The organism is Lachnoclostridium sp. Marseille-P6806, assembly GCF_964238185.1.
Taxonomy (GTDB): Bacteria; Bacillota; Clostridia; order Lachnospirales; family Lachnospiraceae; genus Brotaphodocola.
Map to the genome: position 1 here is coordinate 81776 of NZ_CAXSLG010000009.1, position 57671 is coordinate 139446.

The following is a 57671-nucleotide window of genomic DNA, read 5'->3' on the forward strand; positions in this document are numbered from 1 at the left end:
GCAAGCACAAGGGGGTGCAGGAGGGGGCAGGGCGGCACTGCTAGATGATGATGCATATCATTCCGCCGTTGCTGTCGTTGATGATTTTCTGGAGAGCGTCCTGGAGACGGGACTGGCAGTCCTCTGTCATCTGGCTGATTTTTGCCTGAATGCCGTCTTCGACAATCTGTTCTATGGATTTCCCAAAAATATTGGTATCCCAGATGCCGTTTTCTTCCTTTTTGGCGTTTTCCTTCATATAGGCAATCAGATCCCTGGCCTGCTCCTCACTTCCTACAATCGGCGCAATTTCCGTCTGAATGTGGGCCTTAATCATATTAATGGAAGGTGCCTCTGCCCGCATTTTTACCCCATAACGGTTCCCATGACGGATAACCGTCGGTTCATCCAGAATAATTTCCGAGCGTTCCGGAGTCACAACGCCGTACCCCTTCATCCGTACCTGATTCATTGCATTGAGAACCTTGCCGTACTCTCCCTGCATAGCGGAAAGCTCCTTTAGCTTTTCCATCAGCTGATACTCATCTTCGATTTCAATGCCTGCATAATCGCTCAGAATCTGGTAATAATATCCGTCCTCCAATCCCACCTGCACCCGGATTCGACCATTTGACATATCCATTTCTTCTGTCTTCATAGAGCGAATCGCCGGCTCTGAGCCATCATTAAAATCCTGAGGAACATCCTTCATATGACGTATTTTCCCCATTAATTCCCCGGCCTTCCTGATGATCTGCTCCTTCAGCCAGTGTGTAGACGGGAGAATCTCCACCCATCTGGGTATGTAAAAATCCACCTCAGTTACAGGGAATTCCTGCAGCACCTGTTCCAGGATCCGGTTAATATCCTCTGTTTTCAGCTGTTCACAGTTCACTGCCATAACAGAAACGCCGTACTCCTTCTCCAGACTCTTTTGCAGAGTTCTGGTATCCTCAGAATACGGGCGAGCAGAATTAAGAAGAACTAAAAAGGGCTTTCCAATGGCCTTCAGTTCACTGACTGCCGTCTTTTCTGCCTGAATATAAGAATCCCGTTTCAAATCTCCAAAAGAACCGTCTGCAGTCACTACAAGGCCTATGGTGGAATGATCCCGAATCACCTTTCTTGTTCCAATCTCTGCCGCCCTGGTAAAAGGAATTTCCTCTTCGAACCAGGGCGTTTTTACAAGACGTTCTCTCTCCTGCTCCATGTGGCCTCCAGCGCCGTCCACCATAAATCCCACGCAGTCGATCAGACGTACCTGTACAGAAATCCCGTCCCCCAGCTGAAGTCTGGCTGCCTCCTTTGGAATAAACTTTGGCTCTGTAGTCATAATGGTCACTCCGGCTGCGCTCTGAGGAAGTTCGTCTCTGGTTCTTGCACGATGATGCTCATCCTCTATCTCCGGCAGAACCATCCGTTCCATAAACCGTTTGATAAATGTAGACTTTCCTGTCCGCACAGGCCCAACCACTCCCAAATACAGTTCGCCGCCTGTCCGCGCCTCCATATCTTTATAAATATTATACTGATCCATGAAGATACCCCCTCGCTATACTGATACAGTATATGCCAGGGGGGACCAGATTATTTATAATCGTTTTTCACATTTTCACCCCGCAGAATTGCCAGAGCCATTTCTGCGCGTTTTTCCGTTGAATACGTCCGGAAAGACATTTTTTCACCCGCATGATATCGAGATTGTCTTCAATTTCGGCAATCTTAATCTTTGATGCGGTTTCACTCCAGTGAATGTCATCAATATAATCAAAATATGTCATATCCTGCCTTTTTGTCAGAATCTCAACGGTTTCCACCACTTCTCTGGAGAAGCCGGCATCACAGAGATCCTGCAGCGTAATCTCTGTATCCTCCACCACATCATGAAGGACTGCAGCCATCTTTTCCTCTTCCGTATCCATCCTCTCCATGACTCTTAAAGCATGGTTAATGTACGGACTGCCCTTATCATCCACCTTTTCTGCAAGAGCTGCTGTTGCAAATTCAATCGCTGCTGATAAGTTCATAGGCAGCCTCCTTTATCTTTTTGCGGACATATACAAATGGCGCGGAATACCATCTACCATTACAGAAGGAGAATCGCCCTGAATCAGAGGTTTTACATAATCAATAAATTCCTCCGTTACATAGGTTCCGTCCTTGGTAATCCACTCTCTGGGTACCAGCTTTTCTCCGTTCGCAATCTTATGTACATCATAGATACCTGTTGCACACTGATAAGGATCATCGGAAACACGATCAATGACAACCATCTTTCCAGAATCACCCTCATCTGCCGCCTTCACAGCTGCTCCTCCCACCATAAATGCCTCATTCACATCTACTCTGGAGGCCAGATGGGCTGCGCTTCTCTGGAGAGTACTGAATTCTACCGCTCTTGTCTTGCAGCCGATTTCCTGATTGATTACATTTGCCAGATAGCTGGCTGTTCCCGTCAGCTGCTTATGACCAAAAGCATCCACATAATCTACGCCCGTTCCCAGTTCACTGACATAGCGGCCGTCAGCTGTACGGATTCCCTCAGAAACAGCAACCACAACCACATCCTTCTTTTCCAGAAGATGGCGTACTCTTCCTTTGAATTTTTCAATATCAAAAGCAATTTCCGGAAGATAAATCAGATCCGGTCCATCACAGTCCTCACCGCGGGAAAGTGCCGATGCGCCAGTCAGCCAGCCCGCATTCCGTCCCATAATTTCAATAATAGTAACCAGCTTTTTCTTATAGGAGAATCCCAGACCATCCCGAATAACCTCTTTCGTGGAGGTGGCAATATATTTTGCCGCGCTTCCGTATCCGGGCGTATGATCAGTCAGAGCCAGATCATTATCAATTGTCTTGGGAACACCTACGAACTTCTGCTTTTTCCCTGTCAGAATCGCATAATCCGATAACTTTTTGATGGTATCCATGGAATCATTTCCACCAATATAAATAAAGCACTCAATATTCAGCTTTTCCAGAATTTCAAAAATCCGTACAAAGGTTTCCTGATTCTCGTGAATTTCCGGCAGCTTATACCGACAGGTTCCTAAAAAAGCAGAAGGTGTCCGCTTTAAAATCTCCACATCCAGATCACTGCGGATATGCTTTGACAGATCTACATACTGTTCATCCATGAGCCCCTGAATCCCGTACAGCATACCATAAACCTTTTTTGCCCCACGATCGATCGCTGTTCTGTACACTCCTGCAAGACTGGAATTGATAACTGCTGTTGGGCCTCCCGACTGTCCTACTATCACGTTACCTTTCATGATGAACCCCTCCTCTTATACATTACAGACTATTCTCCAAAAATAACCCCCATTCCAGGAAACAGTCTGTTTTTCTTATAGCAAATCATACCATAAAAATAAGGGAAAAGTCTACAACTTTTCCCTTAAATTTGATTTATTTTCTGATATTTTGCCACAATTTTTACGAATCAAGGTGATTACTCACAGATTTATCCCTATTCGCTTAAATATGCCTTCTTTACGGAATCATCATTCATCAGCTTTGCAGCATCGCCTGAAAGAGCGATAGAACCTGTCTCAAGCACATAAGCACGGTTGGCAATGGAAAGTGCCTTCTTTGCGTTCTGCTCAACCAGAAGCACCGTTACCCCGTCTTCATTGATTTTCTGAATAATATCAAAAATCTCATTGACATAAATGGGGGACAGTCCCATGGACGGCTCATCAAGAACAATCAGCTTGGGATGAGACATCAGCGCCCGTCCCATAGCCAGCATCTGCTGCTCTCCTCCGGAAAGAGTTCCAGCCATCTGATTTTTTCGCTCCTCCAGACGGGGGAATCGCTTATAAATCATCTGAAGGGTATCCTCCAGCTCTTTTTTGTCGCTGCGGGTGTATGCCCCCAGCTTCAGATTCTGCAGAACGGAAAGTGATGCAAATACCCGGCGTCCCTCCGGCACATGAGCAATCCCCATAGATACCAGCTTGTGTCCCGGAATTTTGGTAATATCCTTGCCTTCATAAAAAATCTTTCCGGACTTGGACGGAATCAGACCGGTAATCGTCTGCAACGTTGTTGTTTTTCCGGCTCCATTGGCGCCGATGAGGGCAATAATCTCCCCCTGTTTTACTTCAAAGGAGATTCCCCTTATGGCCTGGATCACGCCATAATAAACTTCCAGGTCTTTTACCTCAAGAATTGCCATAATCGCTTCTCCTCCTACTCTCCAAGGTAAGCGGTAATTACACGCTTATCATTCAACACTTCCGACGTATCTCCCTGGGTCAGAACCTGGCCGAAGTTTAATACAGTCAGCTTTTCACAGATACCGGAAACCAGCTTCATATCATGCTCAATTAAAAGAATCGTCATATCAAACTGATCCCTCACAAAACGAATGGTATTCATCAGCTCCATGGTTTCATTCGGGTTCATGCCGGCTGCCGGCTCATCCAGAAGCAGAAGCTTGGGCTCCGTAGCCAGAGCACGGGCAATCTCCAGCTTTCTCTGTTTTCCATAGGGAAGGTTGGATGCCTTGTAATCCCACTCTCCATCCAGATCAAAGACCTTCAAAAGCTCCATCGCCCGTTCATTCATCTCCTTCTCTACCCGATAATACCTGGGCAGGCGAAGAAGTCCTTCAATGGTAGAATACTTATGGTGATTATGAAGACCTGCCTTTACGTTGTCCAATACAGACAGTTCCTTAAAGAGACGGATATTCTGGAAGGTTCTTGCAATTCCAGCCTGATTAATTTCTATGGTCTTTTTTCCAGTCAGATTTTTTCCGTCCAGAAAAATAGAACCGGTATCAGGCTTATACACGCCAGTGAGCAGATTGAATACCGTTGTTTTTCCAGCTCCATTCGGTCCAATCAGACCGTAAAGCTGCCCTTTTTCAATGGTGAGGCTGAAATCATTAACCGCCTTCAGGCCACCAAAGGAAATCCCTATATTCCTTACTTCAAGCAGTGCCATCTTACGCAGCCTCCTTCGCAGTGGATTTTCTCTTTTGCTTTATTTTATCCAGCACAACAGAACGGATTTCGATCGCCTTGGGACTGGAATTAAACAGCATCATTACAATCAGGACAACCGCATAAATCAGCATACGGTAATCGTTCAGTCCACGGAGCAGCTCCGGAAGTACAGTCAGTACAACAGCGGCAATCATAGAACCGCGGATATTGCCCAGTCCACCAAGAACCACAAATACCAGGATCATAATGGACATGTTATAGCCGAAATTTTTCGGAGTAGCTGCCAGACTGGACAGGTTGTGCGCATACAGGACGCCCGCAACTCCAGCCAGAGCTGCTGAAATGGAAAATGCCATTAACTTATATTTGGTAATATTAATGCCAATGGATTCCGCTGCAATCCGGTTGTCACGAATGGACATAATCGCCCGTCCTGCTCTGGAGTGAATCAGGTTTAGTACGATAAACAGCGTCAGAAGCACCAGCAAAATTCCAATGGTAAAGGTTGCCGCCTTCGGGGTTCCTGTAATTCCCTGCGCGCCTTTGATCAGGACAACTCCTGTCTCATCCATTCCCAGAGACAGGGTATCCTTAATGGAAAAGTGAAATCCTGTGCTGTCACGGCCCACATACATGGCATTGATCAGGTTTTTGATAATCTCGCCGAAAGCCAGGGTTACAATCGCCAGGTAATCGCCCTTCAGTCTCAGAACCGGAATTCCTATGAGGATTCCAAATATTCCTGCAACTGCTGCGCCCAAAAGAAGAGCCAGGAAAAAGCGCAGGCCCACGCTGGGAATCACATTTTCCATACAATTCGTAAAAAATGCGCCTGAAAATGCACCTACACACATAAATCCGGCATGTCCCAGGCTCAGCTCTCCCAGAATTCCAACAGTCAGATTCAGAGATACTGCTAAAATCACATAAATACAAATAGGAACCAGAAGTCCCTTCATCAGGCTGCTCATATGACCAGTTGAGGACAGAACCGTCATCAAAGCCCAGGCGCCGATTACGATTGCGTATGTGATACTGTTTTGAATCAGAGTTTTATTTTTCTTCATCACACACACCTACACTTTCTCCATAATTTTTTTACCCAGAATTCCTGTGGGGCGTACCAGAAGCACTACAATCAGCACAGAAAATACAATCGCGTCCGAAAGCTGAGAGGAGATGTACGCCTTAGACAGGTTTTCAATAACGCCCAGAAGCACGCCTCCAATCAGGGCGCCGGGTATGGAACCGATTCCCCCAAATACCGCAGCCACAAAGGCCTTGATACCGGGCATAGAGCCAGTATAAGGAGTCAGAGACGGATAGGTTGAGCACAGCAGAGCGCCGGCAATAGCCGCCAGAGCAGAGCCGATAGCAAAGGTAATGGCAATCGTCCTGTTTACATCAATTCCCATTAAGGTTGCCGCTCCCTGATCCTCTGATACAGCAAGCATAGCCTGTCCCACCTTTGTCTTATTGATAAACTGAGTCAGTCCAACCATAATTATAAGGCAGGTCGCAATCGTAACCATTGTAACGCCGGATATAGACAATGCGCCGTCTGCCAGCTTCAGACTGGGAACATTAACCACGGAAGTAAACTGACGGGCATTGGAGCCGAAAATCAGCAGAGCCACATTCTGAAGCAGATAACTGACGCCGATAGCTGTAATCAGGACTGCCAGAGAGGATGCCCCCCGCAGCGGCTTATATGCCACACGCTCAATCACAACGCCAAGCACCGTACACGCTGCAACTGCTACAAGAATTCCCAGCAGCGGCGGCATACCCATGGTGCTGACAATGGTAAAGATGACAAATCCGCCCACCATAATAATATCCCCGTGTGCAAAATTCAGCATCCTGGCAATTCCGTAAACCATGGTATAACCCAGAGCAATAATCGCGTAAATGCTGCCCAGGCTGATTCCATTGATCAAATAAGACAGAAAACTCATGTATCCCACACCTCTTCATTTTATTTGTATTCTGTAAAATCAGGAAATAAATTCCTATTATACAAATAAGGGCCGTCTGCTCTGACGCCCCTTATTTGTATCCGCATTCATGATTACTGCATTTCGTAAATACCATTTACAATCTTTGCGGCCTTCGGAGCCTTATTGGGCTCGCCTGCTGCATTCCAGGTCATTTCCGCACCAGTCAATCCATCAATGGAGATCTCTGTCATGGCTTTCTTCATAGCCTCACACATATCGGAAATTTCCATGTCTGCAGTTACTCCGCCCTGTTTTACGGCAGCTGCAATTGCGTATACAGCGTCATAAGAATCTGCCGCAAACTGGTTCGGCTCTACGCCGTAGGCTGCAACATAATCCTCTGTGAACTTCTTGCTGCTTTCCTCAGTTACAGAGAAAGGAGTCAGAAGCATCAGCCCCTCTGCCAGAGAGGTATCAAAGTTCTCTACAGAAAGAATACCGTCCATACCGTCACATCCGAAGAAAATCGGATCAAAGCCCTTGTCAGATGCCTGTTTCAGGATTACAGATGCCTCCTGATAGTAAATGGGCAGGAATACCAGCTCAGCGCCTGCTTCCTTTGCCTTGTCCAGCTGTACAGAAAAATCGGTGTTGGTGTCAGCTGTAAATGCCTCATCTGCAACAATCTCAATTCCCTCATTGGGTGCTTCCTTTACAAAGGATTCACGAACACCAGAGGAATACTCGGTAGAGCTGTCATAAATAATAGCAACCTTGGTAGCCAGCTTGTTCTCACCAATGTACTTGGCAGAAGCAGTACCCTGATCCGGATCAGCAAAGCATACACGGAATACATTGTCATTGGCAACGCACTCTACTGCAGAACCAGAGGGAGTCAGCTGAAACATATTGTCATTGGCTGTCTCTGCAGAAACTGCAATGCAGGGTTTGGATGTGGTTGCACCTACCAGCATCTGCATACCCCAGTCTTTTAATGTATTGTAGGCGTTGATCGTCTTCTCAGGATCGTTCTCATCATCCTCCGCCTTGAGCTCAAACATCATGCCGTCTACGCCGCCTGCAGCGTTGATTTCCTTTACTGCCAGGTCTGCACCATTCTGTACGGCAATTCCGTAGGTTGCAGCCGGTCCTGTCAGCGGCCCAATCACGCCCAGCTTAATGGTGTCGCCCTCAGCTCCTGCTGCCTCACTTCCAGCAGCCTCGCTTCCTGCCGCCTGAGTACCTGCTGCCGGTGCATCGCTCTTGCCGCCTCCGCATGCGGTCAGGGACATCGCCATCACTGCTGCCAGACTTAATCCAATTGCTTTTTTCATAATAGTCTCCTCCTCGATTTCTGAAACAGCCTTCCAAAAAAATCAAAAAGCTGTGCCATTCAAGCTGTCATAATTATAGTTGTACCGCAAAATAATGTCAAGCACTTTTTCACATTAAATTGTTAACATGCTGATATTTTTACAAAAATAAAGTTCGCTCGCGAGCTTCTCCGCCTGCGGCGGGGCGCTTCTGCGACAAAATTCTCTTCCGACGCATGGCGATCCTCACGGAGCGTTTTTATGTCATAGGACGCACTTTCCTATGGCATAAAAAAACACTAAGAATGATTCCCGTCCTGTACTAAATCAAGAACCAACAGAGACAGCCGTGTATTCTTTGATTTTCTGTTTCTGAAATTCAAAGAATACACGGCTGTCTTTTCCTGACAACTATATAATAAAAATTCGCAGCTACTCCTAGATTCTGTCTGGCCAGGGAATTGCCTGATTCTCCATGGTTTTATCACGAAGCATCAGCTCCTCTACTGCATCCTGTGCTGCCTTTCCCTCAAACAGCACCTGATTTACCTGTTCGATAATCGGCATGGGAACCTGATATTTTTTTCCAAGGGCGCAGCCTGCCTTTGCTGAATACACGCCCTCCACAACCATCTGAACCTCATCCATAGCTTCCTTCATGGAATAACCCTTTCCAATCAGAATCCCTGCCCTGCGGTTGCGGCTGTGCATACTGGCACAGGTAACAATCAGATCTCCAATGCCGGAAAGACCGCAGAAGGTTTCAAATCGCCCTCCCATGGCAATGCCCAGCCTTGCAATCTCGTAGATTCCCCTGGTAATCAGAGCTGCCTTTGTGTTATCACCGTATCCCAGGCCGTCTGCAATTCCAGCCGCCAGCGCAACTACATTTTTCAGAGCGCCGCCAATTTCAATTCCCTGAATATCCGGACTTACATAGACACGGAACTCTGGACTCATAAACACATTCTGAATGTATTCCGCCGTCTCTTTTTTTGACGCTCCTGCCACACAGGTCGTAGGCAGCCCCCGGCTGACCTCCTCTGCATGGCTCGGTCCTGAAAGAACTGCAACCTCTGCCTGAGGAATTTCCTCTGTCAAAATGTCAGAAAGAGTCATTAAGGTGGACTCCTCAATTCCCTTTGCCACATTGACAATAATCTGTCCTTTCCTGCAGAACGAACGCATTTTTGCAGCTGTCTCCCGCACATAAACAGAAGGAACCGCCGTTACCAGCATATCCCTTCCATCCATAGCCTGTTCCAGATCTGCTGTAAATTCCATGGAATCCGGAAGAATCAAATCCGGAAGTGTTTTCAGTTTTCTTGTTTTTTTCAGAGAATCGATCTCCGATTCAAGCGCTGACCATACTGTAACGTGATGACCATTGTTGTGCAGCAGGGAAGCCAGGGCAATGCCCCAGCTTCCCGATCCGATGATACCAATCTTTGCCATTTTGTCTCAGCCTTTCTTCTTTGCTCCGATTTTATTTTCTGTCCCGGCTAACAGACGTTTAATATTTGTATGATGACGCCAGATTCCCAGACCGCCGATAATCAAAGCCAGAATGCAAAATTCCGGCACCTGAGCTGCGCCCAGGCCATAGCTTCCCTGTACAGCAAAATAACTCATTCCTGCCATAAAAAGAATCATGACAAAAATGGAACCCAGAGAAACAAACCGGGTAATTGCCACAGTAGCCACAAAAACAACCAGACAGATCAGCATAACCCGCCAGTCCAGGGAAGCCAGGAGTCCGGCAGATGCCGCAATGCCCTTTCCGCCCTTAAATCCCATGTAAAACGGATAATTATGTCCAAGAATCACACCAAGCCCTGTATACAGCAGATATACATAAAGCATTTCCGTCTGACCTGCGTAAAGGATCCGGGTCAGCAGACATGCCAGAATCATCTTGCCTGCATCTCCCAGAAATACAATAAGTCCAGCTTTCACCCCCATAACCCGCAGCACATTGGTGCTGCCGGCATTGCCGCTTCCATAATTCCGAATATCCATATGTTTTGATTTGCTGTACAGATAACCGGTTTGAAACAGACCAAATACATACCCCATTGCCAGACAGATTGCTCTTTCCATTTACTGCTCCTTTCCTGAACGCTCCCTGATAATAAACCGCAGAGCCGTGCCGCGGAATCCAAAGGATTCTCGGATCTTGTTTTCCAGATACCTTACATAGGAGAAATGCATCAGCTCCTTGTCATTTACAAAGATTACAAAGGTCGGCGGTTTTACCGCAACCTGAGTCATGTAGTAAAGCCGCAGACGTTTACCCTTATCAGACGGCGGCTGCTGCATCGCCACAGCCTCAGTCATAATCTCATTCAATACGCCTGTTGCCACACGCAGCGTCTGGTTCTCCCGAACCATATCAATCAGCTCAAACATTTTGTTCATGCGCTGTCCCGTCACAGCAGAAATAAACACCATTTCCGCATAAGGCATGAAGGAAAGCGTGTCCCGTATTTTCTTTGTGTGCTCATAAATCGTCTTGTCATTCTTCTCAATGGCATCCCATTTATTCACAGCCACAATGATTCCCTTGCCCCGGTCGTGGGCAATACCGGCAATCTTTGCATCCTGCTCTGTGACACCCTCTGTAGCATCAATCACAAGGATCACCACATCTGCCCGCTCTACGGCAGAAACCGTGCGGATAATGCTGTAGCGCTCCAGATCCTCCTTGATTTTGCTTTTTCTGCGCAGGCCGGCTGTATCAATAAATACATACTCTGTGCCATTGTGAACCACCTCTGTGTCTACTGCATCTCTGGTCGTTCCTGCAATATTGGAAACAATCACACGATTTTCACCCAGAAGCTTATTGATAATAGAAGATTTGCCCACGTTGGGTTTTCCCACAATCGCAACTCTGGGACGCTCATCCTCCGCATCCTCCATCTGCTCTGCTCCAAAATGCTTGGTTACCTCATCCAGCAGATCTCCAATTCCCAGACGGGATGCTGCAGAAACAGCCACAGGATCTCCAATTCCCAGATTGTAAAACTCATAGATGTCATTTCCAAATTTCTGGAAGCTGTCCACCTTATTAACAGCCAGAACCACCGGCTTTCCGGATTTTCTCAGCATGTCTGCCACTTTGGAATCCGAGTCTACCAGTCCCTGGCGTACATCTACAATAAAAATAATCACGTCTGCCGTATCAATGGCAATCTGCGCCTGCTCTCTCATCTGAGACAGAATAATATCCTTGCTGTCCGGCTCAATACCGCCGGTATCCACCAGCGTAAAATTCATATTCAGCCAGGAACAGTCTGCATAAATCCGGTCCCTGGTTACGCCAGGCGTATCCTTTACAATCGAGATCGTCTCCCCTGCCAGCACATTAAACAGGGTGGACTTTCCCACGTTGGGGCGCCCTACTATGGCTACAATCGGTTTGCTCATACGTTATATCTCCTTTAATTCATATCCTTCATACTCAGTATCTTCTTCCAGTTCAAGCCCCAGAACTGCACCTACCAGATCCTGTCCGCTTGATTTTACAATATGGATGGGAACTTGTAAAGCATTTTGAACCTGCTCCCTTGTCATGTCATCCAGAAAGGTCTCTTCTCCGCTGCGGAACATACAGACTGGAAGCAAAAGCCTGTCTCCCAGATCCTGGCCGGAAAGCTGCTTTACCAGATCCTGGCCTGTAATCAGCCCGGCCACTGTAATCTGCTCTCCAAAAAACTCATTGCGGATGGGGAATATCTTTATCTCCACCTGAGGATACTGTTTCATAATCCGGTCTGCCTGTTTTTCCAGATAAGGAGCTGCAAGAAGTCCTGTAGCAATAGAAATCCGTTCTGGCTCTGCCTCTCCCTCAAACTCCTCTTCCACCATATGAAGAGCCTCCTGAACCTCCGTATCCAGAAGACGCAGCATTCCCACTCCGTTTTCCAGCTGAGGAAATCCGTCATACCGTCCGCTTTCCGGAAGCTCCCGCTCTGCAAGAATATAAAACTCATCACTGGCATGGATAAAATGAATTCCATGCTCCTGGTAAATCCGCTTCTGCCATCCTTCAATAATCTCCAGAGCCGCCTGCGCCGATTCCCGGTCAAAGGCCTGCAGCGGGTAAAGACCCTGGCGGAATTTTGACAGACCTACCGGCACTACAGACACGCTCTCCATACAGGGAATATACTTCGTCAGATCCTGAATTGTCCGATCCAGTTCCTTTCCATCATTAATACCAGGACAAAGTACAATCTGCCCATTCATGGGAATACCGGCCTCAAACAGGGTATCCATTTTCTTCAGGGATTCTCCGGCAAACCGGTTGTGAAGCATCTCGCACCGCAGCTTTGGATTAGTCGTATGGACGGAAATATTGATGGGTGCCAGCTTAAACTCAATAATTCTCTGAATGTCATGATCCTTCATGTTGGTAAGGGTCACATAATTGCCCTGAAGAAAGGAAAGGCGGGAATCATCATCCTTAAAATAAAGCGTATCCCGCATACCCGGGGGCATCTGGTCAATAAAACAGAAAATACACTGATTGGTACAGGACTTGTAGTCGCTCATCAGACCGTTTTCAAAGGTAATGCCCAAATCCTGGTAATCGTTTTCCACCTCCAGCTCCCACTGCTCTCCATCCGGCTTCTCCACAAGAAGCGTCAAAGAGGGGCTGTCTACATAATATTCATAATCAAAAATATCTTCGATCTCGTTTCCGTTGACAGACAGGAGTCTGTCCCCCGGCTGAAGCTCCAGTGCATCGGCTATGGAGCCGGAATCTACGGACTTGATCGTATGGCCTTTTTTATTCATATCTGTCTGTCCTCTCCTGTTTCTTGATTCATTCTAACATTTTTTGTCAGAGATAGCAATGCCTGTCCTTTTTGTATTTTTTTCAGAAAAACCCTGCTTACTATTGACTGAGGCCTTTCTGCAATGGTATAAATGAAGTGTATTGAACAAACTGTTCACCACCTTATGATAAAGGAGTCATTATTTATGGCTAATAATTACGTTTTTAACAACATTTTACCAGTTGCACCTTTGAAAATTGCCGCCCTGGAAAGCTGCCGGGAGCTGGCTCAGAAGGTCAATAACCACATTGTAGAATTCCGCAGAAATGATACAGAAGAGCTGATTCGCCGCAAGCAGGATCTGAACTATCGGGGATATGATGTGGATTCTTATCTTTTAGACTGCAAATGTCCCCGTTTCGGCTCCGGTGAAGCCAAGGCTGTCATCAACGAATCTGTGCGGGGCGCTGATCTGTTTGCTATGGTAGATATAACCAACTACAGTATTCCTTATACCATGTGCGGTTATACCAACCATATGTCCCCGGATGACCACTTCCAGGATCTGAAGAGAATCATTGGCACCTCCGTGGCTACTGCCCACCGGGTCAATGTGATCATGCCATTCTTATACGAAGGACGTCAGCATAAGCGGAGCAAGCGGGAATCCTTAGACTGCGCCATGGCTCTTCAGGAGCTGATTAACATGGGTGTTTCCAATATCATCACCTTTGACGCCCACGATCCCCGGGTACAGAATGCCATTCCCTTAAACGGCTTTGACAACTTTATGCCCACCTATCAGTTTATCAAGGCTCTCTTTCATCACGATAAGAGTCTGAAAATTGACAAAGAGCATCTGATGGTTATCAGTCCGGACGAGGGTGCCATGAACCGTGCCGTATATCTGGCAAACAACTTAAGCGTAGATATGGGTATGTTTTACAAGCGCCGCGACTACTCCAGAGTCGTAGACGGACGCAATCCCATTGTTGCCCATGAATTCCTTGGTTCCTCTGTAGAAGGAAAGACGGTTCTGATTATTGATGACATGATCTCTTCTGGCGAAAGCATGCTGGACACTGCAAAGGAATTAAAGGAGCGCAAGGCTTCCAAGGTTATTGTGTGCTGCACCTTTGGCCTGTTTACCAACGGACTGGAGAAATTTGACGAGTTCTACGAAAAAGGTTACATTGACTATGTCATTACAACCAACTTAAACTATCGTCCGAAGGAGCTTTTGGAGCGGGCATGGTATCTGGAAGCAGATATGAGCAAGTACATTGCTGCCATTGTCAATTCTCTCAACCATGATGTTTCCATTGGAAAAGCACTCTCTCCTACTGCCAAGCTGCAGAAGCTGGTACAGAAGTATCAGGCTGGCGGATATGAATATTTCCAGACAATCGAATAGCAAAAGAAAGAGGGCTGTTTTTGCAGCCCTTTTCTGATCCCTTCTTATTTTCCAAGACGCGCCTTTAATTCTGCCAGCCTTTCTGATGCAGAGGAAGATGCCGTGCCGTATTTTCTCAGCACGTCCTCGCCGGAATCCGGAAGCGGTTTTTCCAGGCTGGACAGAGCCTCTGCCTCTGCCCTCTCATTTGCTGCCCGCTCGGCCAGCTTATCAAAACGGGAAAATGCATTTTCTGAAGATACCTTCTGCACCTTTGACACAGATTTTCTGCTGCTTTTTCATACTGCGTGTGTTTTTTCTCATACTCTGCAAGCGTATTCTTCGCACTGGTTTCTCCCGCAATGACTTTTGCTGCCGCTGCTTTCACTTTGGCATATTCAACCGATGCGTCAGCGATTGTCTGGTTGATAGCCTCCTGAGGATCCTCCAGACTGTCCATGAGGGCATTGGCCTTACTGCGGGTAATAAATGCAATTTTGTCCCATAATCCCATACTTACTCATCTCCTTTATATTTTTCCAATACACTTTCTGCTATGTCCTCCACAGACGTATTTAAAATTTCTTTTGTAGTTTCCGACATTTTTCTTAACTTACAGCCATTCAGCCATGCGAAGCTTCGATCTGCTGCGTTCACATGTAAACACCTCAAATTCCCCGGTTATCCACCAGAAGCATATTCAGTCTCTGCCACCGCTGCAGCTCTTCTTTTGTAATCAGAAGACGTTTTTTCAACTCTTCGGTATTCTCCTGAGGAGTCAAGGTCACCAGACATCGAAACGCACAGGGCATCAGATCGGCGCTGGAGATACCGCAAAGAAGCCCGTCTGTGGCCTCCCGAAATTCCAGCGGATTAAAAATATACAGCAAATCTTCTTCCAGAGAATTGTACTGATTTACAAAAGAAAATCGAATCAGCATATCACTGTAAACGACTCTGCCAGTATAATAGATATCACTGCTCTGTCCGTAGGGATTGCTGGATCGAATTGACAGAGCTGCGTGGTAATTTCCAGGGGCATCCTCCTCCTCCCGAATATCGATGAGTCCGTTTTTTAATCGCTGATACCGACCATCATAAAAATAAAAATACAGCCTTCTTGCGCAGAAAAACGGGCTCATACCGCTATAGGCTGAGGGAGGGGTCTGCAGAAGCTTCTGTTCCTCCTGAACATCAAGAAGCTGTCCTGGACTGACCTGCAGAACCCTTGCAATCTCTCCAAGCGTTTCAATGTCCATGGCAATTTCCCCATTTTCGTATTTACTTACACTGGCTCTGCTTTTATGGATTCTGTCAGCCAGCTGCTGAAGAGTCATAGATTTCATTTTTCGGTACATCCGGATACGTTCTCCGGTCTGTTTACTGTAAGCACTCACTCTGTTTCTTCCTCTCTTTTGCATGGATTCCTATTTTTTTCTTACACCTTTTTTTGATTATCGCTGTTTTTCTGTGTTTCCTATAAATATACACAATTAAAAAAACTTCCTGTTTTTCTGACTATTATACAGGATAAATCCGCATTATTCCAGTATGATTCAACTTTTTAACAAAAAAGTTTCATAAAACGAAATTTTTTAAATTTGCCTTTTCCGTATATTTCATTATAATAGGCAGAGCAGATATGCAGAATCTGTATCATTTTGACAGCAAAGGGGTTTGCAAACATGAACAAAAAGAAAAAAAGCAGCTTCACAGGATCTCTTGGATTTGTACTTGCCGCAGCAGGAAGCGCCGTAGGCGTAGGAAACATCTGGCGTTTTCCCTATCTTGCTGCAAAAGACGGCGGAGGCCTGTTTTTACTTGTTTATCTGGGGCTTGTGGTAACCTTTGGCTTTACCCTTCTGGTTACGGACGTAGCCATTGGAAGAAGAACAAAAGAAAATGCGCTTCACGCATTTGAAAGCATGAATCAAAAATGGAAGTTTCTCGGATATCTGACTTTCCTGGTTCCTGCATTCATCATGACCTACTACTCCGTAATCGGAGGATGGATTTTAAAATATCTGGTTACCTTTTTCAGCGGAAACGGACAGGCTGCCGCTGCTGACGGATATTTTACTTCTTTTATTACGTCAAAAGCTTCCCCCATCGTATTCATGCTGATTTTTCTTTCTTTAACAGCGTTGATTGTATACCGGGGAGTTGAAAAGGGAATTGAACGTTTTTCCAGAATTGTTATGCCTGGTCTGCTTCTGATGGTCATCGGAATCGGAATATTTTCACTTACGCTTTCCCACAAAGGCGCTGACGGAGTGGTTCGCACTGGTCTGGACGGGCTGGCAGTCTATCTGATTCCAAATTTTGAAGGCCTGACTCCCGGACGTTTCCTGGAAATTCTTTTAGATGCCATGAGTCAGCTGTTTTTCTCCCTCAGCGTATCTATGGGCATTATGATTACATATGGCTCCTATGTAAAAAAAGAAATTGATTTAAGCCGTTCCTTAAGCCAAATCGAAATTTTTGATACGATAGTTGCTTTTTTAGCCGGATTGATGATCATACCTTCTGTGTTCGTCTTTTTCGGAACAGAGGGTATGGCTTCCGGTCCCAGCCTGATGTTTGTTTCACTTCCAAAGGTTTTTGAAGCTATGGGGGCAGCCGGGGGGATTCTGGGACTTGTTTTTTTCCTGATGGTTTTGTTTGCTGCTCTGACCTCTTCCGTATCGATTATGGAAACTCTGGTCGCCAACTGCATGGATATTTTCCATACCTCAAGAAAAAAAATGAGCCTGATAATCAGCCTTGTCTCTGCAGCCGCTTCCATCCTGATCTGTCTGGGATATAATATCTTTTACTTTGAACTGAAGCTGCCTAATGGAGCGACTGCTCAGCTTCTGGATCTTATGGATTATATCAGCAACAGCTTCCTGATGCCGTTTATCTCTCTCCTTACCTGTATTTTTGTAGGATGGATTATGAAACCGGAATGGATCTGCGAGGAAATGGAAGCCAGCGGTCATCTCTTCCGGCGAAAAAAAATGTATTCCTTTACGATTCGCTATGTAACACCGATTATGATGACGGTTCTCTTTCTCCAGTCCACAGGTTTTTTTAAATTTTTGTAAAAGACATTGTTTTCATTCCACTTAAAAAGGAGGGCCCCCAGGGTACCCCTCCTTTTTACTATTCTGCTTCATACAGCTGCAGCAGAAAATTTCCCGTTTCTTACGGGGTAGTGATTTTTTCTGCCAGTTTCAAAAGCAGTTCTACAATTTTTTCCATAGACTGAATACAAATATACTCATACCTTCCGTGGAAGTTGTGTCCTCCGGTACACAGGTTCGGACAAGGCAGTCCCTTAAAGGACAGTCTTGCTCCATCCGTACCTCCGCGAATAGGACGAATGATTGGCTGAATATCCAGCTCTCCCATTGCTTCCTTTGCTGTTTCAATCAGTTCAAAATGCGGTTTGATCTTTTCCAGCATATTATAATAGCTGTCCTTCAGCGTAAGCTCTACGGTATTGCTGCCATATTTGGCATTTAAATAAGCCACGGCCTGTTCCATCAGCGCCTTCTTCTCTTCAAATTTTGTCCGATCATGATCGCGGATAATGTATTTCATGGTGCAGGCTTCTACGGAACCTTTCATATCGTCCAGGTGGAAGAATCCTTCATATCCGTCTGTACATGCAGGATTTTCAAATACGGGAAGAAGAGACTGCAGCTCCATACCCATTAAAATAGCATTTTTCATTTTTCCACGGGCTGTTCCTGTATGAATACTCACACCGTGAATGGTAATAAAGGCAGATGCTGCATTGAAATTTTCGTATTCCAGCTCTCCCAGAGCGCCGCCGTCTACCGTGTAGGCAATATCTGCCCCAAATCCTTCCACATCAAAGAAGTCCGTTCCCCGTCCAACTTCTTCGTCTGGAGTAAAGGCAACGCAGATTTTTCCGTGTTTGAATTCCGGGTGAGCCATCAAATAAGCGGCCATTTCCATAATCTCAGCAACGCCTGCTTTATCATCAGCCCCTAAAAGCGTAGTACCGTCTGTTGTAATCAGATCCTGACCCACATAATCTGCCAGTTCCTCATAATCCTCCGGCCCCATAGAGATTCCCAGTTCCCGGTTCATTACAATCCGGCCGCCGTCATAATTTCTGATAATCTGCGGCTTAATATCTGTTCCTGGACTTGCAGGTGCTGTATCCATATGTGAAATAAAGCCAAGAACAGGAAGGTCTGCCTTCGCTGCTTCCCCCTCCAGGTTGGACGGAATTTCTCCGTATACATAACCATAGGAATCCATCCTTACGTTGGAAAGTCCCATTGCTTCCAGCTCAGCTTTTAACATGTTTCCAAGATTTTTCTGCTTTTCCGTGCTGGGGAAAGCCTCTTCATCATCTTTAGACTGAGTATCTACGGATACATACCTTAAAAATCGTTCTGTTACTGATGACATATCAATTGTGTCTCCCTTCTGTATCATCGATAATCTGCCCGCCTTCTACGTGAGGGCGTATCAGCTGCTCCAGAGAATACTTCCACAGGGTTTCCGACCCTAAGGCCGTTGTTTTGTTTCGGTTGAGAATTCCGCTGAGGCGCACCTGTTTTTCCTTCCACATTTTTCCATTGGTTGCTGCATTCAGCATCGTAGGCTGTAAATTGTCCATAGTATGGGCAAATAATGCCTCCGGAGAAGTTCCCTCCTCAAACTCATCCCACAAACTGCGGAATTTATCCCGCTGATCCTCTGGCAGAATAGAGAAAATCCGCTCTGCTGCCCGAAGTTCTCTTTCTCTCTGCGTTTTCTTTCCTTCCTCGTCATAGGCAAACGTATCTCCTGCATCAATTTCCACCAAATCGTGGATTAACAGCATGGAAATGGTTTTCAGTACATCTATCGGCTCATTGGAGTATTCACTGAGCAGAAGAGTCATCACTGCCATATGCCAGGCATGCTGAGAATCATCCTCTCTCTGGATTCCATTGCTCAGAATTGTCTGACGCAGAATCTGTTTTTCTTTATCAATTTCCCGGCAGAACTCCATCTGGCGGGAAAGCCGCTCTTCCTTATCCATATTTTCTCTCTTTCCTGCGCTTATCCATAAACTGCCGCATATTTTGCATCAGTTTACATAACTTAATTATGTAAACTGATATTTTTTCCTGCTGCTTCATCGATTGGCCAGCTCCTGTGTAATTTCTTCCCAGGTTACCCCCTTCTCTGCCATTAACACCATGACATGGTACAGAAAATCTGAAATCTCATACTTCACCTCTTCCGGATCCGGATTCTTTGCCGCAATGACAATCTCTGTTGCTTCCTCTCCTACCTTTTTGAGGATTTTATCAATACCCTTGTCAAACAGATAATTGGTATAAGACCCTTCCTTCGGATGAATCTTCCGATCCTGAATCACTGCAAATACATCCTCAAAAACCTTCAGCGGATTGGATGTCTGATATTCCTTTTGGGCCAGAGTCTGGAAAAAACAGCTGCGGCTTCCTGTATGACAGGCTGCTCCAATCTGATGAACCTTTGCCAGAAGGGTATCATTATCACAGTCCAGAAACAGGGCCTTCACATACTGAAAATGACCGGAGGTTTCTCCTTTTTCCCACTGGCTCTGACGGCTTCTGCTGAAATAATGCATCTTTCCGGTGCTAAGAGTATCCTCAAATGCCTGCTCATTCATATAAGCCAGCATCAGCACCTCCGAGGTTTTGTAGTCCTGAACAATGACAGGAATCAGGCCGTCCTGATTGGTACGAAACTGACTCCACGGAATCTGACTGTTTAAGATATCTACGGAAATCCCCTGCTCTGACAGCTTCTGCTTTTGCCTCATATACCAGCCGCTTTCCGGCTCTCCGGCCGGGTAAACCACACCTTCTATGTTCTTTTGCCTCAGCAGCTCTGCCGCATCCTGGTTTTCGGTCAGAATCAGAACTGGTACCGGAGTCTCTTCTGTAAGAAATGTCTCTCCTGCCAGAAATGCCTGTTTTTCTGCAAAAATTTTACCAGCGCCCAGCTGATGAAATTCCGCCACTCGCCTCATCTGCTCTGCAGAAGAAATCTGAACCCATATTTTTTCCGTTCCGAACCGGTCCGCAGCCTCCTTAATTAAATCAATATTATCTTCATTTCCTCCGTCTAAAAATACCGCCTCTGCACCTGCATAGAGATATTTTTTTACATCCTCCAGTCGTTTGATCCGTCCGCCAAGAAAAACAGGAATATCAAGAAGTCTTACTGCTTCCTTGACTGCATGGATGGTTTTCTCATGGTCTTCCTCTGATTCCGATAGATCAAATACACAAAGTCCATCCAGCCCACTGTGGCTGCACGCTTCTGTAAAAGAAAGAAAGGGAAGCTCCTCTCCATTTCCATAAGCAAAGCCCTTTCCCGAAACCGGCAGTACCGCCTTTTGATTCCGGCAGCCCACTGCTGCCATCAAATATTTATCACCTGCCATACGATTTTTCCTCCTTACTGAAATCTGGCTACCGCATCCGGAAGACTGATTCGTTTTTCATAAAGGGCTTTTCCGATAATTACCCCCGGAATCCTGTTTTCGCTGAGGTTTTCCAAATCTTCCATAGAAGACACGCCGCCGGAAGCAATCACATTCAGTCCTGTTTTTTCTGCCAGCATTCTGGTATATGGAATATTGGGGCCTGTCAGCGTTCCGTCTCTGGAAATATCCGTGTATACAATATGCCGAACTCCGTATTCCTTCATTTTCATACAAAGCTCCAGCGCAGTCACGGAACTGGTTTTCTCCCAGCCGGCCACTGCCGCCATTCCATCCTTTGCATCCACTCCTGCCACAATCCGCTCCGGTCCAAAGGCTTCCACCAGCTCCCGCATAAATTCAGGACGCTCTGCCGCCTTTGTGCCAATGATGCACCGGGATATTCCCAAATCCAGCATCGCTTTGACATCCTCGGCACTTCGAATTCCGCCGCCCAGCTGAACCGGAACGGAAACCTGGGAAAGAACCTCTCGAATCGCCGGAGCATTGACGGAGTGACCGGCCAAAGCTCCGTCCAAATCCACCAGATGAAGAAAGGTTGCTCCCTGGCTGACCCATAGCTTTGCCATATCAGCAGGCGTGTCGGAATATACCGTAATATTATCAAAAAGTCCCTTTGTAAGGCGGACACATTTCCCATCCTTCATATCAATCGCCGGATATAACTGCATGACTTTTCATCCTCGTCTTTCTGTCAGAGTACACCTTTGGTAGACAGCACGTCTGTAATCCGGCCATCCAGCCGGGTCGCACTGTCTAAGGCCTTGGCAAAGGCCTTAAAAGCTCCCTCTATAATATGATGATTGTTGCTGCCGCTCAGCTGTTTTAAATGGAGATTCATCTCTGCTCCATAAGAAACCGCATAAAAGAATTCACGAATCATTTCTGTCTCCAAATCTCCTACAAACTCCCGATCCAGCTTCAAATCGTATACCAGATATGGCCGTCCGCACAGATCCAGAGCACAGAGAATCAGAGCCTCGTCCATGGGAAGAATCATGGAGCCATAGCGTACCATTCCCTTCTTATCTCCTACTGCCTCCTTAATGGCTTTGCCCAGTACAATTCCCGTATCTTCGATGGTATGGTGGGTATCCACCTGCAGATCCCCTTCCACCGAAAGGCTGAGATCAAAGAGTCCGTGGCGGGCAAAGCCCTCCAGCATGTGGTCAAAAAAACCGATTCCCGTATGGATATCTCCTTTCCCGGTACCGTCCAGACAAAGGCTCAGACGTATCTTTGTTTCTTTTGTGGTTCGTTCCATCACTGCAGTGCGTTCCATAGCTCCTCCTTCTACTCAAAACGGACACGAATGGAATTGGCATGGGCTGTCAGATGCTCTGCCTCTGCAAATGTCTCAATATCCTTATGAATAGGCTCCAAAGCCTCTCTGGAGTAGTAAATAATGCTGGATTTCTTAATGTAGTCATCTACCCCCAGAGGTGAGAAGAACTTTGCAGTTCCGTTCGTAGGAAGCACATGGTTAGGACCTGCAAAATAATCACCCAGGGGCTCAGAGCTGTATTCGCCCATAAAAATAGCTCCTGCATTCTGAATTTTCGTCATAACCTCAAAGGGATTGCGGGTTACAATTTCCAGATGCTCCGATGCAATCTCATTGGCTGTGGAAATGGCATCCTCCATAGAATCGGCAACCAGAATATACCCATAGTTTTCCAGAGATTTCTCCAGAATATCCCTTCTGGAAAGAGTCTGCAGGAAAACCTCAATCTGGCGGGATACTTCTTCGGCCAGTTCCATGCTGGTGGTCACCAGAATAGCGCTGGCCAGCTCGTCATGCTCTGCCTGGGACAAAAGATCTGCTGCCACATACCGGGGATTGGCCGTTTCGTCTGCCAGAACCAGAATCTCGCTGGGACCGGCAATGCTGTCAATGCTCACATGTCCATACACAGCCTTCTTTGCCAGAGCCACAAAAATATTGCCCGGTCCTACGATCTTATTGACACGGGGAATGGATTCCGTTCCAAAAGCAAGGGCCGCCACTGCCTGAGCTCCGCCTGCCTTGTACACCTCTGTAGCACCTGCCAGATGGGCCGCAATCAGTGTAACCGGATTGACTTTTCCGTTTTTGTCCGGGGGAGTTACCATTACAATTCGCGGAACCCCTGCAACCTCAGCCGGGATAATATTCATCAAAACGGAGGAGGGATATGCTGCCTTGCCTCCAGGAACATAAACGCCCACACTGGAAAGAGGCGTTACCTTCTGTCCCAGAAGAGTTCCGTCTGGACGGGAATCAAACCAGCTGTACTGCTTCTGTTTTTCGTGATATTCCCGAATATTTTTCATAGCCCGCTTCATAACTGTCAGCAGCTCCGGATCTACCTGGGACATAGCCTCCTGAATCTCTGCTTCCGTAACGCGGATATTGGAGCTGTCCAAATCTGCTCCGTCAAATTTCTTTGTATAGGCAAACAGAGCCTGATCTCTGTTTTTTCTTACGTCCTCCACAATTTCCTGCACTGTGCTTTCGTAGGCAGTATAATTATTTGGATCTCGCTTTAACAGATCTTCCAGAATATTTTTTCTGGTTTCTTCATTCAGTTGAACGATTCTCATTATGTTTTCTCCATTTCTCCGCCTGTCGAGACGTATCTTTTATAACAGACACGCAAAGCGGGCTGCTTCTCTTATCAAAGAACGACCAGCTACCGGTTCTGAATCAGAGGTCGAAGCTGCTGAATCAGTCTGGTAATCCGTTCATTTTCCATTTTCATACTAACCTGATTGACTACCATGCGGGCAGACAGGGGACAAACCTCCTCCAGCACGCTTAATCCATTTTCCCGAAGAGTCGATCCCGTTTCCACAATATCTACAATCACCTCGGAAAGACCTACAATCGGCGCCAGCTCTATAGAACCGCCCAGCTTGATAATCTCTACTGTCTGGTGCTTTTTATTATAAAAATAATCTTTTGCGATAGCGGGATACTTGGTTGCCACACGGATCTGTTCATGGTTATTCAAATAAGCTCTGGCTGACTCCGGTCCGCAGACACACATCCTGCACTGTCCCATTTTCAGATCCAGAACCTCATACAGCCTTCTGCCCTCCTCCAGAAGCGTATCTTTCCCTACAACTCCAATATCGGCAGCCCCGTATTCCACATAAGTAGGCACATCGCCTGCCTTGGCCAGAAAAAATCGGAAGCCCAGCTCCTCATTCGTAAAAATCAGTTTTCTGGAACTTTTATCCTTCATTTCCTCGCAGGTAATGCCAATCTGTTCAAAAAGAGACAGCGTTTTATCTGCCAGCCGTCCCTTAGCCAGAGCAAAGGTCAGATATCTCACGGTTGCGCCACCTCCTTTTTTTCAGCTAGAATCAGTTCCCGCCTGGTCAGACTCTTCCTCTGCCCGGTTTCCAGATTCACTTCCAAAACATCCTTCTCTTCGACAGATAAAAACAGCAGCCGGCCGATTCCCTGTGCCGCCGCCCACTCCTCATAGGCTTCCACCGTTTTTCCTTCTTTCCGGCACACCATCTGCAAAGTTTCTCCCTGGCTCCGGAGACTGCAGGCCATGGGGATGGCTTCCATTGCCATCTCTGGCTCGTAAACCAGGGCCGTACAGACGGAAGAAACAGGAACCTGAATTTTCTGGCGGGACAGCGCCAGCATCAGCTGATCTACCACAATGGCAAAGCCAACAGCCGGAGCCTTTTTTCCAAACTGCTCCAACAGCCGGTCATAGCGTCCTCCTGTCACAATATACTCTCCTGTACCATAGGTGTAGGCCTTAAAAATAATACCAGTATAATAGGAATATTTGCTCAGCATACCCAAATCATAGGAAACATAGTCGCCCAGTCCATAGGCATCCACCAGCTCCTGAACCCGCTCTAACCGGTCAATGGCCTGGAGTGCGCGGGGATTGGAGGTCATGCATCTTGCCGCGCGAATCTGATCAATATCTCCAAACAGCTCCGGAAGCTTTAAAAAAAGCTGCTTTTGCTCCGGAGTCATGATCTGCTCAGACAAAAGCTCCTCTACGCCGAAATAATTTTTATTTTCAATCAGAATGCGAAGCTTTTCCCGGGTTTCCTCATCCATCCCCACTTCCTCGGTCAGACTCCGGTAAAATTCCACCTGCCCCAGCTCCACCTGGAATTCCGTCAGTCCGGCCTCCTTCAGAGACTGGATCACCATGGCGATCATTTCCGCATCCCCCTGGCAGGTATCATCTCCAATCAGCTCAACTCCCGTCTGGGTTGCTTCCTTTAAACGTCCCTGATAACTGGAGCTGTTAATAAAAGAAGGACCTACATAGCACAGGCGAATGGGATTTTCCTCTTCCATAAAATATTTGGCCGCACACCGGGCAATGGATGGCGTCATATCCGGCCGGAGCACCAGTGTATTGTTATCCCGGTCAAAAAATTTGTACATTTCCTGGGATCTGACGCTTCCGCGCTCCTTACTGAAAATATCAAAGTATTCAAATACAGGCGTCTCGATGGCTTCATAACCATACAGGCGGAACACCTGAAGAATTTTCTCCTGAACCGCCAGTTTCCTGGCACACTCTGGTCCATAGATATCCCGAACCCCCTCCGGGGTGTGAAGCAGCTGATGATTCATAAATACTCCTTTCCCTCCCGAAATTCACAGATTGCCGTTTTGCTTTCGCGCGGTAGAGTGATAATTTAGTAACGTGGTTACTATTATAGGAGATGGAATCTGAATTGTCAATCAACAATAACCAGATTGGGGTAAATTTTCTCAATCCTTTCATCTGGAAAATGCTCATCAAGCACCTCTGCCGTTTTTTGCAGAAAAATCCCCATTGGCTCCTCTCCTGCCTGTCTCTGTGTATACCGCGCCAGGGCCATTCCTGACAAAAGCATATTGTACAGCATGAAAACGATCAGCAGATTGGTTACAATTTTTCCAGCCCTCACTGGAATCTTTTCAATCCAGCGGGAAAGAAATGGATAGATCCCCTTCAGCCAGACCACGGCTACAATTCCCCAGAAAAAACAGTACAGCAGATTGATCCTGCCCCCCAGATTAAAAGGAATCTTACTGTAATCCCAGAATACCGTTCCAAAAACCAGTTCTGTAAAAACACTGCAAAAATATTCATAAGCACCGCCAAGAATGGTTCCCGCCAAAAAGATATGGCGATCCGCCGTATTTCTGACCCGATAAAGCACAGCAGTCAGCATCACACAGCCCAGCCCCCACACAATGCTGAAGGGGCCATAAACCACACTGCTCCGGCTCATAAGAACCCCGGCAGTAAAATATACAAAAATAGTTTCTACCACATCTCCCAGAAATGCACCAATGAAAAACAGAGAAACCAGCTTATAAAAGCTGCACCCATATCCAAAAACAAAGGCCTCAGCCACCCTGCTGCGGGCTCTCTCCCGTTTCTGCTCCTCCCTCAAAATTTTTAAAGAGATATTGGGATAGGCTTTCATCATGCGCTGCTGAATCCTGCGGGCAATCCTGCTGTTTAAAAATACCGACAGCTCCAGAAGTTTTCTGCGGACAGGTCCCATTGTCTGTCTCGACGAGGCTTCTAAAAGCTCCTCCGGCGTTATATCTCTGCGCAGCTCCTGACGCAGTTCCAAAAGAGCTGCCGCACTTCCCAAGGCATCTGCGGCCAGCGCCAGAGTTAAAATCCAGAGAAGAACCACGCCTATGGTATGAGGAATCAGCCCCACTGCCGCCAGCAAAAGGGAGTTAAGCCCTTTCATCATCAGAACTGCTCCCAGACCCCATATCGCTGAATAGGTCAGGCAGACATAACCGTCCAGATGGAATCTGTGACTGGAGTAATCCCACCATTTCCGGTGAAAAATCCGTTCAATGATCCGCCCGGACCAGTATTCCAGAAAGCTGGCCAGTACCGCGCCTCCCAGAAACAGAAAAACAGGACGCTCTCTCAGCTCTGGAAGAAACAATGCAAAGGCTGCAGCAGAAAAACCGTACAGCATACAAAACGGAGCGTTTAAAATTCCCCTGTTTACAAAGGTTTTTCGTCGGAATGTAGCCAGACATACCTCCAGACACCAGCCAAAAAAGGAGTACAGGTAAATCAGCCATAAAAGTTCATATCCTGTCATCTTTCTCCCCACCCTTTCTGCGGAATTTTCTGATCCCATTTTACATTTATAATACTGGTTCGTCAATCGTTTTGCCAAAAGGTGATTTTTGAGATTATATATAAGTATTTTTAATAAATAAGACTGATTGTATTACATGTGTAATATATGTTACACTATTAAGGTATGCTATTTACATATTATATGGAGGACATGATACATGGGCGGATTTTTTGGAGTTGTCTCAAGAAATGACTGTGTTATGGATTTATTTTTTGGTACGGACTATCATTCCCATCTGGGAACACGGCGGGGAGGTATGGCGGTTTATGGACCGTCTGGATTCCAGCGAAGCATCCACAATATTGAAAATTCTCCGTTTAGAACAAAATTTGAACGCGATGTAGAAGAACTGAAGGGAAATTCCGGAGTCGGTTCTATTTCTGATAATGAGCCTCAGCCGCTTCTGATTCAGTCTCACTTAGGCAGCTATGCCATTGTAACTGTGGGAAAGATCAACAATGAACAGGAACTGGTAAAGCTTGCTTTTGAAAATGGTCATATTCACTTTATGGAAATGAGCGGCGGACGCATCAATGCCACCGAACTGACTGCTGCTATTATCAACCAGAAGCAGAGTCTGGTGGAAGGGCTTGTTTATGCCCAGGAAATGATTGAAGGCTCCATGACCATTCTCCTGCTGACTCCGGAGGGCATTTATGCTTCCCGTGACCGGTACGGACGAACTCCGGTTGTCGTAGGAAAGAAAGATGATGCCTGCTGCGTTTCCTTTGAAAGCTTTGCATATATTAATCTGGGCTATCATGATTACTATGAGCTGGGCCCCGGCGAGGTGGTTTTAGTAAATGCAGGCGGTGTACAGTCTTTAAGCGCCCCTCGCAGAGAAATGAAAATGTGCTCCTTTTTATGGGTTTACTACGGCTACCCCACCTCCAGCTATGAGGGGATCAATGTGGAGCAGATGCGTTACAACTGCGGACGGATTCTGGCTGACCGGGATCTGGGCTGTAAAGGCGGCTGCTCCGGCTGTCCGGGACACAGCCAGCCGGCGGCAGACAGCGGGGAAGCTCCGATTCATCCGGACATTGTGGCCGGAGTTCCCGATTCCGGCATTGCCCACGCTATCGGCTATGCCAATGAATCCGGCATTCCCTTTGCCCGTCCCTTTATTAAATACACGCCAACCTGGCCCCGCTCCTTTATGCCTCAGAATCAGAGCCAGCGTAATCTGATTGCCAAAATGAAACTGATTCCAGTAGATACTCTGATTCGTGACAAGAGCCTTTTGCTGATTGATGACTCCATTGTCCGCGGTACTCAGTTAGGAGAAACAACGGAATTCCTGTATCAGAGCGGTGCACGTGAGGTTCACATTCGTCCGGCCTGCCCGCCGCTGCTCTTCGGCTGCAAATACTTAAACTTCTCCCGCTCCAATTCGGATCTGGATTTGATTACCCGCCGGATTATCCGGGAACGGGAAGGGGACAATGTTTCTCCTGAGCTGCTGGCTGATTATGCAAATCCGGACAGCCAGAACTACAAAGAAATGGTGGAGGAAATCCGCAGACGGCTGAACTTTACATCCTTAAAGTTTCACCGCTTAGATGATTTGATTGAATCCATCGGACTCCCCAGAGAAAGACTCTGCACCTATTGCTGGGACGGAAAAGAATAAAAACAAAGCATAAAACACGAAAGTCAAAAGGCACGGTCTGCCGGAAGCTTCTTCCGACAAGCCGTGCCTTTTTGCTGTACATATATTAAAGCTTTTGCCCCTAGCGATCGTTGGTCAGCTTTAAACGATCCAGTGCAAAGAAGATCAGACTCAGGGCCATTCCTACCACACAGGCCAGTACCATACCAGTCAGCTGAATATTGCCGATTTTAATGGCAATGCCAGACAGTCCTGTAACAAAAATTACAGAGGTCAGAGCCTGGTTTCTTGATTTTCCGTAATCTACCTTAGAATCCACCAGAATCCGCAGTCCGGAAGTACCAATCATACCATACAGCAGGAAAGAAATTCCTCCGATAACCGGTCCGGGAATAGTACTGATCAGCATAGACAGCTTTCCCATAAAGGAACAAATAATAGACAGCACTGCCGCACCTGCAATGACTCTGACACTGTATACCCCTGTCATAGCCATAACGCCGATATTTTCCCCGTAGGTTGTGGTGGGAACAGAACCAATGCATCCAGAAAGCATGGTAGAGAAATTGTCTCCAAACAGGCTTCGATGAAGTCCGGGCTCCTTTAAAAGATCCCGTCCCACAATCTTGCTGGTAACTACCTGATGACCAATATGCTCTGAAGTAATCACCAGAATAACCGGAAGAATAATCATGATTGCTTCCAGATTAAACTTGGGAAGGGTAAAATTGGGGATGGCAAACCAGGGCGCAGCAGCAACCTTCTCAAAGCTTACAATTCCACATGCCACTGCTGCCCCGTATCCGGCCAGTACCGCAATCAGAATGGGAATTACGGATAAAAAGCCTCGGAATAAAATAGAACCGAACACAGCCACACCCAGAGTTACCAGGAATACCGTCAGATTTGCCGGATGAATGGTTTCCTCCAAAAGTCCTGCATTGCTGGCTGCAGTTCCCGAAAGCTCCAGACCAATCAGGGCCACTACCGGTCCCATGGCAGCCGGCGGAAGAACTACGTCAATCCAGTCGGTTCCGAATTTGTAAACAATCAATGCCAGTACACAGCCACAGAATCCCACTGCAACGAAACCGCCCAGGGCATATTCATAGCCAAAATTGGCAATTACAATTCCTGCCGGAGCCAGAAAGGCAAAGCTGGAGCCTAAATACGCGGGAGCTTTTCCCTTTGTAACAAGAATAAACAGCAGTGTGCCAAGACCGTTCATAAACAGAACAATTGCCGGACTGATACCAAAAATAAATGGTACCAGAACAGATGCCCCGAACATGGCAAACATGTGCTGGATGCTGAGAGGAAGAAGAAGCTGAAAGGGTACCTTCTCCTCTACCTGGATAATGCGTTTGTTAGACATAATAAAAAGTCCTCCTGTTTATTAAAATATAAAATCACCCATGAACCAGCAGTAGGCCACTGCCAGAATCAGAGCTGCCAGAATAATAAGAAGCCTCTGACGCAGTACATTGCCTGGATTTGAAACCTTTCCCTCATCCAGCCACAGACCGGCATCTCCACTCTTTTTAACCACGCCGAAGCTTACCATTTTGCGGATCATCTGCCGGTCCGCCGCTGTGGGCTTCGTTCCGTCAAACAGCTTCTCCATAGTAACTGCCATGTCAGAAGACAGCGCCTTCTGTTTCCGAAACAGGTCGTAATACCCGCCAAATGCATTGTCCATCATGGTTCCATAACGTTCTTTTACTGACATTCGTATTTCCTCCCGGTTTTATTTCTCTGTATGTTCGTAGGTGTAGCAAAGAAGCTCGTATTTCTCATCATCTATTGGAAGCTTTGGTTCATAATCATCAAGAATCTGCTCCAGCCTGTCCATTCGCTCTGTAGACGGCAAATCCCTGGTCTGCTCCTTCAAGCTTTCCCGCATCCTGGTCAGCTGCTCCTGACGCTGCGGTACAGGGAGACCATATAGCTTTGCCAGCATACCGATTGCCGCCGCGCACTCAGTATCTGCCGTCATTTTGGGCGTATGGGGAAAGCTTAACCGAATATCCAGAGACTGTTTTACAATAGAAAATACCATCGCTACTCCCCCTCTCTCAGATCCAGATCCCGCTGAATCGCCGCCAGGTAGTGTACCAGAATATCACGGCTGGACAGAACCCGAAATTCCGGATCGATCTCTTCATAAGTAAAGCTTTTTCTTCCCCCATTCTCCATTCGTTTCCAGAACTGGTACATTCTCCGAAAGGGAATGTAATAAATCTCGTCCTCAGACGTAAAATGAAGAATAAAAAAAGCAATGCCTCCCTGCTGCTCAAAGTCCTTCATAAACATCATCTGATGCAGATGAACATTCTGCAGGGGAAATGTTTTTGCCGCGCACTCCTTCGCATCAAAGCATACAGGAATTCCCTGAACGGCTCCAATATAGTCCACCGTGCTTTTCTGATCAAAATAGGCCAGGGTAATGTGACGGCTCTCTTTATCAATCGTAATGGGCGTAATGGGCGTTGGAATTTTCTGGATCAGAGCCAGATTTTTTTCCCGGTAGATCTCATTGCTCCGGTTAATCATATCCTCCAGTGTCGATCCCCGCAGTCCCCTGCTTTTCCAGGTTCCCATTATGCCTCCCCTCCCAGATAATTCTCCATATCACCAAACACTCTCCGGAAGGTATCCGGTACGGGCGCTGTAAAGGTTCGTCCGCTGAGGTAGGCAAAAGGCTCCTCCATAACAGGAAATTCCATTTTCCAGGAATGGAGCATCTGGCTGTGAATACCAAACTGCTTTTTCATTCTGGCATTCAGTTCTTCCCTTCCATACTTGTAATCCCCTGCAAGCGGATGACCGATGGAAGCAAGATGAGCGCGAATCTGATGGGTTCGCCCTGTAATCAGACGAACCTTCAGCAGTGTGCAGCCACTTGCCTGTCCCAAAGGCTCATAACGAGTCAAAATCGGAACACTGTCCGGCACCTGTTTTTTTGTTATGGATACCTGATTGGTTTTCTCATTTTTCAGAAGATAACCATCAATGGTTCTCGGCTGATCCATAATCCCCTCTACTGCACACAAATAATCCTTATGAAGGCTTCTATCCTGAAACAGGGCAGAAAGCATCTGAAGGCCTGCCAGGGATTTGCCTGCTGCCACAAGACCGCTGGTATTGCGATCCAGCCGGTTGCAGACAGAGGGATGGAAGCTGCGAAGCTGCTCCACGGTCAGCTGTCCTGTTTCCATCAGATAGGCAATCACATATTCCACCAGCGATTCATCTGTATCCTTTGCTTTCTGTGAAAGCATTCCTGAAGGTTTATTAATCAGCAGAATGTGGCTGTCTTCATAGACAAGATCCAGCTTTGTTTTTCTGACCTTCTGTACCCGGACCTGGGAAAACTTTTCTATGGTTTCGTCAGAAAGAAACAGGCGAATCTCATCCCCCTCCGACAGCTTCTCTGAGCCATCACATTTTTTTCCGTTGAGGGTAATATTCTTTTTCCTCATCATTTTGTAAAGAAAGCCTTTTCCTGCCAGATTCAAATACTTTCCCAGCAGCTTATCCAGCCGCTGTCCGGCTTCGTTGCTGTTTACAATTACACTTTTCACAATGCTTGTCTCCTTTTATCCGGCTGCCGCCAAAAATCTCTGTTCCTACATGGACAAATTTTTCAAAAGCCGAGCTGCATATTCCACAGTTCCGTCATCTTCATATTCAGAAGCAGGCTTTAAAGAGTCCAGGCGACGGAAAAAACTTTTTTCATCCGTAATCAGGCGAAGCTTTAAGTTAATTCTGTTGTTTTTCAGAAACTCCTGAAGCTCCTTTTCTGCCTTTCCCGTATTCAGCCTGGAGGAGGTGCAGTAGGCAAAAATTCCAGTCGGATGAACTGCTGCGGCATCCAGGGGGATCACATGATCCTTCGTAGTTACAATCAGATCATAAAGCACCTCTCCATTCTTCTCATAGGGAACCATTCTCTGGTGGAAGGCTTCGGAGGGGGTACGGTATTTCCAGGAAGCAATCAGAGGAGACGCCATGTTTGCCATGGGCAGCACCGTAAGAATCGCCATTACTGTAAGAATATTTTTGGCTGCCTGATTGTCTGTAAAGGAACGGGCAAAAAGCTGTGCCAGAATGGCTGCTGCCAAAAGTCCTGTCAGAAGAACCCGCATCCTTTTGTGGCTGTCACGGTAGCCGTATTCACCTTTGTTTATTTTCATTGCTGCGTTTTGCTCCTTCATCGTTCGTTTTTTTCATTCTTCTCCCGGTTCGCAGAAGGGATGTTCCACGCCTCCATCACTCCAAGAAGGAAACGGTGGGGAACCAGGCGGCAAAGCAGGAAAAATGCCTTCATGAGAGGCCCATAAACGGAAATCGTTTTCCCCATCATACTGTCTCTGACAGCCAGCTTCACAACCTTTTCCGGCCTTGCCATAGAAAGGCGTTTGTACAGCGGAAGCATCCCGGAAGGCGATGCCACCTGGAAAAACTCTGTGGCTACGGGCCCGGGACAGACTGCTGTTACCGTAATACCCCTGGGCTTTAACTCACTGTTTAACGCCTGGCTGTAGCTGAGCACAAAGGCCTTTGTGGCTGCATACACGGCAAATCCCGGCTGAGGAAGAAAGGCAGCAGCTGAGGCAAACTGAATGATGCGGCTTTCCCGGGACATATAGGGAAGCACTGCCGAGGTTACGCCGCAGAGGGCTTCACAGTTTAACCGAACCATACCGGTTTCCTCTTCTCCTGCAATGGAGCCGACGGTTCCTGTCTTTCCATATCCCGCTGCATTTACCAGAATTTTCACATCCGGCTTCTGCTGCTTTAACTGCCAGCCAAGCTGTTCCAGGGCATCAGGCTTCTGCAGATCCAAAGGAAGAATTCGAAGCGGCACAGGAACCTGACTGCGCAGCTCTTCCAGCCGGTCTGCTCTTCGGGCAACCGCCCAGATTTCTCCCAGTCCTCCGCCAAAACGGTCTGCCAGCTGAATCACAGCCTCCCTTCCCATGCCGGAGGAAGCGCCTGTTACAATTGCAATTTTCATTCCATATTCCTGCCTTTCCTGACTGGTAAATGCTTTATTTCTGCTTCTTATGATGAACATTGCGGATGGTTTTCTTTTTTCCGCCTGACTGTTTACCTGTATTTGCTCCTGCTCTTCCTTTTGCATCCTTTCCCCCTGGTGCTTTTCCATTTCCGGAATGTCCCCAGGAGCCGCCGCTCATGCCAGCTCTCGGACGAATCAGACATTTCTTGTCAAAACCAATCAGATCCGTTCTTCCGGCCTGAATCAAAGCCTCCTTTACCAAATCATAGTTTTTGGGATTCCTGTACTGAATCAGAGCTCTCTGCATTGCCTTTTCATGGGGATTCACCGGCACATAAACCGGCTCCATATTTCTGGGATCCAGTCCTGTATAATACATACAGGTAGAAATCGTAGAAGGCGTCGGATAAAAATCCTGAACCTGCTCCGGCATATAGCCCAGATCCCGCAGATATTCGGCAAGTTCCACTGCTTCTTTCAGCGAAGAGCCTGGATGGGAGGACATCAGATACGGAACCAGATACTGCTCCTTATGAATACGGGCATTCATTTCTTTATATTCTTTTACAAACTGGTTGTATACTGCATTTTTCGGCTTTCCCATTTTGGAAAGTACAGCGTCGGATACATGCTCCGGAGCAACCTTCAGCTGACCGCTCACATGGTGCTCACAAAGCTCCCTCAGGAAAAGACGGTTTTTATCTGCCAGCAGATAATCAAACCGGATACCGGATCGGATAAAGACCTTTTTTACCTTCGGAAGTTCTCTCAGCTTTCTGAGAAGAGCAATGTAATCACTGTGGTCTGCCCGGAGATTTTTGCAGGGTTCCGGGAACAGGCACTGTTTATGGGGACATGCCCCCTTTGTCAGCTGCTTTTCACAGGCCGGGAAACGGAAATTGGCTGTCGGCCCTCCCACATCGTGAATGTACCCCTTAAAATCCGGTTCCTCTGTCAGAAGACGCGCCTCCTGAATCAGAGATTCGTGACTTCTTGCCTGAATAATCCGCCCCTGATGGAAGGTTAAGGCACAGAAGCTGCAGGCGCCAAAGCATCCACGGTTGCTGATCAGACTGAATTTAATCTCACGGATAGCAGGAACCCCTCCCAAGGCCTCGTAGGATGGGTGATAGCTGCGCATATAGGGAAGCGCATAAACCTGATCCATCTCTTCCTGAGTCAAGGGCTTTGCAGGAGGATTCTGAACTACAAACTCCTTCCCAAAATAAGGCTCCACCAGACGTTTTCCCATAAAAGGATCCGTGTTGCTGTACTGGACATAAAAGCTTTTCGCATATTCCTTTTTATCCCGCTTCATTTTATCATAATCCGGAAGCATCTGATAGTCATAAACCACGTCCAGATTCCGGGTTCTGAACACCGTTCCGTCAATAAAGGTAATATCCTTTACCTGAATTCCGCTGTTTAAGGCATCTGCAATTTCCACAATAGAATGCTCTCCCATTCCATAAGAAATCAAATCTGCCTGGGAATCCAGAAGCACAGAACGCTTCAGCCGGTTGGACCAGTAATCATAATGAGCCAGTCTTCGCAGGCTCGCCTCAATGCCGCCAATAATAATCGCCGCATCACGGTATACAGAACGGATCAGGTTACAGTAAACCACAACCGCATAATCCGGTCTTTTTCCCATCACGCCTCCCGGAGTATAGGAATCCTGCTGACGGCGTTTTTTTGACACCGAATAATGATTAACCATAGAATCCATATTTCCCGCAGAAACAAGGAATCCCAGCCGTGGTTCCCCAAGAATCTGGATACTGGACGGATCTGTCCAGTCAGGCTGGGCAATGATCCCTACTTTATAACCATGGGCTTCTAACAGACGGCTGATAATGGCTGTTCCAAAGGAAGGATGATCCACATAGGCATCTCCCGAAACATAGACGAAATCACACTGCTCCCATCCTCTCTTTTCCATGTCCGCCCGACATATCGGCAAATAATCATGCATATTTATTGTCCTCATTTTTTATCGAATATTTCATCGTAGTCTTCTATATAATAATCAGCCAGAGCCAGCTTCTCCTCCCGCATCGGCGCAGAGAATTCATCTTCTATGGCGCAGACTGTCATTCCAGCTGCCTTACCTGCCATAATGCCTGCAGGAACATCCTCAAAAACCAGACATCTCTCCGGAGGTACCTGGAGCGTTTTTGCAACCTTTTGGTAAATATCCGGAGCCGGTTTTCCTGCCGCTACCTCACAGGCTGTCGTAATCACCTGGAAAAATGCTTCCATATCCAAAGAATGGAGCACAGCGTCTACCATAGCACGACCGTTGCTGGTGGCAATACCTGCCCGGAAACCATTCTCCTTCAAATAGCTGAGAAAACGACGGACTCCTTTTTTCATCGGTACCTGGCAGCGGTATTTTTCAATACTCATATCAACCCAGCACTGCTTAATCTCTTCCAGACTGTCCGGTATCTGAAACTTTTCCTTAAAATAGACAGCTGTTTCCGAAAAGCTCATTCCTTCGATTTCTTTCTGCAGCTGCGGAGGACATTCGTATCCAAATCTTCCCAGATACTCAATATCAATCTGCTTCCACATCCACATGGAATCCACCAGTGTACCGTCCAGATCAAAAATAACCGCCTCTTTTCCCTTTAAGAGCTCGGGAATCTTCTGTCCTGTCTCCTTCTGTTCATAGTCCAAATCAGGATGATCCGCCTTCTCACTTCCCTCCTTCAGCCCCTCCAGCTCTTCCTCTGTCAGCTTTCGAAACTCTCCCGGCCTAAGCGATTCATCCAGCCGCAGGCTTCCCATGGAAAGACGTTTTAAAAACACCACCTGACATCCAAGTGCCTCAAACATTCGTTTAACCTGGTGAAACTTCCCTTCCCGGATAGTAAGAAGAATCTCCGTCTCAGAAGAAGCTTCCCCGCATTCACAAACGGGTGTCAATATGGACAGCTCCCCAGGCATCACCTGGGTACCGTCAGACAAGGTCATCCCCGCCGCAATCTGTTCTTTGCTGTCTGGGGGAAGCGTTCCGGCTACCCGGGCATAATACTGCTTATCTACATGTTTTTTTGGAGACAGCAGCTGATGAGCCAGCTCTCCGTCATTGGTAAGAAGCAGCAGGCCCTCTGTATCAATATCAAGACGGCCCACAGGAAACAGATCCCGTCTGATTTCCCCGCCAAGCAGATCGATTACCGTTTTGTGAATCCGATCCTCTGTTGCAGAGACAACCCCCTGCGGTTTATTCAGCATATAGTATTCATACGCATGATAGGCAACCGGTTTTCCATCCAAGAGCACTTGATCCGCCTGTGGATCGATTTTTCGATCCGTCTTTTTTTCCGTCTGTCCGTTTACCTGAATTCTTCCCTTTTTTGCAGCCTCCTTAATCTGAGAACGGCTGCCTTTATTCATTTCTGTAAGATATTTGTCAAGTCGAATTGTCTTTCCCATTATTGCCACCGCCATCCCGGATAATATTTATTTTTCAAAACTGCTCCTGCGTTTTTTGCCCATCCCAGAGGCCAGCCATCCACACATACTAAAATCCAGCCATTTTTGGGCCATGCATCCTGTCCTGCTTCCTCCTCTGTCAGACTGACTGTCTCTCCCTTCAGATACCGGATCACCCGCTCATCTGACCGTTTCATGGAAAAGCAGCAGGCGTACCGGGACGGACTAAGTACCATAGCAGCCGCCTGAGACGGCTCAAAACGCTGTTTTTTCTGTTCTCCCAGAAGAAGGCCCGTTCTCAGATACCGAAGCCTCCATCCGGGCTCAAAGTCCTCTGGAAGCAGATAAACCAGCTGATCCCTGATCATCATCCTCTCTCTGGGAAAAGGACTGGAAAGCTGCTGTTCCCACTGCAGAAAGCCTTCTCCCAGCTCTGCATCGGAAGGTCCTTTTCTCAAAGCTCCTGTCTGACCTTTCCTTCTGGTTTTCCCAGTCGCCTGTTCTTCCGAAATTTTCTGAGAAGAACTGCTGCTTTTCTTATGAAAAAGGGCTGCAAAATGTCCTTCTCCTTTTATTTTATGGGGAAACAGGCGAATCACCGGTTCTTTGTTGATTCCCGGCTGCGCCCCCTCCCACAACAAAAGAGGCATCAGTTCCAGCTCCGACTCCTGGTCTAAAAGCCAATGAACTGTATCCTCATCCTCACAGGCCGCAAAGGTACAGGTAGAATACAGCAGATACCCGCCGGGCTTTAACATCCGCACTGCCTGAGAAAGGATCTGCCTCTGGATCGGAGCATAATACGAAGGTCCATGTTCCTGCCAGCTTTTGATCAAATCCGGATCCTTCCGAAACATGCCTTCTCCTGAACAGGGGGCATCCACAAGAATCTTATCGAAAAACGGCCCAAAAACATCTGCAAGCTTTTCCGGAGTCTCGCTGGTTACGCACAAATTGGAAACTCCGGCCAGCTCCAGATTCTTCAGCAGAGCCTTTGCCCGGGAATTGCTGATGTCATTGGATACTAAAAGCCCCTGTCCCTTCAGCCGCGCTCCCAGCTCTGTGCTTTTCCCTCCAGGCGCTGCACAGAGATCCAGAACCCGATCTCCTGGATCAACGGGAAGAAGGGCAGCAGGAGCCATCGCACTGGGCTCCTGCAGATAATAAAGCCCTGCATAATAATAGGGATCCCTGGCTGGTCTGTCCTGATCCCCAATATAATATCCATTGCCCGTCCACAGAACCTGCTCCGTTCCGTAAGGACTTATGGACTTCCAGGTTTCCGCAGTCAGCTTTCCTGTATTGATGCGCAGTCCCTGATGAGGATTTTCCTCATAGCTGGCCAGCCAGGCGCTGTACTCCCCGCCCAGAAGCTCCTTCATGTTTTCTAAAAATGTTTCCGGAAGTTTCATCAATCGCATATATTCCTTTCAGGCGAAATTTTATTTAGTATACCACAGATTCAGGTTCATTGAAACTGCTGGACGCATAAATCCCCCGGTGTCTTCATAAAAAATAATAACATTGTAGCCGGAGGTTCTCCCATGACTGTCAAAACCATCCCCATTGTCCTTTTAGGACTGGTGCTTGCTTTTCCCGCCTTAGCCGTCCAGGGTGCGTCCGAGGGGCTGCTTTTATGGTATCAGACCGTGCTTCCTGCCCTGGCGCCTTTTCTGATTCTCACACAGCTTCTCACAGTCTCAGGCGGCGCCGGGCTGCTTGTAAAACCTGTTTATCCCCTGGTTTCCCGTCTGTTCCATGTTTCCGCATCTGGGACCTACATTCTCCTTTGCGGGCTGCTCTGCGGTTATCCTCTGGGGGCAAAGCTGTGCGGCGATTATTTCCGTCAGGGAAAAATCTCACAAAAAGAAGCCCAGTATCTCCTGGCCTTCTGCTGCCATCCCAGTCCCATGTTCCTTCTTGGCTATGTCAGACAGCAGCTTCCGGTTGGCATCAATTCCGGTCTGCTTCTGCTTTCTGTCTGCCTTCCGGTTCCCCTTCTGTCCTTTCTGGCACAAAAGCTGTACCAGCCTCAAACTGGCGGACAAAGGACTTCCTCTCCCGTCCGCCTGGAAACTGCACCTGTCTGTCTGGAGTCCATTCTTTTATCCTCCGCAGAAACCATGGTTCTTATCGGCGGCTGTATGATGATGTTTTCCATCTTTGCCCTGTGGATTCGGCAGCTTTCCATTCTTCCCGTCCGCCTCCAGGCCCTTGTTGCCGGAGCAGTGGAAATGACCACAGGAATCCATCAGATCTCCACGGTATTTCCAAAATACACAGCTGTTGCCCCTGCGCTGTCTGCTGCTGCCTTTGGAGGGATCTCCGGGATTTTTCAGACAAAAAGTGTCCTTTCTGATTCCCTCATACAAGAAAAACACTCGCAAGAAGGCCTTCCTGTGACATCAAAAAATGCCGGAGGGCTGTCCATCCGGCATTATGTACTGTGGAAACTCATTCACGCGGGACTCACCTGCATAGCGGCACAGCTGCTCATCCATCTCATGCAGCCGCTTGGGCTGTAAGAAGAATTACTGCTGCTCTTCTTCCTGTACAGGCTCCTCTGCCGGAGCAGAAATACTTCCGGACAGCTCATTGCGGTTATTGGTAACAATATCATAGCTTTCCTGCATGGAAGCGCGGAAAGAATCAAAACGTCCCTGAGCTTCTTCAATAGAATGGTTAATGATTGCCTGCAGACTCTGCAGCATACTGTCTGTGTAATCAATCGAGCCCTGACGAACGCTGTTGGCCTCATCTACTGCATTGTCAATAATTGCCTGAGCCTGCTGCTGTGCTTCCTCAATGATCTGATTGGCATTGGTATAAGCCATCTGCATAATTTCGTGCTCATTTACCAGTTCATTGGTCTGCTGGGTTGCATCCTTTAAAATGGCATCTGCCTGCGCGCGGGCATCATTCAAGATAGCATCCTGATTGCTGATAATCTTCTGGTACTTCTTTATCTCGTCGGGAATCCGAAGACGAAGTTCAACCAACAGCTCCTCCAGCTCCTCTTTATTGACCAGAATCTTGGTTGTGGAAAGGGGCTGAAACTTACAGCTGTCAATATATTCTTCGATTTCACCGATTAACTGTTCAATTCTACTCATGTTTCTTCTCCTCACTTCTATGTGTACTTGGCTGCAGCCATTATTTTCCGAGCTTTTGCTTTACCTGAACAGCAATATCCGGATGAAGGAATGCGTTAATATCTCCATTGAAGAATGCAATTTCCTTTACAATGCTGGAACTCAGGTAGGAATACTTCAGATTGGTTGTCAGGAATATAGTGTCAATATCAGGGGCAATTACCCGGTTGGTCTGCGCCATCTGAAGCTCGTATTCAAAATCTGTAATAGCCCGCAGACCTCTCACAATCACATCGGCACGGCACTGGTGGACAAAATCAACCAAAAGCCCGTCAAAGGAACGAACCTCAATATTTTCCAGATGTGATGTAATACTCTTTATCATATTAACACGTTCTTCCACAGAAAACAACGGAGTTTTTGAATTATTCTGCAAAACTCCGATGATTACATGATCAAACATGCGGGCAGTACGCTCGATAATATCCATATGTCCCAGGGTCACAGGATCAAAGCTGCCTGGATAAACTGCTGTCGCCATATCATTCACCTCGATAGACAAACACATGCCGGTTTGTCTTGTATTGTTTATTTTTTTCCATAAGAAAGCCCATGGATTCCAGATAGTCAAAGGAGGTCTCCAGAGATGCTTCTATAATAATGGTACTCTGTTTATCAATCAGAGCAGATGTCTTCAGGCAGGAAAGTGCCTGACGCTCCAGCTCCTGATTGTAGGGAGGATCCATAAAAATATAATCAAACCGGTATTTGCCCTCTAACCGCTTTAAGGCAGAAAGCGCGTCGCAATTCATCACCAGAGCCTGTTCTTCCAGCTTCGTGGCCTTTAAATTCTCCCGGATAATCTCTGCCGCCTTTGGATTTTGCTCTACAAATACCGCAAATCCGGCGCCGCGGCTTAATGCCTCGATTCCAATTCCACCGCTTCCGGCAAACAAATCCAAAAAACAGCAGTCTGCCAAATCGTACTGAAGCATATTAAAAAGCGTTTCCTTAATCCGATCTTGAGTGGGCCGGGTGTCCATTCCTTCCAGAGTTTTTAACGGAACCCGTCTTGCCTTTCCGGCTATCACACGCATAGCATAACTCCTTTAAACTTTTTCATGTACCATTATATAGTTAAAATTCAGGTTGCACAAGCAGTTTATTTACAAAAAATAGAAAAATCCCGGAGCTTTCTGCCCCGGGATTCCTCCTCCTGTTTGATTGAAACAGAAAAATCGGCTGAAAGTCAGGCCTTACTTACCGGCCATCTGCTTCTCCTGAGCTTCAATCATTTTCTTAACCATATAACCGCCCACAGATCCATTCTGTGCGGAAGTCAGGTTTCCATTGTAGCCGTTGGATAAGGGAACGCCCAGTTCGTTTGCAACTTCCATTTTGAAACGATCCAGTGCCTCTTTTGCCTCAGGTACCTCTGCTCTGTTAGAAGATTTGCTTGCCATAAGTGTAGTCTCCTTTCAAATTCGCCTGTCATGGGACAGGCGAACACTTGCGTTCTTTTCCTGCCTCACGACCGGTTTGTTTTTTGTTACGTTCCTAGTATATGTACGAAACAGAATAATACACTGGCATCTTCTGTGTGTTTTGTCAAAATATAGCAGTCCTGAAAGAAAGCATATCTTTCACTTTTTTCCTGCCATTCTTTGTGCTATAATTCTAAGTAAATCGGAACCGCCGTCTTCTCTTCCTGCTATTTTGTCGGGAGAGTTGGGCAGTCCCAAACAGCTATCATTTCATAAAACGAAAGGACAGAAACGATTATGGCATGGAAAAAAGAAGCATTCGGCACTCTGGAAAACGGAGCAGCAGTCAGCAAATATACGCTGACCAATGAAAATGGCGTATCTGCCGCATTTACAGATCTGGGCGGCATCTGGCTGGAGATGAAGGTTCCGGATCGGAACGGAAAACTGGCAGACGTATTGTTAGGGTACGATTCCGTAGAAGATATTCTGACAAAAAGCGGTCATCTGGGAGAAATTGTGGGCCGCAATGCAAACCGAATCGGAGGCGCAGCCTTTACTTTAAATGGCATTACCTATGCCCTTGTGATAAATTCCGGAAGCAAAAACAATCTCCACAGCGGCCCGGACTTTTACAGAAGCCGTCTCTGGGATGCTGATGTAGAGGAAACCGGTCTTGGTACCAGAATTACCTTTTCCCTGTTCAGCCCTGACGGAGATCAGAACTATCCCGGCAATGCCAATATTGCCGTCAGCTATACTCTGACTCCGGACAACAGTCTCCGTCTGGATTATCTGATGGTTTCCGACGCGGATACCATCGCCAATTTTACAAACCACGCTTACTTCAATCTGGCCGGTCACGATGCTGGAAGCGTTCTGACACAGAAGGTATGGATTGATGCAGATACATATACTATTCCAGATGCAGAATCCATTCCCACCGGAGTTCTGGAGCCTGTCAAGGGAACTCCCATGGATTTTACAGAATTAAAAACCATTGGCGATGAGATTGACGCAGATTATGAACCCTTAAAAAATGCCGGCGGCTACGATCATAACTGGGTTCTGAACCATGCCCCCGGCGAGCTGGCACTTTCTGCCAGAGCCGTGGATGAGGCAAGCGGACGAACCATGGATGTGTATACGGATCTTCCTGGCGTTCAGTTCTATACAGCAAACGGCCTGAAGGGACAGATTGGAAAGGGAGGAGTCCTTTACGATCCACGGTACGGATACTGCTTCGAAACTCAGTATTTCCCGGATGCTGTCAATAAACCCCAGTTTGCTTCTCCCATTGTAAAAGCAGGCGAGGAATACAAAACCACTACCATTTATCATTTTGATGCAGAATAATCCATGCCTCAATGATTCTTTACTGACAATCAAACATATCCCTGATTTCTGCCGCCAGTCCAAAAATGCTGGCGGCAGTTTCCATCTGCACAAAAAATGTTCCTCGGCACATTACCGTGCTGAAACGCGGCTGCGTTAGCAGCCATTTTCTCTGGCGCGCAGTGCGCATCCCTGTGGCGCGTTTTTGTATCACAGGACGCACTTTCTATGATCAAAAGAAAAACGGACTCCAAAGAGTCCGCATTTTTTATTTTATTTTGCTGCAATATATCCCTGAGCAGTCAGAAGCTCTGCACAGAGAACTGCTCCGCCGGCTGCGCCGCGGACAGTATTATGAGACAGGCCGACGAACTTATAGTCATAAACCGTATCCTCTCTCAGACGGCCTACAGAAATTCCCATTCCGTTTTCAAAATCTACATCCAGAGATACCTGGGGACGGTTGTCCTCCTCCAGATACTGAATAAACTGCTTCGGTGCGCTGGGCAGCTCTAATTCCTGAGGAAGTCCCTTAAAGCTTACCAGACGATCAATCAGCTCCTCTTTGGTTGGCTTTTTACGGAATTTTACAAATACGGCAGCTGTATGTCCGTTTAATACAGGAACACGGATGCACTGGCAGGTAATCACCGGCTCAGCAGCCTTGACAATTACGCCGTCCTCAATCTTACCCCAGATTCTCAGAGGCTCCTGCTCGCTCTTTTCTTCCTCGCCGCCAATGTAGGGGATGATATTTCCCTCCATCTCCGGCCAGTCCTGGAAGGTCTTTCCTGCGCCGGAAATTGCCTGGTAGGTTGTAGCTACCACTTCATAGGGTTCAAACTCCTTCCATGCTGTCAAAGCAGGTGCATAGCTCTGAATGGAGCAGTTGGGTTTTACTGCAATGAAGCCTCTGGTGGTACCCAGACGTTTTTTCTGGAATTCAATCACCTGGAAATGCTCCGGGTTAACCTCCGGAACAACCATGGGAACATCTGGAGTCCAGCGGTGTGCGCTGTTATTGGAAACAACGGGAGTCTCTGTCTTTGCATATGCCTCCTCAATAGCCTTAATCTCATCTTTTGACATATCAACGGCGCTGAATACAAAATCTACGCTGGCAGCTACCTTCTCTACCTCGTTGACATTCATAACAACCAGCTTCTTTACTGCCTCAGGCATAGGAGTCGTCATTTTCCAGCGTCCGCCTACTGCCTCCTCGTAGGTCTTTCCGGCAGATCGGGGGCTGGCTGCAACCGTGACTACCTCATACCACGGATGATTCTCCAACAGGGAAATAAATCTCTGGCCTACCATACCAGTAGCGCCTAATACACCGACTTTTAACTTCTTTTCCATAATTGTACACTCCTTATTCTCCTCATATTGCAGTCCCCGGATGCGCCGGCTGTTTCTTATGGCCTGTTCGGAAACCACGGTAAAAACATGTGACCTATACTACTCCTATTTCAGAAAAAAATCAAGAGGAATTCGCGAGAAAAATACATTTGTCTTCACTGCAAGGACATACTCTCTTTCCTAAACACAGTTGTTCGCCATACAAAGACTTTCTTTCATATCTGCTTACAGTCTTACCTTGCTTCCTTTTCCATCCCGCTTTGCTATTTTCAGGCGGTTTAAATGAACCTCTTTCTTTTTATAAGTAATCACCGGATTCTGGCTGACAAAATAAATCTCCTCCAGCGCCTCACCCTCGCTCATACGAATGCCCCGCACACCGCGGGAAGCCTTCTTCATCTCCGGAATCTCCTCCATAGAAAACCGCAGGAACACATCTCCCGTCGTCTGAAGAACCAGATCTGTTTCTGTTCCAACTACCCGGATCACAGCTACCTGATCTCCTTCCTGAAGCTTGGTCGCCACTACCGTCCGGTTATTTGTGATAAATTCCTCAGCAGGCACCTGCTTCATCATACCCATTCTGGTAGCAAACAGAAGCATCTGTCCTGTCAGACGGCCAAAACAGGTAAGAAATACAATCTCCTCCCTGCTTCCGTCATATTTGCTTACGTTATCAATCGGCGTGCCCTTGTCACGAAGCTTGCCGAAAGGAATTTCCATAACCTTTACCTGGTGAAGACTTCCTGTGTTGGTAAAAATACAGATCTTATCTGTATTCAGACAGGGAATCCTGTGCTTGTACTCCTGATCTACCGTTTCCTGATTTCGCTCATAAGTCTGCCGATCCAGGAGCTTGCAGTAGCCAAACCGATCCATAACAAACACAACCTCCTGCACCTCCATCGGCGCCTCCTCATAAACAGCTTCTTTGCCGTCTTCAATCACTGTGCGGCGGGAAACAGCAAACTCTTCCTTAATTTGTTTCAGATCCTCCTGAATCACCTGATTCATGGCATCGCGGCTTTTCAAAATCTTCTCATACCGGGCAATTTTCTTCAGGCATTCCTTATATTCCTTCTCCAGCGCCATGATTTCCAGGCCAATCAGCTTGTAAAGCCGCATTTCCAGAATGGCTGCCGCCTGCTTCTCTGTAAAATGGAGCTGTTTGGCGTCCTCTTCAAAGCCGGGGTGCTTAAACTGAATTCTGGATATGTCTCCATACATCAGACATGCCTTCGCATCCTTCAGATTTTTGGATCCCCTTAAAATGGCAATGATCAGGTCAATCACATTACAGGCCTGAATCAGTCCTTCCCGAATCTCCTTCCGCTCCAGCTCCTTATCCAGAAGAGCCTGGTATTTGCGGGTCGTATTCTCATACTGGAACTCCAGGTAATGATCCAGAATCCCTTTCAAATTCAGAGTCTCCGGTCGTCCATGGGCAATCGCCAGCATATTGACGCCAAAGGTATCTTCCAGCTTCGTTTTTTTATAAAGGATGTTTTTAATTTTGTCAATGTCCGCATCCTTTTTCAGCTCCAGAACAATGCGGATTCCTTCTTTGCTGGACTGGTTGGAAATATCTACCACATCTGTCAGCTTCTTACTTTCCACCAAATCGGCCACGTCCATCAGAAATTTGTTAATGCCCGCGCCAATCATAGTATAGGGAATTTCGCTGATGACTAACTTATCACGATCTGCCTTTCTCCGCCCAAGCTCTACTTCAATTTTTCCGCGGAGCTTGATTTTTCCGACACCTGTTTCATAAATTTCCTTCAGATCCTTTTTGTTTGCAATAATACCCCCGGTAGGAAAATCCGGGCCGGGAAGATATTCCATCATCTGAGCAACATCCATTTGCGGCTGATCAATATAAGCCTGAACCAGCTCTACCACCTCGCCCAAATTGTGAGGCGGAATGCTGGTGCTCATTCCTACGGCAATTCCCTCAGAACCATTGATCAAAAGGTTGGGGACCCGCACCGGAAGAACCTCCGGCTCCTTTTCCGACTCATCGTAGTTGGGAACAAAATTTACGGTCTTGTCCAGATCCTTCAGGTAAACCTCTTCTGCAAATTTCTGAAGCCGCGCCTCTGTATAACGCATGGCTGCTGCACCGTCTCCCTCAATGGAACCGAAATTTCCGTGTCCGTCTACCAGGGCCATACCCTTTTTAAATGCCTGCGACATGACAACCAGTGTATCATAAATGGAACTGTCGCCGTGAGGATGATATTTACCCATGGTATCGCCTACAATACGGGCCGATTTCCGGTGTGGTTTATCATGCCCCAGCTTCAGCTCACTCATATCATAAAGAACCCGGCGCTGAACCGGCTTTAAGCCGTCCCGGGCATCAGGAATGGCCCGCGCAGTAATGACACTCATGGAGTAATTCAGATAGCTGCGCTGCATTTCCTCTGAAAATTCTGTTGTTAATATTTTTTCCGCCATGATCCTTCTCCTTCTTATGCGTCAATTTCCGCTTCTTCTGCGTGGTCGTAAATAAATTTCCGTCTGGGGGGAACGTCACTGCCCATAAGCATTTCCGTTACCTCTGAAGCCATGCGGGCATCCTCAATCTCCACCCGTTTCAGAACCCGGTGCTCCGGATCCAGGGTTGTCTCCCAAAGCTGCTCTGGATCCATCTCACCAAGACCCTTGTACCGCTGCAGGCGGAACTCTCCTGTGTGTGTTTTCCGGTAACGCTCCAGTTCCTTGTCATCATAAAGATACTGCTCCTGCCCTCTGGAAGGAATCACCTTATAGAGCGGCGGCATGGCAATAAACACATGGCCATTATAAATCAGCTCCGGCATAAAACGGTATAAAAAGGTCAAAAGAAGGGTGTCAATGTGGCTGCCGTCCACATCCGCATCCGTCATCAGAATAATTTTATGATACCGAAGTCTGGAAATATCAAAATCATTGCCGTAGCCCTCGGAAAAACCGCAGCCAAAGGCATTGATCATGGTTTTAATCTCCGCATTTGCAAGCACCTTGTCCATAGAAGCCTTCTCCACGTTCAGGATCTTTCCACGGATAGGAAGAATAGCCTGATACATTCTGTTTCTGGCTGTCTTGGCAGAGCCGCCTGCAGAATCTCCCTCAACAATAAAAATTTCACACTTCTCCGCATCCCGGCTTTCACAGTTAGCCAGCTTTCCATTGCTGTCAAACGAAAATCTGGACTTGGTCAGCATATTAGTCTTTGCCTTTTCCTCTGCCTTCCGAATTTTCGCAGATTTTTCAGCACAGGCAATCACCGATTTTAAGACCTCTACATTCCGGTCAAAATAGTGCTGCAGCAAATCTCCCGTAACCGTAAAAACCGCCTTTGTCGCATCGGCGCTGGCCAGCTTGGTCTTCGTCTGTCCCTCGAAAATCGGATCCGGATGCTTCACTGCCACAATGGCTGTCATTCCATTTCTGGTATCTGCGCCGGTAAAGTTGGGATCCTTTTCCTTCAGGATGCCCAGCTCCCTGGCATAGGAATTGATCAGCTGAGTAAATCTTGTTTTAAAACCAACCAGATGGGTACCGCCCTCCTGGGTAAAAATATTGTTGCAAAAGCCCAGAATATTTTCTTCAAAGGTATCTACAAACTGAATCGCAACCTCCACTTCAATCTTATCAATCTCACTTTTAAAATAAATTGGCTCATGAACGGCATTTTTTCCGTTGTTGATTTCCTTTACATAAGAAATAATTCCTTCCGGCTCATGATAAACAACCTCCTCCTCTTCTCCTGGCCTGCGGTTGGCATAGAAAATAGTCAGTCCGGGGTTCAGATAAGAAGTCTCGTGAAGACGGCTTTTCAGCCAGTCTGCCTTAAACCGTGTCTTTTCAAAAATTTCTCCGTCCGGAAGAAAATTAATCTCTGTTCCAGTCTCCTTTGTCCTTCCCAGAGTAGGAAGAAGGCCATTTTCCAGGGAAATTACCGGAATCCCCCTTTCATAGGCATCGTGATGAATATAACCGTTTTTATAAACCTTCACATCCATCCGGGCAGATAAAGCGTTCACCACAGAAGAACCTACGCCATGAAGTCCTCCGCTGGTTTTGTAGGCGTCATTGTCAAATTTACCTCCTGCATGAAGCGTAGAAAGAACAATTCGCTCTGCAGATACACCCTTTTTATGCATTTCAACAGGAATGCCACGACCACTGTCCCTTACGGTGCAGGAACCGTCCGCCTCCAGCGTTACCCAGATCTGGCTGCAGTATCCGGCCAGGTGCTCATCCACCGCATTATCTACGATCTCATAGATCAGATGGTTCAGTCCCTTGGTGCCTACGCCTCCGATATACATGCCGGGCCGCTTGCGGACTGCCTCCAATCCTTCCAGCACGGTAATACTGTCTGCATTATATTGTGTCTTTGCCATGATATTCCTCCATTATTTCCTGTAATCCCATGCTATTATAAACAAAATGTCAGGCAAATTGCAAGCCTTCCTTTAAAAAAAGTTCGAACATATGTTTTATTTTATAAAAATTCCCTGTTCCGTCACAGCACTTTCCTGTAACAGAAAAAACCTGCGGAATCCGAAAGATATCGGATCACGCAGGTTTTTTGATTATAAAACTTTATTTAAGAAGCTGATGGTTCTCTCTTCCTTTGGATGAGAAAAAATTTCCTCTGGAGTTCCTTCCTCCACAATATAACCACCGTCCATGAAGATTACCCGATCGGCAACCTCTCTGGCAAAGCCCATCTCATGGGTTACAACAACCATGGTCATTCCCTCTGCTGCCAGCTGTTTCATAACCTCCAGCACCTCTCCCACCATTTCCGGGTCAAGGGCGCTGGTTGGCTCGTCAAACAGCATAATATCCGGATTCATTGCCAGAGAACGTGCAATAGCTACCCTCTGCTTCTGTCCGCCGGAAAGCTGAGCCGGATAAGCATCCGCTTTATCTGCCAGCCCTACCCGGGAAAGAAGATCTCTGGCCTTTTCCTCTGCTGCCTTCTTATCCATAATCTTTAGCTCAGTAGGAGCCAGCGTAATGTTATCCAAAACAGTCAGATGGGGAAACAGATTAAAATGCTGGAATACCATACCGATGTTTTCCCGAACCTTATTAATATTCACATTCGGATCTGAGATGGGATGGCCGTCTACGATTACCTCGCCTGCTGTAATCTTTTCCAGGCGGTTTAAGCACCGCAGAAAGGTACTCTTTCCAGAACCAGAAGGACCAATGAGGCAGACAACCTCTCCCTCCTTCACCTCCAGGCTGATTCCCTTTAAAACCTCCAGCTTTCCAAAATTCTTTTTTAAATGCGTAACGGAAATTTTACTGTTTTCCATAAGATACCTTCCTTTCTACTATCACTGCAATCCTGGAAAGGATGGTGCAGATCACTAGGTAATACAGGGCAACTGCCACCCAGATAGCCATAACCAGAGAAGCCGAGTTGGCGGCAATAATCTTACCGTTCTGAGTCAGCTCCCGGATTCCGATTATAGAAATCAAGGAGGTATCCTTCATGGAAATAATAAACTGATTGATGATTGAGGGCATCATGGTGCGGAATGCCTGGGGAAGAATGATCTTGCTCATAGCCTTTCCATAAGGAAGTCCCAGACTGCGGGCCGCTTCCATCTGCCCTTTGTCAATGGCTTCAATACCGCCACGGATAATCTCTGCCATATATGCGCCTGCATTGAGACTTAAAGTCACGGCGCCTGCCGTAAAATTCCCACCAATGGCGCCCCAGCTAAAGCCATAAGGACGCAGCACCTGGCTGAGACCATAGAAAATAATCATAGTCTGAACCATCAGAGGGGTACCGCGGATAATGTCAATGTAAATATTGGCAATTACCTTTAAAGGCTTTATGCCGGAAACTTTAAACAAGCCGAAGATTACACCCAGTATCGTAGCAAAAAATAAAGATACTGCCGTAAGCTTCAGGGTTTCGCCCAGTGCAACGTTAAAGGACGGAAAATATTTAATCAGTACGTCTATTACAGCCATTTCATCATCACCTTATTTGTCATTATTTAGAGATATAAGTATTTAAAATCTCATCGTATTTGCCACTGTCCTTGATATTCTTAAGACCAGCGTTGAACATCTCTACCAACTCTGTATTCTGACCCTTCATAACAGCAAAGCCGTAAGAATTGCCGTTTTCCATAGGAAGCGGAAGCTTAAAGGCAACGCCTCTGGAAATCTCATAGCCCAGTACCGGGTAGTCCTCAAAGCAGGCTACGGAGTTGCCGGCTAAAACGTCCTGATACATACTGGAGGAATCCTCAAACTGGTTGATGGTAAAGCCATACTGCTCTGCAATAGACTCTGCAAAGGAGCAGCCCTCAGTACCGATCTTTGCTGCTACTGTTTTATCCTTCAGATCCTCATAAGATGCGATATCGGAATCTGCATTAACTGCCATACCAACGCCGGAATCGTAGTAGGGCTCAGAGAAATCATACTTTTCTTTTCTTTCATCTGTAATAGACATGCCGGCAATCACTGCATCATACTCTCCTGCCTCCATACCGGTACATGCGGCAGAGAAACCTGCTACAACCAGCTCATATTCAAAGCCCTGATCATCAGCAATCGCCTTCAGAATATCCAGGTCAATACCAACCATCTCCCCCTTATCATTCTCAAACTCAAAGGGTGCAAAGGTTGTATCTGTTGCAATTTTGTAAACCTTACCGTCTGCAGCTTCTGTGTCTGCTGCAGCCGTATCTGCCGCTGTGGTATCAGCCGCGGTAGTATCAGCTGCCTTCGTCTCTGCTGCTGTGGTTTCCTTTGTGTTTCCACCACATGCGGTCATGGATGCTGCCATTACAGCTGCCATAGTAAGTGCTAACGCCTTTTTCATCATAATCAATTCCTCCTCGTTTTTTTGTGAAATAAAAAAGAAGCTCGCTCGCGAGCTTCTCCGCCTGCGGCGGGTCGCTTCTGCGACAAAATTCTCTTCCGACGCATGGCGATCCTCGCGGAGCGTTTTTATGTCATAGGACACACTTTCCTATGACATAAAAAAGGACAACGTAAATAAATACGATGTCCCCCTTGACTAATGGCTCGCTCAGCCATTTCTGAAATTCTAGCACAGAAATACATGCAAGTCAAGCAGTTGTTGTTATCACAACTAAAAAGTTGTGATCGTTTTCTGCTCTTCCAAATAAGCCAGAATATCTGCAGCATTCGTATCTGGCTTTACCTTTTCCATTGCCTTTTCAATGATTCCGTTTTCATCAATAAGATAGGTACTGCGCACAACTCCCATAGATACCTTTCCATACAGCTTTTTTTCTTTCCAGACATCATAAGCCTGAATTGCCGTAAGCTCCGGATCTGATAAAAGAAGAAAGGGAAGCTGATACTTGGCCGCAAAGTTGCTGTGAGATTTTACGCTGTCTTTGCTGATTCCTATTACAGCGACTCCCAGTTCTCTGAATTTGTCATAAGCGTCTGCAAAAGCGCACGCCTGTCTGGTACATCCCGGAGTACTGTCCTTCGGATAAAAATACACGACGGTCTTTCTGCCTGCAAAATCAGACAGACTTACCTGATTTCCATCCTTGTCAGACAGCGTAAACTCCGGCGCTTTGGTTCCCGGTGCCAACATAAGCAATTCCTCCTTGCTCTAACATAAACTTTTATGAAAATCATAGGACAACTATCCTCGTTTGTCAATAGACTTTACGCGGTCTGGCGTTCCAGCCCCTTCACCGCCTTTTCCAGCTGCCTCATTGCCTTTTCCAATACCGAACGGGGACATGCTGCATTTAACCGCATATAGCCGCTTAAGCTTCTCCCAAAGGTATCTCCCTCGTTAAGACCAAGTCCTGCCTTTTCAATCATAAACTTCCGAAGTTCCTCATTATTAAGCCCCAGCTTTCTGCAGTCCAGCCACACCAAATAGGTAGCATCTGGAATATTAGGTTTGATCTGCGGAATATGCTCCTGACAGTAATTGCGGATAAATTCAAAGTTTCCATCCAGATACACCAGCAGCTGTTCTAACCACTCCTCTCCTTCTTGAAAAGCTACCTCCATCGCCACAGAACTGAAGGCATTATTGCGATGAATGTCCATAGCAGCCCAGAACTGATCAAACGCTTGTTTCATTTCCAGATCTGGAAACACGGTTGTAGATGCCTGAAGGCCAGCCAGATTAAAAGTTTTCGTTCCAGAAATGCAGCTGATTACCTTTTTTCCGATTTCCTCTGAAACAATGGCTGTAGGCGTATGCTTTTTTCCGTGAAAAATCAAATCAGAATGGATCTCATCGGACACCAGAAGTACATCATTGGCAATACAGATATCTGCCATTTTCTTCAGCTGTTCCCTGGTCCATACAATTCCCAAGGGATTATGCGGACTGCACAGAAGGAACACCTTTGCCTCTTCTGCCTTTTTCTCAAAGTCTTCAAAGTCAATGGACCATACTCCATCCTGCTCCACCAGCTGATTTTCCAAAACCTGACGTCCCAAAGCCTCAGTAATATCGTAAAATTCTGAATACACTGGAGTCTGAATTAAAATCTTGTCTCCGGGCTTGGTGAACACCTGCATAATTCCTGCAAGAGCAGGAACCACGCCCAAGCTCCAGCTTGCAAGCTTCGGCTCAATCGTCCATCCATTCCGCCGCTCCTGCCAAGAGCAGATTGCCTTAAAATAACTGTCTGGACGGGAGGTATAGCCCCAGATGCCTTCTTCTGCCTTTTTCTTCAAAGCATCAATAATAGGCTGTGCCGTTTTAAAATCCATATCCGCTACCCAAAGAGGAATTACATCCATGGTTCCGAATTTTTTCATTCGTTCATCGTATTTAGATGAACGATTGGTACTGCGGTCAATCACCTGATCAAAATCATACTTCATTTTTGCCACCTTCCCCATTCTACTTCAAAATTCTATGCTGGATCACAAAAGCCGGGGGCATATCCCCCGGCCCGTGTTTATTCATCTGCCTGTTTAGGACGGAATCCATGCGCCGTCTGCGCCTACCTGATATCCATCCGGTGTTGTGGTATTTGTAAGCAAATGACCTCTGGTTCCGTCAGAAACCTCATGGAAATAGTACCATTTCCCTTCAATCTGATGCCATCCCGTATACATATGGCCTCTGGTTCCATCTGCTGCGGAATGCAGATAAAACACCTGATCATCCAGCTGCAGCCAACCGCTCGCCATATTGCTGTTCGCATCAAAATAGTACCAGGAATCTACCCCTCCCCAGTGCACCAGCTGCCAGCAGGAGGTTGCAAGATTTCCGTCAAAATAAGTAAAGGTCCAGTTCCCGTCTGGGCGCTGCAGCCAGTATCCGTCAGCTGCATCTGAAATAGTTCCAACCGGCGGTGCAGACTCTGCATAAGCACAAAGCGGTACTGCCACAGTCATCGCTGCTGCTGCCAGCAGGGCTGTGATCATTCTGCGGCCTGCCTTGCTGCGTGTGAAAAGATTTTTTCTCATAAAATCTCCTTTCCTTTGCAGTTTTCCGTCAACTGCATCTCTTGTTCTGAATTATAGCACAAAACTGCAAAAGGAAAAATATCCTCTTTTGCGGAAATTTAAGAAGAAATGTATACACTTTTCACAAAAATAACATCCATTTTATGAAACCAGAGCATTTTTATATTATAGAATGCGCTTTTAAATTAGTGATGTCCACCGCACTCATCTGCATGCTCATGGTTATGGCAGATAGAGCCAGTAGAAATCAGCTCACCCTTTAAATAAGTCTCTACAGCTGCTCTTGCATCTCCCTGAACACCTACAATTACTTCTACGCCGCGTTCATTGAAAATATCCACTGCGCCGCCGCCCATACCGCCGGAAATAATCACCTGAGCCCCATTGTCTGCCAGGAAATTCGGCAAAAAGCCTGGACGATGACCAGGATTGGGGACAGAATTTTCAGAAATAATCTTTCCATCCTCTGTGTCAAAAAAGATAAAGTTCTCACAATGTCCAAAATGTCCTGCTACACTGTTTCCCATAGCTGCTACTGCAATTTTCATATTCCTTACTCCTTTATATTTAATAAATTTGCTGTAACGATTCCAGTGGATACTCCGTCCTGAACAGTTACAGTTTGATAACATTTTGATAGATCTCCTGCAGCGCATTTCTGGCTGGACAGTCGATATCTGCAAGGGTTTTTCCCATATTGATCGCCTCAGAAGCAGACTTATCATATGGGATCTGTCCGACAAACGGAATCTGCTCTTCCTGACAGAACTGCCTGATCTCCTCTGTATGCTCTGGGCTTACATCCCACTTATTGACACAGACTGCCAGCTTTGCCTGCAAATTTTCGGCTGTTTTTACCAGCCTCTTTAAATCACTGATTCCAGAAAAACTTGGTTCTGCCACTACCAGAACCAGATCCATACCGCTGATAGAGGCAATGACTGGGCATCCAATTCCTGGAGAGCCGTCTATCACAGCAAGCTCTGTTTCCGGAGCATGCTTCAGCATCGCCATTTTCACCTCAGTAACCAGCTTCCCCGAATTTCCACGCCCCATTTTCAAAGCGGCTGTGGAAAACACACCATCCTCCAGATACAGCTCTTTTCTTCCCGCCACATCCTTTTCCAGAGTTACTGCCCCTGAAGGACATACATAAGAACAGACGCCGCAGCCTTCACAGGCATATTCATTTACCCGAAACCTGCCTTCACAGGGAATCAGGGCAGAAAAACGGCAGTGGGACTGGCAGGTTCCGCAGCCAGTGCATTTTTTCGGATCAATCACTGCTTTATCTCCTCCCAGAAAGGAAGTCACCTCAGGCTTTCCTCTCCGCTCTGCTACCAGATGAAGGTTGGGGGCATCCACATCACAGTCCGCAATTGCCCTCGTCTGAGAAAAACGAATCAGAGCTGCCGCTGTCGTAGTTTTTCCTGTACCGCCCTTTCCGCTTAATATCAAAAGCCGCTTCATGATACACCTCCCATCTGCTGAATCTGCTCAAGAAGCTCAGAAAACAAATGGTTCATCTCCAGACTGTGGCTAGAAACAATTTGTCCTGTCGCTGCCAGAGCTGCAAGATGGGAATCGTAAGGGATTCTGGCAAGAATCGGAAGTCCCTGCTCCCGACAGAACTGTTCCAGCGGTTCATAAGGAGCATCCTGTTTGTTAATCACAACGCCGCAGGGCTTTCCAAGAAGAGAAACCAGCTCATAAACCATCTGGAAATTATGAAATCCAAAAGCGGTTGGCTCTGCCACAAGAACACAGAAATCCGCATCCATGACACATTCCATCACACTGCAGGCGCTGCCTGGAGGACAGTCTAAAACGGTAAATCCGTCCGCCAGCTTCAGCGCCTCTCGAATAATCGGAATTCCCGAGGCTTCCCCCGGATTTAAAATTCCAGTTACTACCCGAACATTTTTTGCTGTTCCGATTTCCAGAATACCAACTGGCTTTTCTCTTTCTGTAATGGCATTTTCCGGACAAACCAGACTGCAGCCGCCGCAGCTGTGACAGACCTCGGAAAAAACCATCGGTTTTTCTTTGATATACATCAGAGCGTGAAACCGACAGAACTGTACGCACTTTTTACATCCAGTACATCTTTCGGCATCAAAAACAGGAAGAAGCGTGCTTACCTGTGAGGAGGTCACCTGGCCGGGCTGAAAAAACAGACGCCCATTGGGCTCCTCCACATCACAGTCAATATAAACTGCCCGCTCTGCCACTGCTGCAAGATTCACTGCAGTCAGAGTTTTCCCTGCTCCGCCCTTTCCGCTTAAACAGGCAATCTTCACTGTACACCGTGGAAGCCGCCATGAAACTGAGTCAGCTCCTCAAGCCTTCCCTCCTCCAGCGCAGCTAAATCCTCCGCAGCGGCCTTGTTTGCGGATTTATAAATTTTCATACCTGCTTCGTGAAAAACATCAGCAGCATTCTGTCCACAGCGGACGGTAATCAGATCGGTCACCTGATTGTCTACCAGAAACTGGGCAGCCTGAATCCCTGCCCCTCCCTGCGCCTGAGCTGCCGGATTTTCTTCAATAACATCTATTCCATTTTCCCGAAACAAAAAATACGGCGCGCGAGCTAAAACAACGCACACATCCTGTTGATTCTCATCCAGGGGAACTGCTATTTTCATTCCTTCAACCTCCTTAAACAACCTTTGTTCACAGCGGCTGCGGTGTCTCCTGCAGCCTCCGCAGCCGCAGAAATCTTCTTTTCCGTCACAAAGCTGATAATCACCGCCTTCAATTTTCAGCGGCCGCCCGTCTACCAGCGCCTCTGCCAGCTTCTGTCTGGCAGAATTGTAGATCATCTGAACGGTAGTCCTTGCAACCTGCATATAGCTGCTGCACTCCTCCTGAGAAAATCCCTGCCGGTCAATCAGACGGATCGCCTCGTATTCGTCCACCGTAAGAATTACGGCAAAATCACAGGAACTGCTGCCTGCCGGAAAAAACTCCCGAATCTGAGGCATCTGACATACTTTTCTGCATTTCTTTGGTCTTGGCATATGAGCCTCCCTGTATTCCCTGTCGCTGTTCTGTTATATAAATTTATTTATGGCATATGTCATTAACTATTTGGAGTATACCTCTATTTCCGGCATATGTCAATAACTTTCTCTTTTCAGCTGGTGCAAAAGCCGAAGAGGCAGCTCCATCACACATCCTTTCAAAGGATTCACAATCTGGCTGATACGAAGATTTCCCTGCAGGGATAAAAGCATCGCCGCCTGAGCATCCGTCAGTTCAAATCTATAATAGAAAAATGCCGGAAGCACTCTGCCTCCGGCATAACCATATTTTCTTATTTTTCTTCCTTCAGCCCCAAAAACGCCGCCAGATTGCCTCGTTCATTTCCCGTTGTCCGGTGAGAGAACAAAAGCTCCGGATTACAGTGGGTGCAGATATCCGTTGTATGAATATTCTCCTGTTTCACACCTGCCTCCGCAAAAATAATCTCATTGGCCAGCCACAAATCCAGCTGATACTTTTCATTGTCTTTCTGATAGAAAAGCCTGTCATGCCAGGACTCGTCAAATGCCTTCCGGAATTCCTCCACAACCTCACCGCCTACTTCAAAGCAGTCCTGGCAAATGCTTGGGCCAATACAGGCAATTACATCCTCTGGATTGGTGCCATAGCTCTCTCTCATAGCATCCAGAGTTTTCTTTCCCATTCTGTTTACCGTTCCTCTCCATCCGGAATGAGACAAGCCAATAGCCCGGTGAACCGGATCCAGCAGATACAGAGGAACACAGTCTGCATAAAAGGTAACCAGAGTAATTCCCAGAACATTAGTGATAAGGCCGTCTACATCCTGATAATCCCGCGGCCGGACA

58 protein-coding genes and 2 pseudogenes (1 of these 60 cut by a window edge) are annotated in these 57671 nt (G+C 46.9%); 5 read left to right on the forward strand and 55 right to left on the reverse strand.

Going from position 1 to position 57671, the window contains the following annotated elements; genetic code table 11:
* Positions 1-40: 40 nt before the first annotated feature.
* From spoIVA to ACESON_RS12530, 12 genes are all read right to left on the reverse strand, one after another.
* On the reverse strand, positions 41-1516 hold the full coding sequence (spoIVA, locus tag ACESON_RS12475; protein ID WP_373110202.1) for a stage IV sporulation protein A: 1476 nt from the start codon (positions 1514-1516) through the stop codon (positions 41-43).
* Positions 1517-1583: 67 nt separating this feature from the next.
* Complete coding sequence (locus ACESON_RS12480; RefSeq protein ID WP_373110205.1) at positions 1584-2006, reverse strand: HD domain-containing protein; 423 nt, start codon at positions 2004-2006, stop codon at positions 1584-1586.
* Between the two features lie 12 nt (positions 2007-2018).
* Positions 2019-3257, reverse strand: coding sequence for a 6-phosphofructokinase (locus ACESON_RS12485; protein WP_373110208.1), 1239 nt, complete (start codon positions 3255-3257; stop codon positions 2019-2021).
* 197 nt (positions 3258-3454) lie between these two features.
* Positions 3455-4165, reverse strand: a complete 711-nt coding sequence (locus ACESON_RS12490; protein WP_177958363.1) for an ATP-binding cassette domain-containing protein — start codon at positions 4163-4165, stop codon at positions 3455-3457.
* A gap of 14 nt (positions 4166-4179) precedes the next feature.
* Positions 4180-4938, reverse strand: coding sequence for an ATP-binding cassette domain-containing protein (locus ACESON_RS12495; RefSeq protein ID WP_177958362.1), 759 nt, complete (start codon positions 4936-4938; stop codon positions 4180-4182).
* A gap of 1 nt (position 4939) precedes the next feature.
* Positions 4940-6007, reverse strand: coding sequence for a branched-chain amino acid ABC transporter permease (locus ACESON_RS12500; RefSeq protein WP_177958361.1), 1068 nt, complete (start codon positions 6005-6007; stop codon positions 4940-4942).
* 9 nt (positions 6008-6016) lie between these two features.
* Positions 6017-6898 carry a branched-chain amino acid ABC transporter permease gene (locus ACESON_RS12505; protein ID WP_177958360.1) on the reverse strand — a complete coding sequence of 294 codons (882 nt, stop codon included), beginning with the start codon at positions 6896-6898 and terminating at the stop codon, positions 6017-6019.
* A 113-nt stretch (positions 6899-7011) separates the two neighbouring features.
* Positions 7012-8214 (reverse strand): ABC transporter substrate-binding protein, encoded by a 1203-nt coding sequence (locus tag ACESON_RS12510; protein WP_373110211.1) that lies wholly within the window; start codon positions 8212-8214, stop codon positions 7012-7014.
* Between the two features lie 417 nt (positions 8215-8631).
* Positions 8632-9648, reverse strand: a complete 1017-nt coding sequence (locus ACESON_RS12515; RefSeq protein WP_373110212.1) for an NAD(P)H-dependent glycerol-3-phosphate dehydrogenase — start codon at positions 9646-9648, stop codon at positions 8632-8634.
* Positions 9649-9654: 6 nt separating this feature from the next.
* A complete protein-coding gene (plsY, locus tag ACESON_RS12520; RefSeq protein WP_373110214.1) occupies positions 9655-10293 on the reverse strand; it encodes a glycerol-3-phosphate 1-O-acyltransferase PlsY in 639 nt (212 codons plus the stop codon).
* Complete coding sequence (der, locus tag ACESON_RS12525) at positions 10294-11622, reverse strand: ribosome biogenesis GTPase Der (RefSeq protein WP_177958357.1); 1329 nt, start codon at positions 11620-11622, stop codon at positions 10294-10296.
* 3 nt (positions 11623-11625) lie between these two features.
* The gene (locus ACESON_RS12530; protein WP_373110217.1) at positions 11626-12996 is read right to left on the reverse strand and encodes a DUF512 domain-containing protein; all 1371 of its coding nucleotides are present in this window, start codon (positions 12994-12996) and stop codon (positions 11626-11628) included.
* Between the two features lie 186 nt (positions 12997-13182).
* On the opposite strand from ACESON_RS12530, the gene ACESON_RS12535 reads away from it, so the two are divergent.
* A complete protein-coding gene (locus tag ACESON_RS12535) occupies positions 13183-14391 on the forward strand; it encodes a ribose-phosphate pyrophosphokinase (protein WP_373110220.1) in 1209 nt (402 codons plus the stop codon).
* Positions 14392-14435: 44 nt separating this feature from the next.
* Here the strand turns inward: ACESON_RS12535 and ACESON_RS12540 are convergent, their stop codons facing one another.
* From ACESON_RS12540 to ACESON_RS12555, 4 genes and pseudogenes are all read right to left on the reverse strand, one after another.
* The gene (locus ACESON_RS12540) at positions 14436-14651 is read right to left on the reverse strand and encodes a hypothetical protein (RefSeq protein WP_373110322.1); all 216 of its coding nucleotides are present in this window, start codon (positions 14649-14651) and stop codon (positions 14436-14438) included.
* A gap of 14 nt (positions 14652-14665) precedes the next feature.
* Positions 14666-14884, reverse strand: a pseudogene (locus tag ACESON_RS12545) (PspA/IM30 family protein); the annotation flags it as partial.
* A 2-nt stretch (positions 14885-14886) separates the two neighbouring features.
* The gene (locus ACESON_RS12550) at positions 14887-15027 is read right to left on the reverse strand and encodes a hypothetical protein (RefSeq protein ID WP_373110221.1); all 141 of its coding nucleotides are present in this window, start codon (positions 15025-15027) and stop codon (positions 14887-14889) included.
* Positions 15028-15038: 11 nt separating this feature from the next.
* On the reverse strand, positions 15039-15767 hold the full coding sequence (locus ACESON_RS12555; RefSeq protein WP_373110223.1) for a helix-turn-helix domain-containing protein: 729 nt from the start codon (positions 15765-15767) through the stop codon (positions 15039-15041).
* A 288-nt stretch (positions 15768-16055) separates the two neighbouring features.
* On the opposite strand from ACESON_RS12555, the gene ACESON_RS12560 reads away from it, so the two are divergent.
* Positions 16056-17456 (forward strand): sodium-dependent transporter, encoded by a 1401-nt coding sequence (locus ACESON_RS12560; RefSeq protein WP_373110225.1) that lies wholly within the window; start codon positions 16056-16058, stop codon positions 17454-17456.
* Between the two features lie 100 nt (positions 17457-17556).
* On the opposite strand, the gene pepT is transcribed toward ACESON_RS12560, so the two are convergent.
* The 9 genes from pepT to ACESON_RS12605 all read right to left on the reverse strand — a co-directional run bounded on the left by pepT (position 17557) and on the right by ACESON_RS12605 (position 26971).
* Positions 17557-18798, reverse strand: a complete 1242-nt coding sequence (gene pepT, locus ACESON_RS12565; protein WP_177958351.1) for a peptidase T — start codon at positions 18796-18798, stop codon at positions 17557-17559.
* Between the two features lies 1 nt (position 18799).
* On the reverse strand, positions 18800-19417 hold the full coding sequence (locus ACESON_RS12570) for an HD domain-containing protein (protein ID WP_373110228.1): 618 nt from the start codon (positions 19415-19417) through the stop codon (positions 18800-18802).
* A 96-nt stretch (positions 19418-19513) separates the two neighbouring features.
* Positions 19514-20815, reverse strand: coding sequence for a bifunctional phosphoribosyl-AMP cyclohydrolase/phosphoribosyl-ATP diphosphatase HisIE (hisIE, locus tag ACESON_RS12575; RefSeq protein ID WP_373110231.1), 1302 nt, complete (start codon positions 20813-20815; stop codon positions 19514-19516).
* A gap of 14 nt (positions 20816-20829) precedes the next feature.
* Positions 20830-21546: a 1-(5-phosphoribosyl)-5-[(5-phosphoribosylamino)methylideneamino]imidazole-4-carboxamide isomerase gene (gene hisA / locus ACESON_RS12580; protein ID WP_373110234.1), complete on the reverse strand. Its 717-nt coding sequence runs from the start codon at positions 21544-21546 to the stop codon at positions 20830-20832.
* 23 nt (positions 21547-21569) lie between these two features.
* Positions 21570-22157, reverse strand: a complete 588-nt coding sequence (gene hisB, locus ACESON_RS12585) for an imidazoleglycerol-phosphate dehydratase HisB (RefSeq protein WP_373110236.1) — start codon at positions 22155-22157, stop codon at positions 21570-21572.
* Between the two features lie 11 nt (positions 22158-22168).
* Positions 22169-23458, reverse strand: coding sequence for a histidinol dehydrogenase (hisD, locus tag ACESON_RS12590; protein ID WP_177958347.1), 1290 nt, complete (start codon positions 23456-23458; stop codon positions 22169-22171).
* Between the two features lie 89 nt (positions 23459-23547).
* Positions 23548-24192, reverse strand: coding sequence for an ATP phosphoribosyltransferase (gene hisG, locus ACESON_RS12595; RefSeq protein WP_373110237.1), 645 nt, complete (start codon positions 24190-24192; stop codon positions 23548-23550).
* Positions 24189-25478, reverse strand: a complete 1290-nt coding sequence (gene hisZ / locus ACESON_RS12600) for an ATP phosphoribosyltransferase regulatory subunit (RefSeq protein ID WP_373110239.1) — start codon at positions 25476-25478, stop codon at positions 24189-24191. The genes hisG and hisZ overlap by 4 nt, the downstream gene beginning before the upstream one ends.
* A gap of 107 nt (positions 25479-25585) precedes the next feature.
* The gene (locus tag ACESON_RS12605) at positions 25586-26971 is read right to left on the reverse strand and encodes a hypothetical protein (protein ID WP_373110240.1); all 1386 of its coding nucleotides are present in this window, start codon (positions 26969-26971) and stop codon (positions 25586-25588) included.
* A 199-nt stretch (positions 26972-27170) separates the two neighbouring features.
* On the opposite strand from ACESON_RS12605, the gene ACESON_RS12610 reads away from it, so the two are divergent.
* Positions 27171-28646 (forward strand): amidophosphoribosyltransferase, encoded by a 1476-nt coding sequence (locus ACESON_RS12610; protein WP_373110241.1) that lies wholly within the window; start codon positions 27171-27173, stop codon positions 28644-28646.
* A 100-nt stretch (positions 28647-28746) separates the two neighbouring features.
* On the opposite strand, the gene uraA is transcribed toward ACESON_RS12610, so the two are convergent.
* The 11 genes and pseudogenes from uraA to ACESON_RS12665 all read right to left on the reverse strand — a co-directional run bounded on the left by uraA (position 28747) and on the right by ACESON_RS12665 (position 38513).
* Positions 28747-30000, reverse strand: a complete 1254-nt coding sequence (gene uraA, locus ACESON_RS12615) for a uracil permease (protein ID WP_373110243.1) — start codon at positions 29998-30000, stop codon at positions 28747-28749.
* Between the two features lie 21 nt (positions 30001-30021).
* Complete coding sequence (locus ACESON_RS12620) at positions 30022-30354, reverse strand: hypothetical protein (RefSeq protein ID WP_177959643.1); 333 nt, start codon at positions 30352-30354, stop codon at positions 30022-30024.
* A gap of 18 nt (positions 30355-30372) precedes the next feature.
* Positions 30373-30684, reverse strand: coding sequence for a DUF3837 family protein (locus ACESON_RS12625; protein ID WP_177959642.1), 312 nt, complete (start codon positions 30682-30684; stop codon positions 30373-30375).
* Between the two features lie 2 nt (positions 30685-30686).
* The gene (locus ACESON_RS12630) at positions 30687-31226 is read right to left on the reverse strand and encodes a Holliday junction resolvase RecU (RefSeq protein ID WP_177959641.1); all 540 of its coding nucleotides are present in this window, start codon (positions 31224-31226) and stop codon (positions 30687-30689) included.
* Entirely contained in the window at positions 31226-32209 is a 984-nt protein-coding gene (locus ACESON_RS12635; RefSeq protein ID WP_177959640.1) for a pseudouridine synthase, read from the reverse strand. The genes ACESON_RS12630 and ACESON_RS12635 overlap by 1 nt, the downstream gene beginning before the upstream one ends.
* A gap of 45 nt (positions 32210-32254) precedes the next feature.
* Entirely contained in the window at positions 32255-32821 is a 567-nt protein-coding gene (locus ACESON_RS12640) for an O-linked GlcNAc transferase-like protein (RefSeq protein ID WP_373110246.1), read from the reverse strand.
* 17 nt (positions 32822-32838) lie between these two features.
* Entirely contained in the window at positions 32839-33645 is an 807-nt protein-coding gene (locus tag ACESON_RS12645; RefSeq protein ID WP_373110248.1) for an SDR family NAD(P)-dependent oxidoreductase, read from the reverse strand.
* A gap of 34 nt (positions 33646-33679) precedes the next feature.
* The gene (locus ACESON_RS12650; protein WP_177959637.1) at positions 33680-35623 is read right to left on the reverse strand and encodes a YgiQ family radical SAM protein; all 1944 of its coding nucleotides are present in this window, start codon (positions 35621-35623) and stop codon (positions 33680-33682) included.
* Positions 35624-35634: 11 nt separating this feature from the next.
* Positions 35635-36297, reverse strand: a complete 663-nt coding sequence (locus ACESON_RS12655; RefSeq protein ID WP_373110320.1) for an HAD family hydrolase — start codon at positions 36295-36297, stop codon at positions 35635-35637.
* 60 nt (positions 36298-36357) lie between these two features.
* Positions 36358-37092, reverse strand: a pseudogene (locus ACESON_RS12660) (pseudouridine synthase); the annotation flags it as partial.
* Positions 37092-38513, reverse strand: coding sequence for an RsmF rRNA methyltransferase first C-terminal domain-containing protein (locus ACESON_RS12665; RefSeq protein WP_373110250.1), 1422 nt, complete (start codon positions 38511-38513; stop codon positions 37092-37094). The gene ACESON_RS12665 and the pseudogene ACESON_RS12660, both read right to left, overlap by 1 nt.
* A 123-nt stretch (positions 38514-38636) precedes the next feature.
* On the opposite strand from ACESON_RS12665, the gene ACESON_RS12670 reads away from it, so the two are divergent.
* The gene (locus ACESON_RS12670) at positions 38637-39617 is read left to right on the forward strand and encodes a nucleoside recognition protein (protein ID WP_373110252.1); all 981 of its coding nucleotides are present in this window, start codon (positions 38637-38639) and stop codon (positions 39615-39617) included.
* A gap of 6 nt (positions 39618-39623) precedes the next feature.
* On the opposite strand, the gene ACESON_RS12675 is transcribed toward ACESON_RS12670, so the two are convergent.
* The 4 genes from ACESON_RS12675 to ACESON_RS12690 form a co-directional block, all read right to left on the reverse strand.
* Positions 39624-40205: a vacuolar family H+-ATPase subunit H gene (locus ACESON_RS12675; RefSeq protein ID WP_177959633.1), complete on the reverse strand. Its 582-nt coding sequence runs from the start codon at positions 40203-40205 to the stop codon at positions 39624-39626.
* Positions 40206-40245: 40 nt separating this feature from the next.
* Entirely contained in the window at positions 40246-40725 is a 480-nt protein-coding gene (gene coaD, locus ACESON_RS12680; protein WP_177959632.1) for a pantetheine-phosphate adenylyltransferase, read from the reverse strand.
* Position 40726: 1 nt separating this feature from the next.
* Positions 40727-41281, reverse strand: a complete 555-nt coding sequence (gene rsmD, locus ACESON_RS12685) for a 16S rRNA (guanine(966)-N(2))-methyltransferase RsmD (protein ID WP_177959631.1) — start codon at positions 41279-41281, stop codon at positions 40727-40729.
* A gap of 159 nt (positions 41282-41440) precedes the next feature.
* Positions 41441-41647 carry a small, acid-soluble spore protein, alpha/beta type gene (locus ACESON_RS12690; protein ID WP_177959630.1) on the reverse strand — a complete coding sequence of 69 codons (207 nt, stop codon included), beginning with the start codon at positions 41645-41647 and terminating at the stop codon, positions 41441-41443.
* 318 nt (positions 41648-41965) lie between these two features.
* Here ACESON_RS12690 and ACESON_RS12695 point away from each other — a divergent pair, with 318 nt between their 5' ends.
* Positions 41966-43024 carry an aldose epimerase family protein gene (locus tag ACESON_RS12695; RefSeq protein ID WP_373110253.1) on the forward strand — a complete coding sequence of 353 codons (1059 nt, stop codon included), beginning with the start codon at positions 41966-41968 and terminating at the stop codon, positions 43022-43024.
* A gap of 252 nt (positions 43025-43276) precedes the next feature.
* Here ACESON_RS12695 and asd read toward each other — a convergent pair whose 3' ends face one another.
* From asd to pgeF, 15 genes are all read right to left on the reverse strand, one after another.
* On the reverse strand, positions 43277-44362 hold the full coding sequence (asd, locus tag ACESON_RS12700; RefSeq protein WP_177959628.1) for an aspartate-semialdehyde dehydrogenase: 1086 nt from the start codon (positions 44360-44362) through the stop codon (positions 43277-43279).
* A gap of 225 nt (positions 44363-44587) precedes the next feature.
* The gene (locus ACESON_RS12705) at positions 44588-46822 is read right to left on the reverse strand and encodes a DNA topoisomerase (ATP-hydrolyzing) subunit A (RefSeq protein ID WP_373110254.1); all 2235 of its coding nucleotides are present in this window, start codon (positions 46820-46822) and stop codon (positions 44588-44590) included.
* Positions 46823-46836: 14 nt separating this feature from the next.
* Positions 46837-48756: a type IIA DNA topoisomerase subunit B gene (locus ACESON_RS12710; RefSeq protein WP_373110256.1), complete on the reverse strand. Its 1920-nt coding sequence runs from the start codon at positions 48754-48756 to the stop codon at positions 46837-46839.
* Positions 48757-48948: 192 nt separating this feature from the next.
* Entirely contained in the window at positions 48949-49683 is a 735-nt protein-coding gene (locus tag ACESON_RS12715) for an ATP-binding cassette domain-containing protein (RefSeq protein ID WP_177959625.1), read from the reverse strand.
* The gene (locus ACESON_RS12720) at positions 49670-50353 is read right to left on the reverse strand and encodes an ABC transporter permease subunit (protein ID WP_177959624.1); all 684 of its coding nucleotides are present in this window, start codon (positions 50351-50353) and stop codon (positions 49670-49672) included. The genes ACESON_RS12715 and ACESON_RS12720 overlap by 14 nt, the downstream gene beginning before the upstream one ends.
* Positions 50354-50375: 22 nt before the next feature.
* Entirely contained in the window at positions 50376-51215 is an 840-nt protein-coding gene (locus ACESON_RS12725; protein ID WP_177959645.1) for a transporter substrate-binding domain-containing protein, read from the reverse strand.
* 273 nt (positions 51216-51488) lie between these two features.
* Positions 51489-51968, reverse strand: coding sequence for a thioredoxin-dependent thiol peroxidase (gene bcp, locus ACESON_RS12730; RefSeq protein WP_373110258.1), 480 nt, complete (start codon positions 51966-51968; stop codon positions 51489-51491).
* Between the two features lie 74 nt (positions 51969-52042).
* Positions 52043-53227: a MalY/PatB family protein gene (locus ACESON_RS12735; RefSeq protein WP_373110260.1), complete on the reverse strand. Its 1185-nt coding sequence runs from the start codon at positions 53225-53227 to the stop codon at positions 52043-52045.
* 93 nt (positions 53228-53320) lie between these two features.
* Positions 53321-53818, reverse strand: a complete 498-nt coding sequence (locus ACESON_RS12740; RefSeq protein ID WP_373110261.1) for a hypothetical protein — start codon at positions 53816-53818, stop codon at positions 53321-53323.
* A gap of 185 nt (positions 53819-54003) precedes the next feature.
* The gene (locus ACESON_RS12745; protein ID WP_177958314.1) at positions 54004-54366 is read right to left on the reverse strand and encodes a NifB/NifX family molybdenum-iron cluster-binding protein; all 363 of its coding nucleotides are present in this window, start codon (positions 54364-54366) and stop codon (positions 54004-54006) included.
* Between the two features lie 67 nt (positions 54367-54433).
* Positions 54434-55288: a 4Fe-4S binding protein gene (locus tag ACESON_RS12750; RefSeq protein ID WP_373110264.1), complete on the reverse strand. Its 855-nt coding sequence runs from the start codon at positions 55286-55288 to the stop codon at positions 54434-54436.
* Positions 55285-56118: a 4Fe-4S binding protein gene (locus tag ACESON_RS12755; RefSeq protein WP_177958312.1), complete on the reverse strand. Its 834-nt coding sequence runs from the start codon at positions 56116-56118 to the stop codon at positions 55285-55287. Before ACESON_RS12755 ends, ACESON_RS12750 begins: the two co-directional genes overlap by 4 nt.
* On the reverse strand, positions 56115-56840 hold the full coding sequence (locus tag ACESON_RS12760; RefSeq protein WP_373110265.1) for a DUF134 domain-containing protein: 726 nt from the start codon (positions 56838-56840) through the stop codon (positions 56115-56117). Before ACESON_RS12760 ends, ACESON_RS12755 begins: the two co-directional genes overlap by 4 nt.
* A 99-nt stretch (positions 56841-56939) precedes the next feature.
* A complete protein-coding gene (locus ACESON_RS12765) occupies positions 56940-57110 on the reverse strand; it encodes a hypothetical protein (protein ID WP_373110267.1) in 171 nt (56 codons plus the stop codon).
* A 26-nt stretch (positions 57111-57136) separates the two neighbouring features.
* On the reverse strand, positions 57137-57671 hold the 3' portion of the coding sequence (pgeF, locus tag ACESON_RS12770) for a peptidoglycan editing factor PgeF (protein WP_373110269.1). It continues 323 nt past the right edge of the window; 535 of the gene's 858 nt are visible here — the last part of the coding sequence; the start codon falls outside the window, past its right edge; it ends in the stop codon at positions 57137-57139.

Coding starts and splice junctions, on each gene's coding strand:
- ACESON_RS12735 (WP_373110260.1), bottom strand. CDS start 53,227: ATGAAGTATGATTTTGATCAGGTGATTGACCGCAGTACCAATCGTTCA.
- pepT (WP_177958351.1), bottom strand. CDS start 18,798: ATGTCATCAGTAACAGAACGATTTTTAAGGTATGTATCCGTAGATACT.
- ACESON_RS12720 (WP_177959624.1), bottom strand. CDS start 50,353: ATGGCTGTAATAGACGTACTGATTAAATATTTTCCGTCCTTTAACGTT.
- ACESON_RS12745 (WP_177958314.1), bottom strand. CDS start 54,366: ATGAAAATTGCAGTAGCAGCTATGGGAAACAGTGTAGCAGGACATTTT.
- ACESON_RS12650 (WP_177959637.1), bottom strand. CDS start 35,623: ATGCATGATTATTTGCCGATATGTCGGGCGGACATGGAAAAGAGAGGA.
- ACESON_RS12495 (WP_177958362.1), bottom strand. CDS start 4,938: ATGGCACTGCTTGAAGTAAGGAATATAGGGATTTCCTTTGGTGGCCTG.
- plsY (WP_373110214.1), bottom strand. CDS start 10,293: ATGGAAAGAGCAATCTGTCTGGCAATGGGGTATGTATTTGGTCTGTTT.
- ACESON_RS12490 (WP_177958363.1), bottom strand. CDS start 4,165: ATGGCAATTCTTGAGGTAAAAGACCTGGAAGTTTATTATGGCGTGATC.
- ACESON_RS12610 (WP_373110241.1), top strand. CDS start 27,171: ATGGGCGGATTTTTTGGAGTTGTCTCAAGAAATGACTGTGTTATGGAT.
- ACESON_RS12705 (WP_373110254.1), bottom strand. CDS start 46,822: ATGGCGGAAAAAATATTAACAACAGAATTTTCAGAGGAAATGCAGCGC.
- ACESON_RS12505 (WP_177958360.1), bottom strand. CDS start 6,898: ATGAGTTTTCTGTCTTATTTGATCAATGGAATCAGCCTGGGCAGCATT.
- ACESON_RS12510 (WP_373110211.1), bottom strand. CDS start 8,214: ATGAAAAAAGCAATTGGATTAAGTCTGGCAGCAGTGATGGCGATGTCC.
- ACESON_RS12620 (WP_177959643.1), bottom strand. CDS start 30,354: ATGTCAGTAAAAGAACGTTATGGAACCATGATGGACAATGCATTTGGC.
- ACESON_RS12760 (WP_373110265.1), bottom strand. CDS start 56,840: ATGCCAAGACCAAAGAAATGCAGAAAAGTATGTCAGATGCCTCAGATT.
- hisZ (WP_373110239.1), bottom strand. CDS start 25,478: ATGAATCATCAGCTGCTTCACACCCCGGAGGGGGTTCGGGATATCTAT.
- ACESON_RS12570 (WP_373110228.1), bottom strand. CDS start 19,417: ATGGATAAGGAAGAGCGGCTTTCCCGCCAGATGGAGTTCTGCCGGGAA.
- hisIE (WP_373110231.1), bottom strand. CDS start 20,815: ATGGCAGGTGATAAATATTTGATGGCAGCAGTGGGCTGCCGGAATCAA.
- hisA (WP_373110234.1), bottom strand. CDS start 21,546: ATGCAGTTATATCCGGCGATTGATATGAAGGATGGGAAATGTGTCCGC.
- uraA (WP_373110243.1), bottom strand. CDS start 30,000: ATGTCTAACAAACGCATTATCCAGGTAGAGGAGAAGGTACCCTTTCAG.
- ACESON_RS12480 (WP_373110205.1), bottom strand. CDS start 2,006: ATGAACTTATCAGCAGCGATTGAATTTGCAACAGCAGCTCTTGCAGAA.
- hisB (WP_373110236.1), bottom strand. CDS start 22,157: ATGGAACGCACTGCAGTGATGGAACGAACCACAAAAGAAACAAAGATA.
- bcp (WP_373110258.1), bottom strand. CDS start 51,968: ATGTTGGCACCGGGAACCAAAGCGCCGGAGTTTACGCTGTCTGACAAG.
- asd (WP_177959628.1), bottom strand. CDS start 44,362: ATGGAAAAGAAGTTAAAAGTCGGTGTATTAGGCGCTACTGGTATGGTA.
- ACESON_RS12750 (WP_373110264.1), bottom strand. CDS start 55,288: ATGAAGCGGCTTTTGATATTAAGCGGAAAGGGCGGTACAGGAAAAACT.
- ACESON_RS12725 (WP_177959645.1), bottom strand. CDS start 51,215: ATGAAAAAGGCGTTAGCACTTACTATGGCAGCTGTAATGGCAGCATCC.
- ACESON_RS12690 (WP_177959630.1), bottom strand. CDS start 41,647: ATGGCAAGCAAATCTTCTAACAGAGCAGAGGTACCTGAGGCAAAAGAG.
- ACESON_RS12710 (WP_373110256.1), bottom strand. CDS start 48,756: ATGGCAAAGACACAATATAATGCAGACAGTATTACCGTGCTGGAAGGA.
- ACESON_RS12740 (WP_373110261.1), bottom strand. CDS start 53,818: ATGAGAAAAAATCTTTTCACACGCAGCAAGGCAGGCCGCAGAATGATC.
- ACESON_RS12640 (WP_373110246.1), bottom strand. CDS start 32,821: ATGAAAATAAACAAAGGTGAATACGGCTACCGTGACAGCCACAAAAGG.
- hisD (WP_177958347.1), bottom strand. CDS start 23,458: ATGAGAATCGTTCAACTGAATGAAGAAACCAGAAAAAATATTCTGGAA.
- rsmD (WP_177959631.1), bottom strand. CDS start 41,281: ATGCGTGTGATAGCCGGAAAGGCAAGACGGGTTCCGTTAAAAACTCTG.
- der (WP_177958357.1), bottom strand. CDS start 11,622: ATGAGCAAACCGATTGTAGCCATAGTAGGGCGCCCCAACGTGGGAAAG.
- ACESON_RS12715 (WP_177959625.1), bottom strand. CDS start 49,683: ATGGAAAACAGTAAAATTTCCGTTACGCATTTAAAAAAGAATTTTGGA.
- ACESON_RS12560 (WP_373110225.1), top strand. CDS start 16,056: ATGAACAAAAAGAAAAAAAGCAGCTTCACAGGATCTCTTGGATTTGTA.
- ACESON_RS12670 (WP_373110252.1), top strand. CDS start 38,637: ATGACTGTCAAAACCATCCCCATTGTCCTTTTAGGACTGGTGCTTGCT.
- ACESON_RS12535 (WP_373110220.1), top strand. CDS start 13,183: ATGGCTAATAATTACGTTTTTAACAACATTTTACCAGTTGCACCTTTG.
- ACESON_RS12530 (WP_373110217.1), bottom strand. CDS start 12,996: ATGAATAAAAAAGGCCATACGATCAAGTCCGTAGATTCCGGCTCCATA.
- ACESON_RS12605 (WP_373110240.1), bottom strand. CDS start 26,971: ATGACAGGATATGAACTTTTATGGCTGATTTACCTGTACTCCTTTTTT.
- ACESON_RS12625 (WP_177959642.1), bottom strand. CDS start 30,684: ATGGTATTTTCTATTGTAAAACAGTCTCTGGATATTCGGTTAAGCTTT.
- coaD (WP_177959632.1), bottom strand. CDS start 40,725: ATGGCGACAGCAGTTTATCCAGGCAGCTTTGATCCTGTGACCCTGGGA.
- ACESON_RS12675 (WP_177959633.1), bottom strand. CDS start 40,205: ATGAGTAGAATTGAACAGTTAATCGGTGAAATCGAAGAATATATTGAC.
- ACESON_RS12485 (WP_373110208.1), bottom strand. CDS start 3,257: ATGAAAGGTAACGTGATAGTAGGACAGTCGGGAGGCCCAACAGCAGTT.
- ACESON_RS12515 (WP_373110212.1), bottom strand. CDS start 9,648: ATGGCAAAGATTGGTATCATCGGATCGGGAAGCTGGGGCATTGCCCTG.
- ACESON_RS12665 (WP_373110250.1), bottom strand. CDS start 38,513: ATGCGATTGATGAAACTTCCGGAAACATTTTTAGAAAACATGAAGGAG.
- ACESON_RS12695 (WP_373110253.1), top strand. CDS start 41,966: ATGGCATGGAAAAAAGAAGCATTCGGCACTCTGGAAAACGGAGCAGCA.
- spoIVA (WP_373110202.1), bottom strand. CDS start 1,516: ATGGATCAGTATAATATTTATAAAGATATGGAGGCGCGGACAGGCGGC.
- ACESON_RS12645 (WP_373110248.1), bottom strand. CDS start 33,645: ATGAAAATTGCAATTGTAACAGGCGCTTCCTCCGGCATGGGAAGGGAG.
- ACESON_RS12500 (WP_177958361.1), bottom strand. CDS start 6,007: ATGAAGAAAAATAAAACTCTGATTCAAAACAGTATCACATACGCAATC.
- ACESON_RS12630 (WP_177959641.1), bottom strand. CDS start 31,226: ATGGGAACCTGGAAAAGCAGGGGACTGCGGGGATCGACACTGGAGGAT.